Source organism: Streptosporangium jomthongense, from assembly GCF_042650425.1.
GTDB lineage: Bacteria > Actinomycetota > Actinomycetes > Streptosporangiales > Streptosporangiaceae > Streptosporangium.
Window position 1 is genome coordinate 756291 of sequence record NZ_JBHSBC010000032.1, and the last position, 57671, is coordinate 813961.

Below are 57671 nucleotides of genomic sequence, written 5' to 3' on the forward strand. Positions count from 1 at the left end.
GCCGGGGTCAGCGGGACGAGAAGGGCCAGCAGGCCGGCGGCGACGGCCAGGCCACCCCGTACGGCCCGCCCTCCCGTCCCCGGTGCCCGCCCTAAGGTGCCGTACCGCCTGGGTTCGTTGTCCATGTGATGTCCGTCCTTCCCGTCGGGACGGCCGCCCTGTCAGGACGGCCGGATGACGGAAAGGTAGGCGCCACCGGTTCCCCCGCGCGTCGGCCATCACACCGATATTGGATACGCCCAGAAAACGACCGATTTCCCCCGTCGTCCGCGCGGTGTACTTCCCGGGAAGGTAAGCCTGGTCTTCCCGGCGGATGTGGGGGCCGGGTGGTGGAGGTCACAATGGGCGGGTGGTGGCAGAAGGACGACGATCATGGAAACGGTACGCGCTTGAGGTACTGCGACCGGCGGGAGAGCCCGTCACACCGTCACGTCGGTCGATCGTCGTCGACGTGCTGCTGGCGGTCGCGCTGACCGCCCTCGCGGTGATCGCGGCGGTGAACCTCCCCGGTGGGAACCGTGACGACCACGGCGGCCCGCAGCCCCTGGTCGGGGTTCTGCGGCTGCGTCCCGACGGGCTGGGCAGCGGCACCCTGACCGTCATGCCACCCACCAGCGAGATCTACGACGAGGACGCCTGGTCCTGGGACTACGAGCCTCCGGTGGTCCTGGTGGTGCTGACGGCGCTGCCGCTGGCGTTGCGGCGCCGCTTTCCGCTGGCCGTCTTCTGGACGGTGCTGACCGCCGCGCTGGTCACCTACGCGGGGGCGACCTGGATCACCGTGCTGGCCTGCGCCGTCGCGGCCTACAGCGCCGTCGCGCACAGCCGTAACCGGGTGGCCGCGGTGGCCGGTCTGCTGCTGGCCGCCGTACTGGCCGGGGCCGCCTTCGAGGGCGTCGCCCCACGGTTGCCCGGCTGGTTCGGCCCCTCGGTCCTGCTGCTGGGGGCCGGGATCGTCGCGAGCCTCGTCCATGTCTGGCGGCAGCGGCTCAGGGCGAGCAGACGCAGGATCGAGGAGCTGCGCCAGGCCCAGGAGGAGACCACCCGCAGGGCCGTCGAGGCCGAACGCGCCCGCATCGCCGGAGAACTCCACGACGTCGTGACCCACAATGTGAGCGTGATGGTGATCCAGGCCGGTGCCGCGCGCAAGGTGATGGCGGCCGATCCCGGAATGTCCCGGGAGGCCATGCTCGCGATCGAGGCGAGCGGCAGGACCGCCCTGGCCGAGCTGCGGCACGTCATGGGCCTGCTCGCGGGGCCCGCCGGGGGACGCTACGCCGACCCCGGTGAGGGTCTCGAACCGCAGCCGGGCCTCGACCGGCTGGACACCCTGGTCGAACGGGTCCGCGCCGCGGGGACGCCGGTGGACGTCACGCTGTCGTCGCCTCCCGGGCCGCTGCCCCCCGGGATCGACCTGGCCGCCTACCGCGTCGTCCAGGAGGCCCTGACCAACACGATCAAGCACGCCTCCGGCGCGGCGGCGTCCGTCGTGATCGGCCACGACGGCGACTGGCTGAGGATCGAGGTCACCGACACCGGAGCCGCACGTCCGGCCCTCTCCAGGACCGGCGACGGCCGGGGGCTGATCGGCCTGCGTGAACGGCTGGCCCTGTACGGCGGAAGCCTGGAGGCGGGCCCTCGGGGCCGTGGCTACCGTCTCGTCGCCCGCCTGCCCAGGACGACCTCGTGAACCGCCCCCCCGAGTGGGCCGTCGACCGGCCGCCGCGTGTCGTCATCGCCGACGACCAGGCTCTGGTCCGCACCGGTTTCCGGATGATCCTCACCGCCGACGGCGCCGAGGTCGTCGGCGAGGCCGCCGACGGGGCCGAGGCGATCGAGGCCGTACGGCGGACCAGCCCCGACGTGGTGCTCATGGACATCCGGATGCCGCAGATGGACGGCCTTGAGGCCACCCGGCGGCTCATGGCCGAGGAGTCCCAGGAGACCCGGGTGATCATCCTGACGACCTACGACCTCGACCACTACGTCTACGCGGCCCTCGCCGCGGGGGCCAGCGGCTTCCTGCTCAAGGACGTCACCCCGGAGCACCTGGTCGCGGCCGTACGGCTGGTGCGCACCGGGGACGCCCTGCTCGCGCCGTCCATCACCCGCCGCCTGGTCGAGCGTTTCGCCCGCCGGGAGGAGGCGGGGACCGACACCCCGCACCGTGACCTGTCCGAGCTGACGCCACGGGAGCTTGAGGTGCTGCGCCTGCTCGCCACCGGGCTGAGCAACGCCGAACTCGCCGAACGGCTCACCCTCAGCACGACGACGGTCAAGACGCACGTCGCGCGCATCCTGTCCAAGCTGGGGCTGCGTGACCGGGTCCAGGCCGTCGTGCTGGCCTACGAGACCGGCCTGATCTCCCCCGGCGGCCACGCCTGACCTCCGGCCCGGGGGTGCGACGGGACGAGCCTTCGAGGGTACGGCGGCGCGAGCCGGGGAAGGGCGCCGCCGTACCGGCTCCGGTCCGGCCCCGCGACGACGGCGGGGCCGGACCAGGTCACGCGGCGTGCCGGTGGATGGTGATGATCGTCTGGGTGCCCTCCCCGTCCACGACGTCGAAGACCCGTGGCGTTTCCGGCGAGACGGTGTCGGCCAGGATCCGCCTCGGGTGTTCGATGCCGTGGCGGAGCACGACCGGGTAACGCGGATCGCGTCCTCCGACGCCCACGGAGAAGATGTCGTCCTTGTCGTCGTACTCGATGTAGGCCAGGGGGAGCTTCTCCGCCTGGTAGAGGTCACCGGCCGAGGCGTCCAGCACCTCGATGGTCACGTCCGAGCCCTCGTACTGTCTCGTCAGGCCGTCCAAGAACGGGCGCCACTCCTCGCGCGGCACCTCGGGTCGTTCCTGAGCCATCTGCCAGCCCCTCTCGTCGGAAACGACAACCGCCTCTGTCCATGCTCGTCGGCTCCCGGCCGCGCCACATCCCACGAACGGACGGGTCTACTCCTCGCCCGGGGGTGAGGGCATGGGGAGGTAGACCTTGCCGCCCTCCTTGCGGAACTCCTCGGCCTTGGCCCGCATCCCCGCCTCGATGGCCTCGGTGTCGGTCAGGCCGTTGCGTTCGGCGTAGGCCCGCACGTCCTGGGTGATCCGCATGGAGCAGAAGTGCGGACCGCACATGGAGCAGAAGTGCGCGGTCTTCGCCGGGGCGGCGGGCATGGTCTCGTCGTGGAAGGAGCGGGCGGTCTCCGGGTCGAGGGAGAGGTTGAACTGGTCCTCCCACCGGAACTCGAAACGGGCCTGTGACAGCGCGTCGTCCCAGGCCTGCGCCCCGGGGTGACCCTTGGCCAGGTCCGCGGCGTGGGCCGCGATCTTGTAGGCGATCACCCCGGCCTTGACGTCGTCACGGTCCGGCAGGCCCAGGTGCTCCTTCGGGGTGACGTAGCACAGCATCGCCGTGCCGTACCAGCCGATCATCGCCGCGCCGATGGCCGAGGTGATGTGGTCGTAGCCCGGCGCGATGTCCGTGGTCAGCGGCCCCAGCGTGTAGAAGGGAGCCTCCGAGCACAGCTCCATCTGCAGGTCGACGTTCTCCTTGATCTTGTGCATGGGCACGTGACCCGGCCCCTCGATCATGACCTGGCAGTCGTGTTCCCAGGCGACGTGGGTCAGCTCCCCCAGGGTGCGCAGCTCGGCGAACTGCGCCTCGTCGTTGGCGTCGTAGATCGAGCCGGGCCGCAGCCCGTCGCCGAGGGAGAAGGTCACGTCGTAGGCGGCGAGGATCTCGCACAGCTCCGCGAAGTTGGTGTAGATGAAGTTCTCCGCGTGGTGGGCCAGGCACCAGGCCGCCAGGATCGAGCCGCCCCGGGAGACGATGCCCGTCTTGCGGTTGGCGGTCAGCGGCACGTAAGCCAGCCGTACCCCCGCGTGCACGGTCATGTAGTCGACGCCCTGCTCGCACTGCTCGATCACCGTCTCGCGGAAGACCTCCCACGACAGGGCCTCCGGTTTGCCGCCGACCTTCTCCAGCGCCTGGTAGATCGGCACCGTGCCGACCGGCACCGGGGAGTTGCGCAGGATCCACTCGCGGGTCTCGTGGATCCGTTTCCCGGTGGACAGGTCCATGATCGTGTCGGCCCCCCAGCGGGTGGCCCAGCGCATCTTCTCCACCTCCTCCTCGATCGAGGAGGAGACGGCCGAGTTGCCGATGTTGGCGTTGACCTTCACCAGGAAGTTCCGGCCAATGATCATCGGCTCGCTCTCCGGATGATTGACGTTCACCGGCAGTACGGCCCGGCCTCTGGCGATCTCGTCGCGGACGAACTCCGCGGCCACGCCCTCGCGCAGCGCGACGAACTCCATCTCCGGTGTGATCTCCCCGCGTCTGGCGCGGGCCAGCTGCGTGTGCCGTACCGGCTTGGGCAGCGTTCCGCCGCAGGACTCCGTCCCGCCGCAGGCGAGCGTCTCCCCGGTCCGCCGCCAGGCCGACCTGAGCGGCGGCAGGCCCTTGGCCGGGTCGGCGTCGTACTCCGGATCGGTGTACGGACCCGAGGTGTCGTACAGGACGACGGACGACCCGTCGGTCAGCGGCACCTCGCGCATCGGCACGCGGATGTCCGGCCGCGAACCGGTGAGGTAGATCTTCCTTGCGTTCTGGACATTCTGGGCAGGTGGCACCATAGGACAACTTCTCCCTACGCCGGCATTACCCGGTCAGGTTCAGCGGTCGGCAGCGGCGGTAGCTGCCCTCTCAGCCCGGTTGCCCCGAGCTCCCGCGTTGGCATACGTGCCGAACTGAGATGATCTCAGTTCGCGCCCCAATGATGCCCCATTCACCCCTTTGGGGCCACCTTCTGGCCTCTTGTGGCTATTTTTAGCGACACGGGTACGGGCCGCCTTGGGTACGGCGTGCGGGTGAGGCCCCTGACCGGATCGGTCCGCAGGCCGACCAGGTGATGCCTTCAGCCCGGACCCCCGCGTCGCCAGGCTGGGGGCATGACCGGCGCTCTCATCGTCATCGACGTCCAGAACTCCTTCCTCCAGCTCCCCGACTGGGGGTACACCTCACGACCCGACATCGTCCCCCAGGTCAACCGCCTCGCCATGGCCGCCAGGGCCGCCGGGGACACGGTCGTGTGGGTCCTCGGCTCACGCCCGGGATCGGGCTCCGTCTTCGACCCGGCCCGAGGATTCGTCCGTCTGATGGACGGCGTCGAGCCCCTTCCCGGGGAGCCGGTCCTCACCAAGACCGCGCACAACGCCTTCACCACCACCAACCTCCAGCAGTACCTCACCCAGCGCGGCATCAGGAAGCTGACCATCTGCGGAATCCGCACCGAGCAGTGCTGCGAGACCACCACCCGCATAGCCTCCGACCTGGGCTTCGAGGTCGACTTCGCCATCGACGCCACTGCGACCACACCGATCCCGCACCGCACCGCCCCGGACGACCTGTCCTTCGCCGAACTCGTACGGCACCCGCGCACACTCGGCGTCGACGAGATCATCGCCCGCACCGAATACGCTCTGTCGGGCCGTTTCGCCACCATCAGAACCGTGGACCAGCTCACCGGAAACTAGGAGGTGCCGGTCATGCCGAGGGTCATCTTCCTGCTCATCCCGCGGGTGCACCTCCTCGACGTGGCCGGACCCGCCCAGGTCTTCTCCACCGCCGACGACCTCGGGCACCCGTACACGCTCACCTACGTCGCCGAGGACGACGAGGTCGCCACCGTCCAGGGGCTGCCCCTGCGGGCGGAGACCGGCTGGCCGGCCCTGACGCCCGACGATCTGGTCATCGTGCCGGGCTGGCGCGGCCCGACCCGCCCCGCGAGTCAGAAAACCCTGCGCCACCTGCGCGAACACCACGCGTCCGGCGGTACGGTCGCCAGCGTGTGCGCGGGCGCCGACGCGCTGGGCCGAGCCGGGCTGCTCGACGGCCGCCGCTGCACGACCCACCACGCCGTCCAGGACGAACTCGCCCGCCTCCACCCCCGGGCGACGGTCGTCAGGGACACGCTGTACGTCGAGGACGACCGGATCGTCACCTCGGCGGGCGTGGCCAGCGGAACCGACATGGCACTGCACCTGGTGACCACCCGGCACGGGCCGTACGTCGCGGGGCAGGTGGCCCGCGCCATGCTCGTCCACACCCACCGCGACGGTACGGCGGAGCAGGTCAGCCCGCTGTTGCGCCGTCGCTCGCACGTGGACGAGACCGTCCACCGCGTCCAGGACCTGATCGAGGTCCGGTTCACCGAACGGCTGCCGCTGAGCCTGCTGGCCGAGGCCGCCGGATGCAGCGAACGGACCGTGACCCGGCTGTTCAGCAGGGCGACCGGGCTCACCCCCCTGGCCTACCAGACCGCCCTGCGCCTGGAACGCGCCGAACACCTCCTCGGTCGCGGCGCCACCGTCGAGACCGCCGCCCGCGCCGTGGGCTTCGCCGACGCCCGCATGCTCCGCAGGCTACGCGCCCGTGCGGCGTCCTCCGCCGGTCACTGAAGGGCCCTGACGTCAGGACTCCAGTTCGATGCGTTCGAAGATGTCGGCGTCGGTCTGGCGCTGCCATTCGGGGAGGTCGTCCCAGTCGGCGACGTAGGACGGCTTGGGGTCGGGGATGTGCTTGTGGATCTGGGCGATCCAGCAGAGGGCCACGAAGCGCCCCTTCTGCTCACGGGTGAGCTTGCCGGTGTTCCCGTCGCTGACCCTGATGAACTCGGCCACCTGCCCGTAGACCGCCGCGGCGGCCTCTCGCTCCCATTCGGGGGTCTGGTCCCACGGGGTGACGTAACCGGGCTTGGGCTCACCGGGAAAGTGCTTCAGAACACCGGCGATCCAGGCCTCCCGAAAAACACGACCGTTTTCAGCCGTGGCACTCATCGAAAACTCCTCTCGTTCAGACGGAACCGGACAACCAGGTGTCCTTCCAGAGCGCACTGCGTCGTCACACGACAGCAGGAAGACCGCCTTCCGGTCGTGCCAAGCGGACCCGTACGGCGGTGTTGCTCACATGGGCAGGCCTTCTTGGTTCTGACCACGATGGGAATGGCGGTCAGACCGCTCGCGCGGTGCGTAGCTCCTCCTGGAAGTGGCGCACCTGCGGTTGTCTCGGCCACTGTCTCATCAGGGTGTCGGCGAGTTGGTCGAGTTCGGCCATGACGTGTTCGGAGGAGGATCTGCGTGCGTCGGCCAGGGCACCAAGTCCCGCGAAGGCCGCGGCGTCCGGTTCCCTGGCGGCGGCGTGGGCGGCGCCCAGCCGGGTCAGGTAGACGGCGCGGTCTCTGCGGTGAGCGGCCGGCATGGTGGTGATCTTGCTTTGCAGGATGGTGATCGCCCGTCCGGGTTCGCCCGCGTCCACGTAGCAGGTGGCCCGCTGCATGTCGGCGAAGTCGCCGGTGAAGAACCTCAGGTAGGACGGGTCGGTCTCGGAGCGTCCCGTGGTGATCAGCTCGGTCGCCTCGTCGAGCTGGGCGGCGGCCACCGTGCCGGTGAGCGCGTGCCCACGCGCCTCGTAGGCCTGCGCGACACCGCGCAGGACCGGCGGGATCCTCCAGGAGGCGTTGCGGGCGGCCGTGGTGAGGTCGATCACCCGGGCGTGGTCGCCCTTGTCGAGAGCCAGGCTCGCCGAGCGGATCATCATGTAGGCGGCCATGGAGGTGTCTCCTGCTTCCATGGCCCAGGTGGTGGCGCGGTTGGCCCACTGCTGGCAGCCGTTCAGGTCCGCGCTCTCGCGCAGGAGCCAGCTGATGTGCTCGGCGTACTCGCTTTGGATCCGCCGCAGTTCCTGCCGTGCGACACCGGGGACCTCCTGGCGGGCCTTTTCGATGCCGCGTAGCTCCCGCTGGAGCACGGAGAGGTGCGCGGTCGGAGGTAGAAGGTGGTGACCCGCCTGATGGGCGTTCAGGACATGCCGGTAGTACGTCGTGCCGTTGGCCGTCAATGGTTCGGCTGAAGCAGCGCCGGGGACCAGGGCCGCCAGTCCGCCCGCGGCCAGTAGTTCGGTGAATTCACGACGGGAAAGTTTCACGGCGACAGTCCCTTCGCCGGTCGGGACATCAAAAGTGATGACCGTGGCGTCATCGGCTTTTCCAGGGTAGCCGTCGCTTTCCACTATCGACAGGACGTCGGCCAGTAGTTCCCCGATTTCCGGGGGCGGCAGTGGCAGCTTCCGGTGCGGGCCGAGAAGGAGGTCGTCGATCAGGCACCTGTACAGGCTCGCCAGCCGTACCAGGTCCTCGTAGGAGGGCGGCCGGGCGGAGGCGGACGACTCGGAGCCGGGGCCCTGCCAGCACTCCCAGTAGGAGATCTGTTTGAAGGTCTTGGGAGGGTCGCTGGGCCATTTCCTGTTGTACAGCTCGGCCACCTCGGCCTGGGTGAGACCGGTGGCATGCCGGAAGGCCATCAGCGGAGTAACGCCGAACCGTTCGGCTATCACCGCCGCGATCTGCCGGGTCGGAGCTCCGCGCTGTCGGCGATCGGCAGGACCGTACGGACGTCAGGGTCGTATCGGCGGGCTCCGTTCCCCCGGCGAGATGGGTGTTCACTCGAAGTCTGTTCGTCGCACCTTATTGGTTAAAGGGATAATCTGGGTGATCGTGCACGGTCATCCATTGGATTCCAGAAAAACCAATGGTGAACCCTTCACACGGGAACCACCTCACGTCATAACCTGAAATTGCGACATCGTGAGGAAGGTGCAGTGCCTTGAGTGACGTCAGCACGACAGTCGGACAACGTCTGCAAGCCAACCGCCTCAACCGTGGCTACACCCAGGCCGAGCTCGCGCGCCGTGCGGGTGTCAGCGTGGATCTGATCTCGATGCTGGAACGCGACGTGCGTGAGTCCATGTCGTGGGCGTCGATGGTGAAACTGGCGCGAGCCCTTGACATCGACCCGGGGGTCATCGCCGGGAAATCCTCGCGGCTGGACCGCGTTCCGGGGGCTTCGGCGCTGGCGGTGCGGGACGCGGTCATCAGTCCCGACCTGTTTGAGCTTCATCCTGATCATGACGGTGAGCCGACGTCCCTGGCGGAACTCTGGCGGCTGATCGAAAGGGCGTACGGTGCCTACTTCGGTGGCGAGTTCGGGGTTCTCGCCGCCGAGCTGCCAGGGTTGATCAACGAATGTCGCCTGCTTGAGGCTACGGACCCGGCGGCGGCCGCTCCGCTGTCTCACGCCTGGCAACTCGCCGGGTCGGTCCTGGTACACACCGGCCGTGACGACGCGGCGGCCATCGCCGCCGAACGCGCGATCCAGGCGGCTCGGGCGGGAAGCGACGAGTGGCGCCTGGCCACCCAGTACGGGGTCTACTGCTGGGTGATGCTGCACCAAGGCCGGGCGGACGAGTCGGAGCGCCTCGCCATGCGTGCGGCCGATGCCGTGGAGCCTTCGATGTCGAGGGCGGCGCCGGAGCAGATCGCCGTCTGGGGAGGCCTCGTCCTCCAGGCCGCCGTCGCGCGCGGAAGCGTCGGCGATGTGGACGGCGCGGAGGACTATCTCAGGATGGCGGCGGCGGCAGCGGCCCGGCTGGGAGCCGACCGGCATGACTACTGGACGTCGTTCGGGCCCACACATGTCGCGATCCAGACCACCCACATCATGACCGCCGCGCATCGGCCCGACCGGGCGCTGAAAGCCTCTCGGATGGTGAACCCGCAGGGTTTGTTCAAGGTCCAGTACGGGCGTCATCTGTTGGATGTGAGCCGGGCATTTCTGGAGCGACGCCGTACCGACGAGGCCGAGGAGGCCGCCACACAGGCACTGAATCTGTCCGCCGAATGGTTCCGCCATCAGGCGGTCGCGGAAACCCTTGTGCATGATCTTGTGGAGCGCAAAACTCGCCTTAATGCTAGATTGCGCATTTTGCTCCAAGGGGTCGAACACAACTGACCTACGGTCCGTACATCATGTACGACGCCTTTTCCCCTCGCCATGAATCCCTACATGGCGTCCCTGGGTAGAAACGAATCGGCCCCCTAGTCTCAGCGCATGGGCTTTCGCGACAACAGCTCGCTGCACTATTGGGGCGAGGAGGACGAAGAGCATCTGATCCTGCTCCGCGAGCGGTTTCCCGACTGGCGGATCTGGTACGGCCAGGACGAGAAGCGTAAAACATCCGGCTGGTACGCCATACGGCCCCTTCCATCCGAAGAGGGTTCCCCTCGGGAGATCGAAGCCGAAACGGCCCTCGCACTCACCCGGCTCTTGGAGAAGGAAGACACCACGTCGCCGTAGCGAACCGTGTGGTTCGCCGCACCGAATTTCCGTTCGGCTTCCGTTTTCTGACGAACCGAGGTTCGGGGCGCATTGCGATTCGCGGCATTCCCTATCCATTTCTTTCAGCACAAGAATCGAACAGTGGAGGTCGGTCCTGTGCACGATGGCAAGTCCGAGCCGACGGCGATCCCGGGGTGGCGGCTGATCATCAGTGATGCCGGGCGGTTCTGGGCCGTTCGCAACCGTGCCTTTCCGCGTACGGCGTTGCGGGCCGGGGCGGAGCCGGCGGTGGACGCCGACACCTTCGAGGAGGTCCGGGAGGCCGTGGCCAAGCAGGAGAAGAAGGCCCGGGGCGCCGTTGAGGGGGTGCCTTCGTGACGGGACGTCATCGGGACGGCCTGCCGTACGCGCCGGTGTATCGGCGGGTGTGGGACGGCCCGGCCCGCGCTGAGGCTGAACGGATCAACCAGTCGTGGGCGGACTGGACCGTCCTCTACAGCCTGGGACATCGCCGCTTCTACGCGATGGCGGGTTGGGACAACCCTCGGCCGGTGGTCGTCGAGGACATCACCGGTGAGGGGTTGGAGGAGCGGATGCGGGATGCGGAGATGATCCGGGCGATCCGGCCCTCCCCGATGCCGGTTCGCGCGGAGGTTTCCCTCAGGCGGGGTGAGCCTTCCGGGGTGGCGGTCGTTGAGGAGACGGCGTCCACCGGTGGTCGGCGTTCACCGGACGGGAGGGCGGCATGATGTTCCCGTCCTGGGCACCTCGGCAAGTTTCTGAGTTTTCCGATCGAGTCTGTAACTCCGTGCAAGCGGCTCATCCGGACTGGCTGGTCTTCCACAGCGCGCAGTCCGGGCTGTGGAGCGCCTATCGGAGTGTCCTGTCCGGCAGGCCGTACCCCGGGGCGGTGCTGTTGGTGCGGGCCGAGTCCGCCGAGGAACTGGACCGTAAGTTGAGCGCCCAGGTGTCTCCGGCGGTGCCGCCGAGCATCCAGGCCGTCGCCGTCGCCCGCGCCCTGCGGGCTCGAACCGCCCGGGGCTCCCGGGCCGTCATGCCGGGTCGGTCCACGACGTTGCGCAGACTTCTGCGCTCCTGAAGCCGGTACGGCGGGCGTGGACGTCATCCCACCCGTCTCGCGCCGTACCCATGAACGTGCGGCTCAGGTGGGAGGGACCTGGGCCGCACACCCTCGCGAGACGGCTCCCATGCGCGTTGGGGAAGGGGAACCGTCTGGCGCACCGGCCCCGCGTATGTGGGGCCGGTCCTCCTCCAGGGTGCCCGGCCCGTGCTCCCCGGCTCCGGGCCGGGCACCCGCCCTCGCGTCACCGCTCCACTCGACCCGGACGATCAGAAGTCCCGGCCCGGACGATCGGGAGTCCCGGCCGGGTGAAGGCTCCGGCCTCATGGCCCGGATGAACGAAGACGCCTGGACTTCACGGTTCGAGCGATCGGAAACCCCACCCGAACGATGACGGGCCGAGCGAAACCCGCCTCCTCACCAGGACGACCATGACCGACGACGAGCGACGCCTGATCGACCTGCTGATCAGCGCCCATCCCGGCTGGCGGTACGAGTACCTCCACCTGCCCGGCCTGCCCCGGTGGTGGGCCATCCGCTACGAACCACTGCGCCTCCACCAGCGCGAAGCAGGGGCCCGCGACATGCTCGGCCGTACGTCCCTGCGCCGCCTCGCCAGGGCCCTGGCCCGGCATGACGAGATCCTCCACCGAAGCCGCCACTGAAGGAGAGCCCTCCATGTCCCCACTCAAGGCCGTCGCCCCGGACGGCACCTTCGCCACCGGACCGGACACCACCGAACGGCTTCTCACCCCCGGCGAGGTGGCCCGCATCTTCGGCGTGGACCCCAAGACCGTCAACCGCTGGGCCCTCACCGGGAAGATCCCCTCCGTCCGCACCCCCAGCAGGCAACGCCGCTACCGGGAGAGCGACATCAACGCCCTTCTCAACGCCTGACACCGCTGACCTGCCCGGACGGCCGTATCGTGAGCCGCGTCGAGGAGAGGGGACGACCTTGTTGCTCACCCGGTTGGCCGTCAGGCGGGTTCCTGAGGGGTGGGCGGGGGCCGTACCCGCCGTCAGGCACCTTGTTGAGAACGGGCTTGAGGTGACCACGCCGGTCACCTTCCTCGTCGGAGAGAACGGCTCGGGCAAGTCGACTCTCGTCGAGGCCGTCGCCGATGTGTGCCGGGTCAACTCGGAGGGCGGCAAGGCGGGCACCATGTACTCCAGCACCGGGCCCGCCACACCGCTCGGGGAGGTGCTCGACGCCGAGCTGACCTCGAAGGGACTGCGGCTCATCCACGGGCCGAGGCTGAAGCGGCGGGTGTTCTTCCTCCGGGCTGAGACACTGTTCAACCTGGGACAGAACGTGTCCGGCCGGTACGGCTTCTGGGAGCAGGACCTGACCCGGCAGTCCCACGGGGAGGGGTTCCTCACCGTCTTGGAGCGGATGGTCTCCGGCCCCGGGCTCTATCTGATGGACGAGCCCGAGGCGGCGCTGTCCTTCGCCTCCTGTCTGCGGCTGATGGCGCTGATGAACCGGGTGGCCGGAGAGGGCGGGCAGATCATCTGCGCCACCCACTCGCCGATCCTCTCCAGCCTTCCGGGCGCGCGAATCCTCGAACTCGGCGACGACGGCATCCAGGAGACCGAGTGGGACCGGCTCCAGGTCGTCGATCACTGGCGCCGTTTCCTCGCCAGGCCGGATCTCTACCTGCGGTACGCCCTGGAGGACTGACGGCCTCGGTTGACCGGGTCGCCATTTACGCGGGCTTCAGCACACCGGCGATCCAGGCTTCCGGAAAGCACGACCGTTTCCGATCGGAGCGCTCAACAGGAAATCCTCTCATTCAGGTCGACTTCGCCGGAGCCGTAGGGGGTCGGTGGTCGGCGTCCGTCGACGAACACGACCGTCCCAGTGATCGACAAGCCGTTCTCCAGCGCCCGCCCATAGCGTCGTTCGGAGCCTTCGCGCCGGGCGCGAAGCCAGAGCCGGCTCCAGGCGTGCGAGCACCCCCGAGAAGAGATAGCGGTGAGGTCCGGGAGATGAAGAGTGCAGGCGGGCGTCGGTGGAGCGGATGGCGGCGGGCGGTCACAGGGCTGGCGATCGGCGCTCTGGTCGTCGTCTCAGGGTTCGTGTGGCGGGCGGTGACGACGACCGTGACCATGACCCCTTCCTGGACCTACGACATCGGCTACAGGGCCTCCGCTCCGGCGGTGGCCGACGGTGTGGTGTACGTCCTCGGCGGCGAACTCGGCGAGGACAGGATGTAGCCCTGGACGCGGCCACCGGCAAGCCACGCTGGACCCGCGGAACCGGCGGCGGTGGCTTCAGGCCGGTGGTGGCCGGGGATGCCGTGTACGTCGGCGACGGAGCGGGCAGGGTGTACGCCCTGGACGCGGCCACCGGCAAGCAACGCTGGACCCACGAAGTCCGTAACCGCGCCAGGGTCGGCTTCAGCCCGACGGCGACCGGCGACACCCTGTACTTCAGCGACGAGACAGGCAGGGTGTACGCCCTGGACACGACCACCGGCGAACAACGCTGGACCCGTGAGATCGGCCTCGGCCTCTACGTCCGTCCGATGGTGGCCGACGGTGTCGTGTACGTCGGCGGCGCCAGGGTGTACGCCCTGGACGCGGCGACCGGCGAACAGCGCTGGATCTCCGAAACCAGCGGCCCCTACGTCAGTGTGACGCCGGTCGGCGGTGTCGTGTACGTCCGCGACGTCGAGGGCGACATGCGCGCCCTGGACGCGGTGACCGGCGAGCGACGCTGGACCTACGAGGTTTCCGACGGCGACTACTACCCCGATGATTCGGTGGTGGCCGACGGGGTGGTGTATCTCGACGATGACGGCGAGAACGTGGTGCGCGCCCTGGACGCGGCCACCGGCGAGCGACGCTGGACCTACGAAACCGGCGGCGGGATCCACAGGCCGGTGGTGGCCGACGGTGTCGTGTACATCTCCACCGGCGGCGACAAGTTACATGCCGTGAGAGCGGCGACGGGATGAGGCCGACCGGCCGTTTCCTCCGCCGACCGGCGACAGCTGCGGCAGTGCCACCGCACGACCTACCGCTCTCGAACAGACCGTCAACCGCTGGGCGTTGACCGGAAAGTCCGCTCCCCGGCAGGCAACGCCTTACCGGGGCAACGCCTGACACCGCTGACGAGCGCGGACGGCCATGTCGTGAGCCGCGCCGAGGAGACCTGCGCCATGCTCTGCGGGACTGACGGCCCGGCGCGTGAAGGCCGCCTACTTGAGGTGGAACCTCTTCATGGTCTTCAGGAGGCTCGTCAGGGTGTCGACGTATTTGTCGTAGGTCATCCCGAGGATGGGTTCGAAGCCGAGCCAGGAGGCCTGACTGGCCATGGTCTGCGCCTCGGTGAACTTCAGCAGGCCCTCGGAGCCGTGACGACGACCCAGGCCGGAGGACTTCATGCCGCCCATGGGCGCGGTGAGCATCGGCGCTCGTCCAGTAGGCACAGGGCGTGTCCCATCGCTTCCGGACCGGGCAGACCGCGGGAGGGGGGATCTGGCGGCCTGCCCGTTCGGCACGGCTCAGGGCCCGCACGGGGCGGGTTGAGGCGTGGCGGCGCTCGGTCCGGCTTCCTGCCGGAGACCGAGTGCCGCCTCGACCCGGTCAGGGAACGAGTGGGCCTCGGTCAGCCGCCCGTACCCCAGCAGGGCTGGGACTGCTTGGTGATGTCACCATTGGTGTTCACCCAGACGTCGGCCATCCAGCCTCTGGCGAACGGCTTGCCCGGAGAGCTTCCCGGACCGTACACGGCGACCTTGTCCCAGTAGGGGTTGGACGGGTGGAACCAACCGGAGACATTCGAGCCACCGTCGACGTAGCACTCGACCTCGACACGCGTGCCGCCCTGGATATAGGGGCCGTCCTTGGCTCCCTTCTCGGGCCGTGCCCGTACGGCCACGAAGGCTTCGGAGCCGCCGAAGACGGTGCCGGCGACGGTCGACAAGCGGGTGGTCGCGGTGGGCTGCGCCTGGGCGGCGGCAGGGATGGGGGCGACTGCCAGCAGCAGCCCCGCCATCATGACCAGCGATCTGATACGCACTGTGGTACTCCATCTGACGCGTGAACCTCTTCAAGGCACCGTTCGCCCGACGTGTGGCGCCGGGCTTCGGGTGCGTCGATTGGCGATTCTGGTGTTCCGCGCGGTTGTCGCCCAGCGTGTGGATGCCGCGAGACAACGTGGAGACAACGAGATGGACGGCCGAGCCGCCCACGACCACTCCACGCACCAAGCCGTGCGCCGCAGCGACTGGCGACGGGCAGCGCGCCCGCCACCCTGGAACCACTCCTCGCCTATGTGACCGCCTGGTCAGACGCAGCTTCCAGCTCCGGGTGGAGGCGATCGCCTCTGCGGCCGGTGACCCTCGTCGAGCAGGAGTACGGCGGCCTGTCCGAGAACGACAGGGCCGCCGCGCCGCTCAGGGCCGTGGGCACCCTCAAGCGGTCCGACTTCTCCGATCAGGCCGTGTTCGACGCGGCGGCCGACCCGAGTCCGGGTCGAGAACCACAGGCCACGAGCCACGCTCAGCATCGCCTGTATCAGGCTGTCCGTCTCCGCGGAAAGCCGCAGGACCGGGCGGGAACGGCCACGGATCGGCGATCTGACCGGCGCGTCCACCCAGTACGGCGTGACCACCCGCCCTCCACCGGAGCGCCAACGTCATCCGGTCCTGGCAGCGCACGCATGAAGACCCCCAGCGCTCTGCTGGAGGTCTTCGTGTCATGGCCGGCGACGTCGGCCGGTTCATGAACGCCAGACGTGCTCTGGCATCCCGGAGGCTCTCAGGGAGTCTGCAGGGTGGCTCGTACCCTGTCGTACATGGCCTGGTGGCCGAGCCTGTTCGGATGCACCCATTCCTGCTTGCTCAACGTGTCCAGGATCCCCGTCATCCAGCTCTGATCCGTGCACAGCTCGTGGCCCTTGAGAACATCGCTCATGTCGATGGCGTTGACACCTGCCCTCGTGGCCTCTCTCACGATGAGGGCGTCCATCTGGCGAGTGAGGTAGTTGAACCACTGTCGATCACCCTCGCTGAAAACACCGTCATCTATGCACCCCTGTCGGCGTTCGCTGTCGTGCTCGACGAAGAAGACCGGATAGGTCAGTACGTTGATCTCGGCGTCGGGGGCGCGGCGCCGCAAATCAGTGAAGAATTCACTGAGCTTGGGCTGCAGGTCAAGGATGTCACGCAGCACCAGGTCCACGCCGGTGCCTGTCTCGGTGTACTTGTTGCGGCAGTCGCTGGTCCATCTGTTCAGGACGCAGTTGGCGAGGACGCGGGCGAACCCGGCGTCGTTTCCGCCGAGGGTCAGCATGACCATGCCGGTGTCCGTGTCGAGCACGTCGCGCTGTGGACCTTCCCCCTTGTTGCCGGAGTGATTGGGCTGCTCGTAGTCGGCAAGAAGGGCGCCGCTGCAGGCGACCTGCCGCCAGTCGATGTCGTGGTAGGCGCTGCTGCCGCTCTGGAAGCGCCGCTGCCACGACAGCCCGGAGCGGTGGCATTTGTTCTCGCTGGTATTGGTCTCCAGGTCGTACGTGAGTGTGCCCTCGCCTGCGGAAAAGGAGTCGCCCAGCAGTCGCAGCGTGCCCGGGGCGGAAACGGGGGCGAAGGCCACGGCGTCGAATCCTATGTCGTCGCCTTCCTCGAAGCCGTTGCTCGTGATGTTGTTCAGTGTGACCTTCGCCCCCGAGCCGAGCCAGTACGTACCGAGCGACGTCCACGAGTTCGGGTGAAGCTCCTGGTTCACATCCTTCGCCCAGGTGGCGCCCCTGCCGTTGTGGATGACATACCTCGCCATAGCCCAAGCGCCGTCACTCGGAACGAACGCGTAGACCCGATAGCGACCCCGTGCCAGGTTGTCGGGTTGCCAGGTCGCCTCGACCGACCATTGCGCGGGCACACCATTGAGGTACGTGTGGGTGAACCACGCGTGCCCGCCGAACCCGACGCCGAGCTGGTGCCAATCGACGTCGTTGCCGTCGGGGCCGCCCGGCTCGCTGATCCCGCGAGCGACGGAGAAACGCCCACCGTTGGTCCAGTCCGGGCGGGAGCAGCCGACGAGGTTGACCCCCGCCGCCTGGTTGTCCACGATGACCGTGTCCGGAGGAAGGCCGCTCTCCAGACGACCGCATACGGGCGGCGAGGGATTGAGGGCCGAGGGCTCCGGCGCGTTGTCGGCGACGGTATCGGTGCCTCCGTGGCACAGAACGACCACACAGACGATGATGGGGCGATGCCACCAGCAGTGATAGTCGGCGCGCTGGCAGATTCCCGCATGCGGCAGCGGATTCAGCACCTGCGAGTCGCAGGAGCTGGTCTGGTCGCACATGGCGAACAGGTTGGGTAGCGCCAGCAGGGCGCCCGTCTGGGTGGCGTAGTCGTAGGTGCCCTCGAACTTCAACCCTCCGTCGTAGAGGTCCTGCTGGCCGCTCTCCATCCAGCCGAAGATCTTTTCTTGGTAGGGCCAGTCCTGCGGATGACGAGCGTCGTCGAACGTGCGCACCGCCGCGCCCTCGACGCCGACATGCAGGAACGGGTGCCGCTGGGGATCGTAGTTGGGGTTGGCCGGATTGTTGGTCCACCCCATACCCCAGTTGCCGTCCGCATCGGTACAACCGGGACCCGGCGTGCACCCCGAGGTGTTGCCGGTACTGCCCTGGGGGTTCACACCGCTGTTGTACGCCCACACGGCGAAATACCAGTTCTCCAGGCTGCCGGGGTTGCCGGCGTCGACGGTGATGCCGGCCGCGCCGAGCTGGTTCCATTTCCGCGCCAGCACCTGCGCTGCGGCGGCCGCGTTCTCGGCGTAGTCCACGGCGATCTTACGCTGGAGGCCGCTGGGCTGACCGGTGGCACCCATGCGCATGAGGTCGGTGATCTGGCCCAGCCCGTAGCCGCAGTCGGCTTGGGAGTAGTCGATGTACTCGCTGGCACGTGATCCGTAGTAGTCCGCGATCAGCGGGTTGCCGGACAGCCCGGGGCGCACGTGCCAGCTCGCCTGCGCCCAGTTCGTCTCCTGCGCGAACACCGCGCTGATCACCTCGCGAGGGATGTGGTCACCGTTCGTGCCGAAGGGAGCGGGCAACGGGAAGTCCCGGCTCGGTGAATATCCGGGCTGCGACAGGTTGAAAGCGCCTCCCGGCCGCAGGGCGCCTCCCCCGACCCCGACCAGAGTGCCGCGCCCGGCGCGGTTGGCGGCCCATTCCACCTGCTGGTAACTGGGCTGCGGCACCTGGTTGAAGATGTCGTTGCGCGGCACCGCGCACACCGGCTCGTCGGCGGCGAGCGCCTTGGTGCCACTGCTTCGCACAGCCTTCCGCCGGTCCGGCGCTGGTGGGAGCTTGGTGTAGGGACGGACTCGCTCCTTGGGAAGATCGGGCGTCAGAGTACGACCCTGCCCGTCCAGAAGACGCCGGCCGTCCACGCCACTGACAGTGGCGCCGAGCAGCGCCGTCCCGTCAAGCGAACCTGTCTCGATCCAGGTTCCGGCGGGAACGCCGACCGGTTCGGTCTCTGCCGTCTGGCGATTCTCCGCGGCGCCCACGATACGGTTGCGGCCGTTCCTGCCGGGGAGCAGGCGCAGATCGGCCAGGTCGCCCTCGGCGACCTCATGGGCGCTCTTGCTCCTCCCGTTCCAGTGCCATACCTGGGCCTTGCGATCCGCCTGGGCCACCAGCAGGTCCAGGCCCCTGCCGCCGGCGGCCGGTGTCAATCGGAACGCCTGGCCCGGTACGGAGAACACCTCCTGCGCCCTGTCACCGTTCAGGCGCACCACATGGTCGCCGCGGGCTGCGTAGACGCCGCCGTTCACCGGCACGGCCGCGGTGAGCTGCTGGGGCACCTCGCCGACCGTACGCGTGTTCCCCGTACTGGCTTGGGCGGTCAGCACCGTTGTCCGGCCGATCTCCGCTCCGGTGAACCGGGTGAGAGCGACGTCGTCTCCGGCGCCGCAGCCTGGGTTGAAGTAGGTCAGTGCCATCTTCGCGGCCAGCGGACGCACCTTGCCGGTGGCGATGTCCACCGCATAGGCCAGGCCGCCGTGGCCCAGGCCGCCGGGGCTGTTGTTCGCATGCCAGGGGGCCACGACGGCGACAATTGATTTGCCGTCTCCGGTCAGGCAATGGTTACCGATCCAGGGTTCGCCCGAGTACCCGCCCGGCTGCAACGAGGCGAGCGGGCGCCAGCGCCAGCTCTGGCTGGAGTGTGCCGTGAACAGGTGGTATCCGTCCTTGTCCGCGGCTGCCGCCACGATGACGTCCCCGGAGCCGACGGCAGGCGGCGACGAGAGGAGCTTCTTGCGGCCCGGTCCCAGCGCCTGCCGATCGACGGGCGAATGCCTGGCGACGTTCGGGGCCGATGAGTGGTGTGCCTGCTGGGGGCCGTACGACGGGACGGCGGTGGCCGCCGGAGCCGACGTGACGAGCGTGAGGGGAACGGCTAAGAGGAGCAACGGCGTCGGCAGCCTTCGCTGTCTGGACGACCGACGCCGAAGTGGGCGAAATGACTGTGGGGACATGAGTTTCCACCGTGCGCTTGGGCGAGTGCGGGGATTGCGGGATGAGCCGCGGTGCGACGAGAACTCACGGTCGGATGGGTCGGTCGTACAGGCACGCGCGAGTGAACGGTCGGCCAGGCGTGCGATTGTTCGCCGGTGTTTTTCACCGGCATGCGGTGTGAACGGGGAGCATCGCAGAAGTCCCCGGTCACACCGTCACGTGCTACGAATGTCGACGACCGGCTGCATCCTTATCCGGTCAGCCGGACACCTCGGCCCAGGCCGGACCGGCTCCGTTCCCCCAGCAGCACGCGCCGTATGCGGTCGCGGTGACGTTGCGGGCGTAGAGCTGATCGGAAAAGGCGAGAGTGCTGCCGTATACGGTGTACAGATCAGTACAGGTGTTGAAGCCGTCCCGACAGAGGTGAACCTGTACGGACGCCGCACCGTCGAAGACTCTGACTTTCGACCAGTTCGTTCCGCAATGCGGCGAATACCGCAGTTCGACGACGGCGTTCTCCTGGACGGTGGGCGTCCCGCCCTCGGTGTGGTGCCAGAGGTAGGCCTGCGACACCGTGAACGCGTCCTTGCCGCACCCGGACACCTCCGGGTCGGTGTTGTCGCACGTCGCCTCCGAAGGGTTGGCGTAGCAGGCGGCATCGCTTCCGGCCGCGCGCCGTCCCGAGGGGTCGTCCAACGCGAACGCCGGCCCGGAGGCCATGGCCACCGACCCCGCCAGCATCACTCCGAACAGTTTGAGTGCGAGTGAGACACCTCGCCGTGACATGAGCCGCTCCTTTCGAAAGCACCATCCGCTCGACGGTGGTGTCGGGCTTCGGGTGCGTCGATCAGATCGTGGTGTTCCACGCGGTTGTCGCCCAGCGTGTGGATGTCGCTAGACAACGTGGAGACAACGCGATGGACGGCCGAGCGCGATTGTGGAGATCCACTCGTTTGCCGCCCAGGGCCTGTCTGACAATTCGGAACGGCGGCGCCAGAGCATGACGGATGCCAGGGTGACGCCCGCGAGGTGGCGGTCGGCGAGCCTGTCGAAGCGCGTGGCGATGACTCACCACCGCTTGAGCTTGGCGAAACACCGTTCCACGAGGTCGAGGACGGCCACCCCGGCTGCCCTTGCGCTTGCGATTGGCGATCTGGTCTCTTCGCTCGGGAATGACCGCCTGGATGCCGCGCCGTCGCAGGCGCAAGCGGGCCTCTTGGAGGAGTGGCCCTTGTCGCCCGGCAGGCGATCGGGGCGGGTGCGGGGCAGGCCGGTGCGGCGGCGCATCCGGAAGGCGGCCATGACCGCGTCGAAGGCGGTGCGGTCCGCGATGTCGCCGCCGGTCAGGTGCGGGGTGAGTGGTACGCCTCGGGATTCGGTGATCAAGTGGAGTTCGGTGTCAGTTCACCCCATCGCACCACAAACGACCGTCCAGCCGTATCCGCCATGATCATCTATTGGACATTCGCCTAGCATGTGTGATCATCGAGACAACATGTAGACAACGAGGAGAGCTCTGCGGATGGCTCGTCCTGAGAAGCCCTTGGACCCTGAAGCGGGGCCCCTGCAGGCTTTCGCCTTCGACCTGCGGAGACTGAGGGAGAAGGCCGGCAGCCCGTCCTACCGCAAGCTCGCCGAACACGCCCATTACTCGGCCGCCGCACTCGCCCGTGCCGCAGCCGGGAACGCGCTCCCCACTCTGGACCTGACCCTTGCCTATGTGACGGCCTGCGGCGGCGATGTCGAGGAATGGCAACAGCGCTGGCACGCCATCGAGAATCAGCAAAGACCTCCGGCCACCGCCGAACACATCTCACCCCCCTCCCCGACAACACCGTCTCCCAAAGAGACGCCTCCCGAGGAGACACCGCCACCGGCCGAAGAGACGCCGCAGCGACCAGCGGGACGTGGAAGACGGTCCTGGCTGATGACGCTGGGCGCCGCCACCCTCCTCACCGTCGGCACGGCCGTCGCACTGGTCGTCTGGCCGGACGGTCCCCCCTCCATGAGCTGGGCCGACGCGTCCAACGTTCTGCCGCCCCCCGACAAACTCGGCCAAGCCCAGGTTGACGGCGCCGACCCCAAGCGAGTGGGCTGCCCGGATGCGGTGACGGCGGTCGGCCAGGAGGTGTGGCTCGGCTCGGTGGCTTACGGCACCCTGGAGCTCAGATACTCACAGAAGTGCGTCTCGGCCTGGGCTCGGCTGAACCCCTACGGTTCTCTGATCAACAACTCGTCGCAGGGCATCCGGATCCGGCTGGAGACGTTCCGTCCGGACGACAGCACCGCCAGCCGTGTCGACGAGGCTTTCCTCAGGGATCAGCACTGGGCGGGAATGCTCCGCACCGACAAGGGATGCGTGAAGGCCCGTGGACAGATCACCATCGATGCGAACGCCTCTGAGGTAGTGGAGACCATCTGCGTGAAGCGGTGACACACGGGCAGCGCGGGCACGTTCGGGGCTCAGCCGGCCGCCGCGGCCGGGCTCCTGCTCAGCGTTGACGCCGCCTACTGATCGGGAAATGTGGGCGTGATCCGAGGACGGGTGCCTGCTATAGGCCGTTTGTCCAGGTGGCAGCCTGGAAGCATGAGATCTCCGATAGAAGCGGAGGACCGTCCGCGCGAGAACGGGGCCGGCGCGAGGCGCTGCGGTTCCAGGCCGCGGACTTGTTCGCCGGAAAGATCCCGCCACCGCGGGTGGCCCGACCGCTGAACGTCACCCGCACATCCGCCTACGAGTGACACGCACTGTGGAAGCGGGGCGGCGAGAACGCGTTGACCTCCAAAGGCGCCACCGGGACCGGGTGCGAACGCACCGACGACCAAAGGCGCCCTCGCGCGCGGCCGAGACGATCGGCGCTGGACGAGCGCGTCGCCCCGCTGATCGCCGAGGGGGTGCCTTCGCGACCGGGCGGCATCGGGACGGCCTGCCGTACGCGCCGGTGTATCGGCGACGGTCCGGCTCGTGCCGATGCTGAGCGGATCGACCAGGTGTGGGCGGGACGGTGCTCTACTTGAGGTGGAACCTCTTCATGGTCTTCAGGAGGCTCGTCAGGGTGTCGGCGTATTTGTCGTAGGTCATCCCGAGGATGGGTTCGAAGCCGAGCCAGGAGGCCTGACTGGCTATGGTCTGCGCCTCGGTGAACTTCAGCAGGCCCTCGGAGCCGTGACGACGACCCAGGCCGGAGGACTTCATGCCGCCCATGGGCGCGTCGTAGGAGGCGTAGGCGGAGCCGTACCCCTCGTTGAGGTTGACCGTCCCTGCCTTGACCCGGGCGGCGAGGGCACGGCCCCGGGCCAGGTTCCCGGTCCAGATCGAGGCGTTGAGGCCGTAGGCGGTGTCGTTGGCCCGCTCGACCGCCTCCTCCTCGTCGCCGACGCGGTAGACGGAGACGACGGGGCCGAAGGTCTCGTCACGGCACAGCGCCATGCCGTCCTCGACGCCGGTCAGAATCGTGGGCTCGTAGAACAGCGGGCCGAGGTCGGGGCGCGCCTTTCCTCCGGCGAGGACCTTGGCTCCCTTGGCGACGGCGTCGTCCACGTGGGCGCTGACGGCGTCGAGCTGGCGGCGGGAGGTGAGCGAGCCCATCTGCACGGCCCAGTCGAGGCCGGAGCCGAGCTTCATGTTCCTGGTCTGGCGGACGAACCGGTCGACGAAGGCGTCGTACACGGCGTCGTGGACGTAGAGCCGTTCGATGGAGATGCACAGCTGCCCGGCGTTGGTGAAGCAGGCGCGCAGCGCACCCTGGGCGGCCACGTCGAGGTCGGCGTCGTCGAGCACGATCATCGGGTTCTTGCCGCCGAGTTCGAGGGAGCAGCCGACCAGCCGGGAGGCGGCGGCCTCGGCGATCTTTCTGCCGCCCCGGGTCGAGCCGGTGAACGCCACGTAGTCGGCCTCGGCGATCAGCGGGTCGCCGACCTCGTCAGGCTCGCCGAGGACGACCTGCCAGATGTCGCGGGGCATCCCGAGGGAGACGAGCAGGTCGATCGTCCACAGCGTGGACAGGGCGGTCTGGGTGTCGGGCTTGTGGACCACGGCGTTGCCCGCGAGCAGGGCGGGGACGAGGTCGGTCACCCCGAGGGACAGGGGGTAGTTCCACGGGGAGATCAGCGCCACGACGCCCTTGGGGTGACGGGTCTCGGTCACCTTGGTCGCCATGGGGAAGATGCCCGCCCTGCGCCGGGGGGCGAGGAGGGCGGGCGCGCGCCGTACGTAGTGGAGCGTGCAGCCCGCGACGTCGAGCACCTCCTCGAAGGCGTGCCTGCGGGCCTTGCCGGTCTCCCACTGGACCACGTCGAGGATCTCCTCGCGCCGGTCGAGGATGGCGTCGTGCAGCAGCAGGAACGGCCTGGCCCGCTCGTGCACCGGCAGCGCGGCCCACTCCCGCTGGGCCGCGCGGGCCTTGGCGTACGCGGCGCGGACGTCCTGCGCGGTCGAGACGGGCATGTCCGCGAGGGGTTCCTCGGTGAACGGCGCGACGATCGTCCGTTTCCCTCCATCGGAGGTCACCTGCTGAACGACGCGTGCGATCATCGCCGGGTCGAGGGTCCGGTTCACACCGACAGTGACAGCCATGTTCGAAGAGTATTCCGGGTGACCGCCGCTGACTACCGGGCGGTAATGGCATGAACCGGACGCGATGACGATCCGTGTAGGGGGCATGAGGACATCCATTCGTACGGCGGGCGCCGTCACTCTCGCCGCCGCGCTGTTCACCACGGGGTGCAGCGGTTCGACGGGGTCGGCGGACGGGGAGAGCCGTACGGCACCGGTCGTGGAGCTGGGGAAGGTCAAACTGGTCTCCTACAGCGGCTGCGACGACATGCTGGCCGGGCTGCGGGCCGCGGCGGCCAAGCAGGTCGGTCCGTGGGGGTTCGGGGGGCCGCAGATCATGTACGCCCGTTCCGACGTCGCCGAGGCCAAGGCCATCGGGTCGGGGCAGGACCAGGCGAACCAGGAGCACTCGACCACGAACACCCACGAGGCCGGGGTCGACGAACCCGACATGGTCAAGACCGACGGCAACCGGGTGATCACGGTGAACCGCGGGGTGCTGCGGGTGATCGACGCCGCGACCAAGAAGATCACCGGAACGCTCAAGCTGGTCAGCCCCGAGCAGTCGTGGGCCCCGGCCGACCTGCTGGTCAGCGGGGACAGGGCGCTGGTGCTCTTCTCCGGCGGCGGGATCATCCCCTACGGCGCCGTGGCCAAGCAGGCGCCGAGCCCGGGACCGCGTTACGTGCTCGTCGACCTGTCCGGGGAGCCGAAGGTCATCGGCTCGCTGACCCCGAACGGCTCGCACGTGGACGCCAGGATGATCGGCTCGACGGTGCGGATCGTGGTCCGCAGCCAGCCCGACATCCCCTTCCCCGACCTGGGCCCCAAGCTCTCCGAGCAGGAGAGGACCCTGAAGAACAGGGCGACCGTCAACGGCGCGCCGATCACGGCGTGGCTGCCGACGTTCGAGACGGCCGACGCCAAGGGCGTCTCCGTCAAGAAGTCGGTCGGCTGCGAGCGGGTCAGCCACCCCGACGACTACACCGGCACCTCGCTGCTGACCGTGCACACCCTCGACCTGTCCCAGGGGCTCGCCGACACCGCGCCGATCAGCGTCGCCGCCGACGGCGACACGGTGTACGGCACCGGCACCAGCCTGTACGTGGCCAGCAACCCGCGCTGGTGGTGGTGGCCGAGGCCGATCGACGACGTCGTCCCGATGGAGGACGCTCCGACCGGCACCCCGGCCGAGAGCGGCTCCGCGCAGGCTCCGCAGGTCGAGCCGACGCAGGAGGACCCGTCGGCTCCCCCGGTCGATCCGTCGGCCGACCCGACTCCCACCCCTGAGGAGACGCCGAAGCAGCCACCGGAGGAGACCGAGATCCACCGGTTCGACATCAGCGCGCCGGGAGCGCCCCGTTACGTCGCCTCGGGGAAGGTGTCGGGACGGCTGATCAACCAGTACGCCATGTCGGAGTACCAGGGGCACCTGCGGGTCGCGACGACCACGAACTCCACCGTCTTCCGCTCCGCCGAGAACAGTTCGAGCACCGTCCACGTCCTGAAGGACGACACGCTGGCCAAGGTCGGCGAGGTCGGCGGCCTGGGCGACGGCGAGCGGATCTACTCGGTCAGGTTCATCGGCCCGGTCGGCTACGTGGTCACCTTCAAGCAGGTCGACCCGCTCTACACGCTCGACCTGAGCGACCCGGCCAACCCGAGGAAGACCGGCGAGCTGAAGATCACCGGTTACTCCGCCTACCTGCACCCCGCCGGTGACGGACGGCTGATCGGCATCGGCCAGGAGGCGAACACCGAGGGCCGTACGCTCGGCACCCAGGTCTCGCTCTTCGACGTGAGCGACCCGGCCAACCCGCGCCGTCTGTCGCAGATGTTCCAGAAGGACTCCGGCTCGGAGGCCGAGTGGGACCCGCACGCCTTCCTGTACTGGGCGAAGACGGGCATGGCGGTGCTGCCGCTGAACACCTGGGACGGTACGGCGAACACCACCGGCTCCGCGCTGGTCCTCAAGATCGACGACTCCGCCGTCACCAGGACGGGGACCGTCGTCCACCCCAAGCCGAAGCCCGTGAAGAAGGGTGAGCCGATCCTGTTCGACCCGACCGTCCGCCGCGCGGTCGTCATCGGCGACGGCCTGTGGACGTTCTCCGAGCAGGGCGTGAAGGTCAACGCCATGGACGGCCTCGCCGAGCGGTCCTGGATCCCGTTCGACTGACGGTACGGCGGCACGCCCCGGCCTTCCCCCGGGGCGTGCCGGCTTCCCCACGACGTTCTGGTCTTCTTGGACCCCTCGACTCGCGGCCTGGGGTGTGCCGTCACGGTCCCGGGGCCTTGCCCGCTTTCACAGCCCGCTGGGACTCTCTTTCACCGCCCGTCGGGACGTGCTTTCACGGCTCCGCTGGGACGTGCTTTTACACGGACATATCCCCCTTTACAAGATCTTGTCAGGCTACTTCGGGGGGTGTTACCTCTTGCGCAACGCACGTGACCCACGTGCCGCATGGCCAACGACGGCCAACTCTGCGCAGGAGGATCGGTGTCGACCAAACCCTGGTTACGCATCACCGTCATAGCCGCCGCGACAGCGGCGCTCGCACTTCCCCTCCCGGGACTCGCCCAGGAAAAGCCCGGCGGGCAGGCCCAGGGAACGCATGACTTCCAGGCCGAGGAGCGCGAGAAGCCCGACCTGGACAACCGCAGGGGCACCGTGGCCCCGCCCGCCTCGCTGGCCAAGGCCGCAGGGGCGACGATCCGCTGGAACTCCCTGGGCACCCCGGCCGTCGTCACCGGCGCGCTGGACACGGCCGCGGGGGTCGTACCGCTCGCCGAGGGTCTCGGCGCCGACCCCGAGCAGGCCGCCCGCGCCTACCTCAAGGCCAACGAACCGCTCTTCGGCCTGTCCGCCGAGGAGGTGGACGCCCTGGAGAAGGTCGCGGTCAACCCCATCGGGGACGGCCACGCCGTACTGCTCCGGCAGCGGTTCGGTGGCCTGCCCGCCGGTGTGGACGGGCAGGTCGCGGTCGGCGTGGTGGACGGCAAGGTCCTGCACGTCACCTCGACCCTGGCCCGTTCGAGCGCGGCGCCGCCCGCCGCGAGGATCACCGAGCAGCGGGCGCTTGAGGTCGCCGCCGCCGACGGTGCGATCGACCTGGCCACCGCGAGCGTGAAGAAGGTCACCCTCGTCGCGGTGCCCGCCCCCGACGGCACGCACAGCGCCTTCCAGGTCACCCTGATCGGTGGCGGCCAGGGTGAGGCCGCCGCCTACACCACCCACGTGGACGCGGTCAGCGGCGAGATCCTCACCCGCGAGAACCTGGTCGACCACGCCTTCCAGCCGGACGACCCGCGCTGGAAGGGCTTCACCGCCAACCCTCCGGCCGACTACTCCTCGACCGACAACCGGGTGACCTGGTGTCTCAGGCCGGGACGCGGCTGTGACCTGGCGCCCGTCGGCGACGCCGCGACCGGCAAGGCCTGGGACGTGGACCACGCCACGGGCACGCCGAGCGGCACCAGCGTCGGCAACTCCGCCAAGACCTTCGAGAACCGTGCCAGCAACGATCCCTACACCGTCGGCACCCGCAGCAACGTGGCCACGCCCTCCCGCGAGTACGCCTACCCGTGGACCAACACGTGGTACAAGGCCAAGTGCGACCCGGCGACCTTCGACCGGCCCGGCGAGGCCGACCTCGAAGCGGCCATCGCGAACCTGCACGTCATGCACAACCGGATGCACGACTGGTCCTACAAGCTCGGTTTCACCGAGACCGCGTGGAACATGCAGAGCGACAACGGCGACCGCGGCGGCCTCGGCGGCGACCCCGAGCAGGGCAACGCCCAGGCGGGTGCCAGGGACCTCACCGTCCGCGACAACGCCAACCAGATCACCGGCCCCGACGGGCTCGCGCCGATCACCAACATGTACCTCTGGCAGCCCATCGCGGGTTCGTTCTACGCGCCGTGCGTGGACGGCGACTACGACATGTCGGTGATCGGGCACGAGTACACCCACGCCATCTCCGGCCGCATGGTCGGCGGCCCTGACGCCGGGTGGAGCGGCGCCCAGGCGGGTGCCATGAACGAGAGCACCTCCGACCTGTTCGCCATGGAGTACCTCTTCGAGAACGGCTTCCGCCCCGCGGGCGACACGCCGTACGTCACGGGTGGCTACGTCACCGGCGACAAGAAGGCCGGAATCCGCAACTACGACATGTCGAAGTCACCGCTCAACTACAGCGACATCGCCTACGACCTGGTCGGACAGCAGGTGCACGCCGACGGTGAGATCTGGACCGCCACCCAGTACGACGTGCGCCAGGCCTTCGTCGACAAGTACGGCAAGGGCGTCCCGGCCCAGCAGCGGGCCTGCGCCGACGGCGTCCTGTCCGTCAACCACTGCCCGGGCAACCGGCGCTGGGCGCAGGTCTCCTTCGACGCGCTGCTGCTGATGGCCTCCGGGTCGGTCAGCTACGTCGACCACCGTGACGCGCTGCTGGCGGCCGACGCCATCCGCTTCGGCGGCAGGGACAAGGACATCATGTGGCGGGCCTTCGCCGAGCACGGCCTCGGCAAGGGCGCGGCGAGCAACGGCCCCGGCGACCCCGACCCGACGCCCAGCTTCGTCGACCCCGAGGGCAAAAACGGCAAGGTACGGCTCGGCCCGCTCGTCGGCGCCGGGGACGCCAAGCTGCGCCTGTACGTCGGCGACTACGAGGGCCGCGCCGTACCGGTGGCCGACACCGACCCGGCGACCCCGCTCGGCGACACCGCGGAGCTGACCCCCGGCACCTACGGCTTCCTCGTGGTCGGTGAGGGCTTCGGCCACACCCGCCTCAAGCTGACCGTACGGCCCGGCAGGACGCTGGCCGTGCCGTCGGTCCTGGGGCGCAACCACGCCTCCGCCGCCCTGGGCGCGACGGCCTCGGGCGACGGCGTGAACCAGGCCAAGCTGATCGACGAGACCGAGGCGACCGACTGGGCCTCGCTCACCGGGCCGGTCAAGGGCAGGTCGGTGACCGTGGACCTGGCCGGGACCACGCCGGTCACGATCCGCAGGGTCCAGGTCAGCTCCCTGCTGCGGCCCAACGTCAACGACCCCGCCGACCCCGGCGGCCAGAACCGCTTCAGCGCCCTGCGCGCCTTCGAGGTGCTGGCCTGCGACGCGACCAGGAAGGACTGCTCCTCCCCCGCGTCGTACTCGGTCGTCTACACCAGCCCCGCCGACGCCTTCCAGACCCGTCTGCCGCGCCCCCGCGCCTCGGACCTGATCATCAAGTCCTTCCGCATCCCCGCGACCACCGCGACCCACCTGACCCTGCGGGCCGTCTCGTCCCAGTGCACCGGCAACCCGCTCTACGCCGGTGAGCAGGACAACGACCCCAACTCCTCGACCGACTGCGCCACCGCCAGCCCCCTGCGGGACCAGCTCAGGGCCGCCGAGTTCCAGGCCTTCTCCCGCTAGACCGTCCTGTCCGACGGAGCCGGGAAGGGCGGCTCCGGCCCCTGACCTTCCGACGCGCCGCTGAAAGCCCTCGAACCTCGGGGGCTTTCAGCCCGTTCGGACGCCGGTTGGCCGGTAGACGGTGGTCTGCCGCTCGCGGGCGGCGAGCGCCGCGGGGATCCGGGCCGCCGTGGCGGAGGACAGCATCGTGACGGCCCTGTCCACGGGCACGAAGGCGTGGTCGTCGAGCTCGGCGGTCTGCAGGCGGATGGGGGTGTCCCTCAGCGTTCCGCCGTCGAACAACAGGTGAACGAGGGGACGCGTGCGATACCCGTACGGCGGCGCCCAGTCCACGGTCAGGAGCCGGCCGAGCCGGATGGAGATCCCGAGTTCCTCGCCGAGTTCGCGGACACAGGCGTCCTCCGGGGCCTCGCCCTCCTCTGCCATCCCCCCGGGGACCAGCCAGTAGGGCTGGTAGTTGGGCTTGACCAGCAGGACATGCCCGTTCTCGTCGGTGATGAGGGCACCGGCGGCGACGTGCACGGTGGCGAGCCCGGCGTAGTAGATCTCCGGCTCGACCCAGGTGGACGACGCGGCCGGGACTGTGGGATCGGTCATCGGGTGATTTTTCCCTTCTCCTGCCGACTCTTCACATCGCCGGGAGCCCACCCGTTCCGAGCCGTCACGAGGGGCGTTCGTGGATGGCCTTTCGGGTTTGGCGGGGGATGTCGATCTCCGGGCGGTGGCCGAAGAGGTTGTCCACGAGTCTGGCGGCGGCCGCGCCGTCGGCCGGGGGCCGGAGGTCCGTCACGAAGGCGCGGTAGCGCTCGCCGTACTCGGCCCGCACCCCGTCGAGGTCGCGTACGGCCGCCGCCACCTCCCGCGTCGTGCGCAGCAACGGCCCGGGGGCCAGGGACTCCAGGTCGAAGGAGAAGCCGCGTACCTCGTCCCGGTAGTGCTCGAAGTCGTAGGTGTACAGCAGGATGGGCCGTCCGGTGATCGCGAAGTCGAACATCGCCGAGGAGTAGTCGGTGACGAGCACGTCGGCGACCAGGTAGAGGTCCCGGATGTCGGGATAGGCCGTGACGTCCAGGACGAACCCCGTCCCGGCCCGGGGAATCCGGTCGAAGGTGTTGGGGTGCCTGCGCACCATGACCACGTGGTCGTCGCCGAGGGCGCGCCACAGACGGTACAGGTCGAGACGCAGGTCGAAACGGGAACGGCCCTTGCCGTGGTACCTGTCGTCGCGCCAGGTCGGCGCGTACAGCACGACCTTCTTGCCCTCCGGCAGGCCGAGCCGTTCCCTGACGGCCGCGGCGGCACCAAGGGCGGCAGGACCAGAGGCCGTGGGACCACAGGCACCGGAGGCCACGAGCCCGGATACCGCGGAGCCGGAGGCCCCGGGGCCGGGGGGTGTCATGGGTTCCGGAGGCGCCACCAGGCCGAGGGGTGCCCCGGGATCGAGCGCCACGGAGCCGGGGACAGCGGAGCCGGGGCGGGCCAGGGCGTCGTCGCGGGGACTGCCGGTCTCCAGCATCTCCCCCTCGAAGCGGAAGGCCTCACGCAGGACCCGGGTGCTCCACGGTCCCTGCGTGACCAGGTGGGTCCACCGCCCGACCTCCCTGGTCAGCCGTTCCATGTGGATCGGCGCGGCCAGCGGTCCCCTGTCGATGCCGAAGCCGACCCGTTTGGGGGTGGCCCCGGGCCAGGTCTGCACGACCACCTGTCCCGGTCTTCGCCGGAACCACCTGGGCAGTGAGCCGTCGGTGACGACGTACCTGCAGGTCGCCAGCGCCTCGAAGTGCTCGCGGGACGAGGTCGCGACCTGCGTGACCGTCTCCGGCAGCGTCACCTGACGGTCCCTGACGTGCCAGAGGAACTCAAGGGCGGTCCCCCGGCGCCGCAGTTCCTCGTAGATCGCCCTGGGGTCGCCGCAGAAGCCCCGGCCCGCGCGGCTGTCGAAGAGGACGGCCTCACGCAGCGGCTCCTCCTCCCGCAGCCGGACGTGGAACCGGTCGCGCAGCACCCTTCTGTCCCTGACGCCCTGTCCCTCGCCGCGCAGGTCGCCGCCCACGGTGAGGGTGGGCACGCCGTCCCCACCGGTGTCGAAGGTCACCTCGCGCCACGCCCCGGTGTGGGTGACCGGCCCGCCGAGACGTGACAGGAGCCGCCGTTCACGTCCTCCCGCCCGTACGGCCAGGCCGTACGCCCCGGCGGGCAGGGGAAGCCGTCCGGCGAGGGTGGCGACCTCGCCCGGGGTGATCGTGACGGTGAAGCGCCCGCAGGACACGCGCAGCGGGAAGGTGTGCTCGTCGAAGCGGCTGCGTGAGGTCACGACCAGGTGGGCGGGTTCCGTCCCGGCGGCGGTCCCGGTCAGTTCCAGGTCGCCGTCCCGCGTCCACTCGGCCCGCAGGACATGGTAGGCGTGGGCGTGCGCACGCAGGACGAGGGCCCCGGAGAGGGAGGGGCCCACGGTGAGGTCGCGGCCCGCGTGGCTGTGGCGGCTCCCGGCCACGGGGTCGGCGGCGACGGAGCCCGCGCCCGCCCCCTCGACCTCGATCCGCCACTCGGCCGGCACGTCGAGGAGCGTGGCCTCCGGGTTCGAGGCGGGCAGCGCGGGCAGCCGGGAGGTCAGCAGTTCGCCCAGTTCGACCATGGACAGGAAGCGTTCACCCATGACGTCGACGGGGAAGCGGTGCACGGCCCCGCCTCCGGCGTGGGAGACCAGCAGCACGGGGTTGGGGCCCGGGTCGTCGGCGACGTGGCCGGCCAGCAGCAGCCGATCGTCGTCGAAGGAGCATCCGGTGACCACGAGCCGGTCGCGTTCGACGCGGACGCGGAACTCCCCCGACTCCGTCCAGTGGGGCCACAGCCGTACCCCCGAGCGTGGCTCGTGGTGGCCGATCGGCGTCTCGACCGGGCCGTGCCTGCGCAGCCGGTCCCGCCTGAGCATGCCGCGGTGCACGATCCACAGGTCGACGTGCCAGTCCGTCCCGGCGGCCAGTTCGTCCGCGTCGACGGAGAGGCTGAAGCCGCACCAGTCCTGTTCCTCGCGGGAGACCAGCGAGTCGGCGGGAAAGACGGAGACGGGGACCCTGACGCCACGGCCCGTGTCCCGCCTGACGAACCAGGCGAACACGTGCTGGTGCCTGCGTTCGCGCGGGCTGAGGTACCTCAGCGTCACCCGGCCGTGCACGTGGAGCCTGCCGGCCTCCCAGCGGACGTCGTCGATCCGCTGGCGGGGTTCGAGTTCGCCGCGCAGCCGGGTCACCCTGGAGGGAAGCGGCACGGGGGCGGCGAGGTGGTGACGGCCGCGGCGCCTGACGGCCTTGGCGTCCGGCGGGGCCGTACGCTCCCATTCGAGGAGTTCGATCAGTTCGGACATGCGGCGTTCGCGGACGAGGCGCCAGCGGGCCCGTTTCTGCGCGGGCAGCCGCGCGAAGACCTTCGGCCCCGCGTCGTCGAGATACTCGCGCGCCAGGTCGAGGAAGCGCCGCCGGAAGTCCTCCCCGCCCCGTTCCAGCGCGGGCAGGAAGACCGGCAGGTCGCCGTCGAGGACGGTCAGGTCCCAGGCGGGCACGTGCCTGGCGCGCCCGGTGGTGAGCAGGAAGTCCCGTACGGCGCGCACCGAGGCGAAGCGGTCCTCGACGCCCCTGACGTGCGCGCGGTCCTGGGTGATGGACAGGGAGTCACCGTCCCGCTCCCGCCACAGGTAGATCGGGCGGGCGAGCACGTCCACGGCCTCGGCGAGGAAGTGGGCGGGCAGGGCGACCGAGGTGTCCTCGTAGAGCACGCCCTCGGGGAAGCGCAGCCCGTGCTTCTCCCAGAACGAGCGCCGCCACAGCTTGTTGGTGACCAGCCGGTCCCGCAGCAGGATCTGCGCGCGGGTGACGTGGGTGCGGGCGAGACGTTCGGCGAAGGCGTCGCGGTGCATGTTCGACTGCCAGGCTCCCCTGCCGCTGAACCGGTGCACGTTGCCCGTGACGAGGTCGGAACCGCTCTCGGCGAGGGTGACCGCCATGGTCTCCAGCGCGTACGGCGGAAGCATGTCGTCGCTGTCGACGAAGGCGAACAGTTCCCCCGAGGCGGCCCGCAGTCCCGCGTTGCGCGCCGCGCCGAGCCCGGCGTTCGCCTGACGCACCAGCAGGAAGCGCCCGTCCCGTTCGGCGAACCGCGCGGCGATCTCCGCGCCCGCGTCGGGGGACCCGTCGTCGACCATGACGACCTCGATGTCCCGCCAGGTCTGGCAGGCGAGTGATTCCAGGCAGGCCGCGAGGTACGGCTCCACGTCGTAGATCGGAACGATCACACTCAGAGCTGGCATGGTGTGGACTCCCATGGCTGGAGTGGACGGGATCCGGCATTCCGGCCTGCCCGGTTGAATGTCGTCTGCCCGGTTCTCATCCCGGACGGCTCCCGCCACGGGAGCGGGAGTGCCTGCTACGGCGGATGCCCGCGACGGTCAGCGCCTTCCTGGCGGCCCTGCTGAGGAAGCGGTACAGCCCCCGGGCGGGGGTGCGGGCGAGTACGGCCCGCAGCCGGGTCCTCTTCCGCTTGCGCCGTTTCGCCTTGGCGGAGGTCTTGGCAGAAGCTTTGGCGGAGGCTTTGGCGGGCTTCTTCTCCTCGGCCCGTTCCATCGGCAGCAGGCCCCAGGTCTCCCCGTCGAGCCACTGCGTGCCGAAGGTGGCCTCGACGAGGTCCTCCAGTTCGGGACCGCCGCCCCGCTCGGCGAGCAGTCCGGCGCGGCCGAAGGCGGCGGTCCTTTCGAGCCTGGCGGCCACCACCCCGCCCGCTCCCGTGTCGCTCCGTTCGGCCAGCGCCAGGGAGACCAGCCCGTAGCCGTTGTCGTCGGCCAGCCGTACGAGACGGGTCAGGCAGTCGGCCGCGGGCACCCAGCCCGGGGGGCAGGCGAATCTGAAGGGGGCGGGGAAGGCGCTCTCCGCCACGCTCTCCACGAGTTCGACACGCCTCTCGTGCGTGTAGAGCTCGTGGACGAGCCGCAGGTCGACGGTCGGGTCGTCCAGGGGCGCGCGGCGCCCGTCCCGCAGGGCGGACCACGGCCCGGCGACGGCGATCCTGACGTCGGCGACCGAGCCGCGCAGGAACCCGTCGACCGTGGCGCGGACCTGCTCGTAGGAGGCGTCCCCCACCTCGACCACGACCTCGACGTACGGCACCGCCCACTGCCTGACCGGGGGTTTGCGCAGCCACCTGAAGGTCGGCACCCGGTTGGCCAGGAAGACCCAGTTGTGCCGTTTGACCTCCTGCTCCCTGCGCATCACCGTGGAGGCGCCCAGGTGGCGGCTGCGGGACTCCCGGTCGGCGACGAAGACGGCGCCGGCCTGCGCGAGGCGGTAGCCGAGTTCGGTGTCCTCGGCCAGGACCAGGGAGGTGTCCATCCCCCCGGCGCGGCGCAGCAGGGAGGCGGGCAGGGACGCGCTGGCGCCGACGTGCACCTTGAAGGCCTCGAAGCGCGCCTCCCGAAGCCCGGCGGTCCGCTCGATGTACTCGCTGGTCCAGGTGTCGGTGACGTTGCTCTCCGCACCCCCTGTGTCCCCCGCGTCCTCCGGGGAGGCGTCCTCGAAGAGTTTCTCCGTGGTGCCCGCGCTCACCGCGGCGTGCACCTCGGCCGGGGTGAGGCCCGGGTCCCAGGTCGCGACCATCTTGAACGTGCCGAGCACGGTGAGGTAGTCGGCCAGGTGGTGCCAGCGCATCTGCGCCTCGACCTGTTCGCGGAAGAGGACCATGTCGGCGTCGAGCCAGTGGATGACCTCGCCCTCGGCCACGTCGGCCCCGCTCTGGCAGGCCCAGGCGCGCCCCCACCCGCCGGGACGGCTGCGCACGAGGCGGGTGCGTTCCGGGACGATCTCGGGCAGCGGCAACGGAGGTTCGGCGCCGTCGTCCACGACGACGACCTCCATCAGGTGGCTCGGATAGCTCTGCGCGGCCAGGCTTGCCAGGGTCAGCGGCAGAGTACGGCTGCGGTGGACGGGGACGACGACGCTGACCGTACGGCTCGGCGTCCACGCTCCCAGCACGGGGGGTGTCACGACGCCGAAGTCGTTGAGCCGGATCAGCGGCTGCGCCCCCCGCACCGGACGGGCGCGCGAGTCGTGCATGTTCATGGGCCCCTTCATCTATGCCTTGTCGCGCTCTCCGGTCGTGGAGAGCGCTTCCGTTTCCATCAGGGGGTTGGCGTGGAATCCCCTCCACTGCCGCCTGAACGACCGCAGGAAGGCGTTGATCGGCTCCTGCCAGGTGTGGCCTGAGGCCTCCCGGCGCCGGAGGATGTAGTTGAGGCCGTGGGTGCGGTAGACCCTGCCTCCGGCCGCGGTGACCGACTGCAGCAGCTGGCCGTCCACCGTGCGCGGGATCGGGCGGAAGCCTCCGGCGTTGTCGAACGCCGCACGGGACAGCAGCATGGTTCCGCCGGCCACGACGCCGGTGTACAGCTCGGTGGCCATGTCACGGCGTACGGTGACGCCGATCCGTTCCAGGTAGACGAACTCGGGCGCGGACCCGACCAGGTCGGCGCCGGAGTACCGCTGGGCGAGCAGCAGGTCCGACAGGTGGCCGGGGCCGTACCAGTCGTCGTCGTCCATCTTCGTCAGCCAGGCGCCCGAGGCCCGCTCCGCGGCCTGGTTGAGCGCCTCTCCGAAGACCATGCGCGCGTCGGCCTCGATCACGGTGATCGTCCCCTTGTGGGCGGCGACGGCCGCCGTGACGTCCGGGTGGTCGGCCCGGAAGCCGTGCAGGGTCAGGACGACCTCGACCTCGGGGCCGCGTTGCCTGCCCGCCTGCCGCAGGGCGAAGCCCACCATGTCGGGGCGCCGCGTGCACAGCAGCACGGAGACCGTCCCCGGCCCGGGGACGCGCAGGCCTCGCGCGGCGGCGAGCGAGCGCCACCTGCCCTCGACGCCGTGCAGGTCGAGCGCGAGGCGCCGCAGCCTGACGCTGTACTGCTCGCGGTCCAGGGCGTCGGCCAGCCGGGAGACGCTGAAGCCGTCCAGCAGGTCGGCCAGTTCGGCGCCGAGCAGGTCGCGCCAGGCCCCGGTGGGGGTGGCGACGACGGGGACACCCGCGGCGGCCAGCCCGCAGACCGTACGGGCGAGGCCGAGGGCTTCGGCGGCACTCCCGGTGAGGCCCCCGGGATCCACTGTGGGATCCGCTGTGGGATCCGCTGTGAGGTCGACGGTGACGCCCGCGAGGCCGCGCAGCCGGGAGACGTCGGTGTCGGTGAGGGCGCCGGACGGCGGGACGCGCACCACGACGTCCCCGGCGGCGATCTCGTAGGCCCCCGAGCGTGCGGTCAGTTCGGCCACGGGTCCGTCCGCGGCGGGCAGGAACCCGATGGGGCAGACGGAGCGCTCGTCGATCGGCGCGAGCAGGTCGGGCGTGAGAGGGCCGAGGACCGTGGCGGGACCCGGCCCTCTCACGCCCGACCCGAAGCCCGGCCCGAAGCCCGGCTCAAGGCCCGACTCGAAGCCCGGGTCGAGGCCCGGGTCAGGACCAGGGTCGGAACCCAGGCCCGGTCCCAGGTCCGGGACGGGCGCGACGGGGCCGGGGACGAGGTTGGCCTGGGCGAGGAGCGCCGGGCGGGCGGGGACGAGCCGGGAGGCGGCACGGCGGGCGGGTTCCCGCCGGTCGATCGGGGCCGGCCCCTCCCCCAGCCAGTCCGGTGTCCCGGAGGAGGCGGCGCGGAGGCAGAGGTCTCCGCCCGAGGCGTCCCGCCGGGCGGGGACGGGGCCGGACAGGGGCGTGGGGGCGGCGTTGGGGTCGCCGGGACGCCAGTGGGCCGTCCCCGTCCCCGCCAGGGCGACCACCGGGCCGTGCAGCCTCTCGCGGGCCGTGCCGCCCAGCCCCCTGGTCACGGCGCGCAGCACCTCCCCCGCCGGTACGGCCCTGCCGAAGGTCACCTCGACGCGCCACGCCCAGGCGGGCGGCCGTCCGCCGCTCACGTGGACCTCGCGCAGCGCGCGCCAGAACGCGGCCCCGTCGGGGACGGGCACCGGAGCCACCCGCCACGGCGGCGTCTCGGCGACCATGACCGTCAGCGTCCGCACCCGCGGCAGCATCCCCCCGTACGGCACGGCCCTGCGCAGGTCGGCGGGGGTCCTGGCGAGCAGCAGGAACCTCTCGCTCTCCTCGGCGATCACATGGTCGGCGGGGACGGCGTCCAGGTCCGTCCAGGTCGCGTCCGTCCCGTCGCGCAGTCTCGCCAGCACGGCGGGGCTCTCCTCGAACCCGATGTGGCAGCCGAGCACCTCGCGGTTCACATGCCGCCCCTGACGAAGACGTCCAGGCCCTTCTCCGCCGGGTGCGTGGTGCGGGTCACCTCGGGGAAGCGCAGCACCCAGCGGTCGCTGACCACCTTGTCGTCCGCCCTGGCCGCGTCGTCGAGGAAGAACGCGACCTGCTCGGAGCAGCGGGGCAGCAGCAGCGGAAGCGCGGGGTAGCGCGCGGCGGGCCCGGTGGCGCCGGGTGGCCCGTCCACGAAGACGAGGCCGACGTCCTCGACGCCGACGAGCGCCTCCCGGTCGTACCACAGGTAGGTCTCCATCCCCTCCAGCCAGGGCAGCAGGGGCGCGTCACGGATCTCGACGACGTCGGAGAGGCCGTGGGCACGGACCAGGTCGCGGCTGGCCTCGGCGTAGCGCGGCTCGTGTTCGAGCGCGACGACCTTCGCCCCGGTGCGTTCGGCGACGTAGCCGAGCCACACGCTCGACGACCCGCTGCCGCACTCGACGATGGTCTTCGGCCTGGTCCTGAGGATCCACCCGGTCATCATCCGCAGCACGTCGGGGGAGGCGGCCCAGCCTCTGAGCGGAGGAAGCGGAGCGCGGGGGGTGATGAGCGACCGCAGGTCGGCGAAGGCCTCGAACTGCGTGTACGAGCGGCCGATCTCCCGTTCCAGGGAGCGGTGCTGCCCGCCGACCCGTTCGAAGCCGTCCTCGACCAGCTGGTCGGTCCTGGTGAGGGAGCGCAGGCACTCGGCGTGCCGTGCCTCGCCCTTCTTCTCAAGGGAGCCGACCCTGCGCCCGACGCGGTTCAGCTCCCCGCACATCCGGCCGACCTTGGCCTCACCCCGCCGCAGCGCGCGCGTCAGGGAGCGCCCGACGGCGAACGCCAGGCAGCCCGTCCCGGCTGCGAACCCGGCGGAAAGGGCGACCGGCAGGCGGGGGTCGAAGTCTCCCGCGCTGTAGGACAGCGCTGTGATCGCGATCACCACACCGGCGGCGACCCTGATTGTACGGCTGGGCATTCTTATCAACGGCATACGTACTTGGGCCTTTCGGGAAATTGCCCGCATGGATCGCATTCCAGCGCCACCGGCCATTCAACGGGCAACGTTGTGAAAATAACGTAGTGGCCTGTTCAAGACGGTGTTCCGTGCTTGGCCCGGCCTTTGCCGACCCCGTCCCAAGGGCTTGCGCGCCCCGAATACGGGACAGGAGAATTTCACCCGGCATCCGGGGGACCGCCTTCCGCGTGAAACACCCCACGATCCGCAGGACCATGGAGAACATCGCCCGCCCCGTCGGATGCGGGCCAACAAACCACCACAAGAAGGACGGCAGACCCCTCGTACGGCACCACACATATCGCCATATCCGGCCAGCCGATAAGAACGGCGGGAAATCACCCGGCAGCCTGACCCGCATTCCTTTACGAATTGCACACGGTGCATTACCGTCGCCCCAAAGCGAGACAGAGGCGGAGACCCCCGGTCGATCCGCCTTTCCGATCACCATTCGAGAGACGGGGGCCGACCCCCACCGGCCGCCTGGAGTTGATCAGAGTGCGCCCGACCGAAACCGCCGGTGTCCCCTTCCCCTGGCACGCGCGCATCAGGGACGCCGGAACCGGCCGGATTCTGGGCGCCGGCATGCTCGTCGGCACCCGGCACGTGCTGACCTGCGCCCACGTCGCCGGTGACGGGCAGGCCCCGCCGGAGACCGAGGTCGTCGTCGAGTTCACCACCCGCCCCGGGGCGACGACCACCGGCCGGGTCGAACCGGACCACTGGATCCCCGAGGGAAAGGCGGGCGAGGGCGACCTCGCCCTGCTCCGGCTGGCCGAGGACCAGCCGGAGGGCTGCGGCGCCTCCCTGCGCAGGCAGGCGACCCCGCTGGGGACCCAGGTCCACGCGCTCGGCTTCCCCCACGACCACCCCGACGGCCTGTGGGCCTCCATGCGGCTGGCGGGCAGTTGCGGCCCGCGTGGCGAGTGGGTGCAGCTCAACGACTGGCGTCCCGGCGAGCCCCGGCAGGGGTTCAGCGGCGCGGCCGTCCTCAACGAGCTCAACGAGCTCAACGACCACGTGATGGGCGTGGTCGTCGGCGGGCGCAGGGGCGGCCCGGCGAACCTCGCCTACATGATCCCGGTGGAGACCGTCGCGCGTTACCTGCCGCGGACCAGACGGTGGGTGCACGGGCCGGGCGCGGTCGATCCGGAGACGGCCGTCGACTACGACCCACTGGTCCCCGACGTCGCGCTCGCCCAGCGGATGACCGACTGGCTGCGCGCGCCGAGCGCCGTACGCGTGATCACCGGCGGCGGCCCGGGGCAGTCGCGGACGCTGCGCAGCGTCATCGTCTCCTCCGACCGGGAGCACCGCCCGCCCGACGGGGTGCTGGTCTCCGCGCCCCCGGGGACCGTCTCCCCCGCCGCCAGCCTCGACCTTGCCGTCGACGCCTCGGGGAAGACCGTGGAGGCGATCTCCCTGCGCATCCTCGACCGGCTCGGCATCCCCGGCCCGCCCGGCGCCGCGGCCGGGCGGGTGCGTGACGGTGTCCCGTCCATGACCATCGTCGTGTACGGCATCGACGAGGCCGACGACCCGGTCTCCCTCGTGGAGACCCTGCTGCGGCCGCTCGCCGAGCAGCGGTCCCGGCTGCTGCTGGTGTTCGGGCGTGACGCCTCCCCGGCCCTCGACCAGGCGCGCTCCCTTGAGTCGGAGGCGGCCCGCGCCGAGCGTGCGCACGTCCTGCGGCTTCTCGGCGAGCTGGCCGACCTGGTCGCCAAGCTCGGGGCCGCCGAGCGACGCGCCGTCGAGCACTGGCGGGAGGTCGCCCCGCGTGTCGCGGGCGTGCCCGACCCGCCCGACCTCGTCGCCGCGTTCCGGCTCCGCCTGCTGCGGCATCCGGACTCGGCGCCCGAGGAGCACTGGACCGCCCGCGAGCTCCAGGAACTCCTGCGCCGCGAGGGCCGCGCGGCGGCGCGGATCGAGGAGTACGGCCGGAGCCTGCGGGAGGCCCTGGGCCGCAGGGACGAGCTGCGCGGCCGGTTGGAGACCGGCAAGGCCCTGGCGGCGGGCGCGGGCCTGGCCGAGGACATCGAGCTCGGCCGCCTCTACGACGAGGCCCACGAACTGCTGTGGGACCGGCGGCCCTGCGACGTCGACCGGGCGGGCACCCTGGTCAGAAACTACGAGACGGCCGTCAGGCGCCTGCGCGCGACCGGCAGGGCGGGCGGGGGCGGATGACCCCCTGCGCGCGCCCCGGCTGCACGGGGGTCGTCGACGAGACCGGCTACTGCGACGTCCGGGGGCACAGGAACGATCCGCCGTCCGCCGAGGCCACCGGGGCCACCGGGGCCGCCGGCGTCATTGGGGCCGCTGAGGAACCGGCCAGGTCCCACGGCACCTCCGGTACGGTCCCGCTGCCCGTGCTTCCCGCGACCGACCCGCTCAGCCGTGTCGATCCCGCCCCCCGCCCGCCCGAGCACGGACGGCCCTGCGCGCGTCCCGGCTGCGCGGGGGTCGTCGGAGGCGGCTACCTCGGACAGCCGCCGCTCTTCGAGGGGGTCTGCTCGCTCTGCCGTACCCCGTACTCCTTCAGGCCGAAGCTGCTGCCCGGTGAGATGGTCGACCGCTACCGGGTGCTCGGCTGCCTGGCCCACGGCGGTCTCGGCTGGGTCTACCTCGCCTGGGACACCGGGCTGGAGCTGCACGTCGCGCTCAAGGGGCTGATCGGCGACGGCGACGAACACGCCAGGCGGGTGGCCGTACGGGAACGGCAGATCCTCACCGTCCTGCACCACCCCAACATCGTCCGCATCCTCAACTTCGTCACCCACCCCGACCCGCGCTCGAAAACCGAGACCGACTACATCGTCATGGAGTACGTGGACGGGCGGTCCCTGCACGAGGTCGCCGCCACCGGTGACCTGCCCGTCGAGCAGGTGATCTCCTACGGTCTGGGCATCCTGTCGGCCTTCGAGTACCTGCACGGCTTCGCCGACGCGGGCTCTGGGCGCCGTGGCCTGCTGTACTGCGACATGAAGCCCGACAACGTCCTGCACACCGGAGACCGGGTCAAGCTGATCGACCTCGGCGCGGCCCGCTGGATCGGCGACCGGACCTCCCCCCTCGTCCACACCCGCGACTTCCAGGTCTCCCAGGAGGAGATCGACGAGCACTGGCTGACCGTACGGTCCGACCTCCACACGGTCGGCCGCACCCTGGAGTCCCTGCTCCCCGGAGGCTGGCAGGCCGGGGACACCCCCGGCGCCGAGTCGTTCCTTCGGCTGCTGCGCCGCGCGACCGCCCCGTTCCCCGAGCGGTTCTCCTCGGCGGCGGAGATGGCCGAGCAACTGCGCGGTGTGCTGCGGGAGATCCTCTCCCTGCGTGACGGCCTTCCCCGTCCCGAGCCGTCCACGGTCTTCACCCCGACCGCCGCGCTGCTCGACGCCGGGCTCGGGGCGGTGCCGCCGCTCGACCACTGGATCGGGCCCGCGGGCCGTACGGCGTTGCTGGACCCCGGCAGGCCCGCGCCCTCCGTTGGCGCCGTCCGGCTGCCCACGCCCCGGGTGAACCCCGACGACCCCGAGGCGGGTCACCTGGCGAACGTGAGCGTCGACGACCCCCGGCGGCTCGTCGACACGCTCGGCGCCCTGCGGCGGGAGTCGGCCGAGGCGTACCTGCTCATGTGCCGGGCCCACCTCGAACTGGCCGAGATCGACGAGGCCGGGCGGTGCCTGGAGAGGGCCGGGACGGTCCTCGGCGAGGGCGCGCCGTACGACTGGCGGACGGCCTGGCACCACGGGCTCCTCGCCCTCGCCGAGGGGCGGGCCGACCTGGCGCTGGAGCGGTTCGACGCCGTCTACACGGCGTTGCCCGGGGAGGACGCGCCCAAGCTGGCCCTGGGCTTCTGCGCCGAGCACCTCGGGGAGCCGGACCGGGCCGCGCGGCACTACCGGGCGGTGTGGCACCGTGACCGCTCCCAGGTGAGCGCGGCCTTCGGGCTGGCCCGCATCCACCTGGCCGAGGGCGCCAGGGGCGAGGCCGTACGGATCCTCGACCAGGTGCCCCGCGTCTCGCGGCACTTCGACGCGGCCAGGATCGCCGCGGTGCGCATCCACGCGGGACGGCTGCCCGGCGGGCCGGGCGCGGGCGCGTGCCTGCCGACGGCCGCGGACCTGGGCGAGGTGATCGACCGGCTGCCCGACCTGTACCTGGACGGCGGCGACCGGGACGGCGACGCCCGCGCCCGGTTGCGGGCCGCGCTGCAGGAGGCGGCGCTTGAGTGGGTGCTGGAGGGCGGGGGACGGCGGGCCGTACCCGGCGCGACCGGAACCAGGCCCGGGAGCACGACCGGCGGCGGGACCGGGGTGTCCCGCGGGTACGGCCCCCCGGTCCTGGCCGACCCGGTCGGTGAGGCGGCCCAGCGCGCGCTCCTTGAGGAGTCCCTGCGCAGGCTCGCCCAGCAGGCGGACGACGCCCGGCGGCACAACGCGCTGATCGACCTCGCCAACACGGTCCGCCCGAGAACACGGCGGTGACCCGGCGATGATCCGGCGATGAGGAGGAACAGGAACGGATGAGCGCACGCCCCGCCTTCACCCTCGAAGTGGGCCAGAACAAGTACCTGCGGGCCACGGCCGGCGAGATGCACGCCATGCTCACGATCGGCGCGCACGGCCTGGACGGGCTCGCCCCCACGGTGGCCGAGGTCATCCTCGTGGACACCTCGGGCTCCATGGGCAGGCCGGGCACGAAGATCGGCGCGGCCAGGCGGGCGAGCGCGGCGGCGATCGACACGCTGCGCGACGGCGCGTTCTTCGCCGTCGTCTCCGGCAACCACGAGGCCGCGATGGTCTACCCGCCCGCCCCCGGGCTGGCCGTGGCGACGCCGGAGGTCAGAGCCGAGGCGAAGGCCGCGGTGCGGCGGCTCACCGAACGCGGCGGCACGGCGATGAGCACCTGGCTGCGGCTCGCCCGGCGCGTCCTCGCCACCCGGCCCGCCGTGATCAGGCACGCGATCCTGCTGACCGACGGCCGCAACGAGAGCGAGCCGGGGGAACGGCTCGACGCGGAACTCGACGCCTGCGCGGGACTCTTCTCCTGCGACGCCCGCGGCATCGGGGACGGCTGGGCGTCACAGGAGCTGCTGCGCGTCGTCACCGGGCTCAACGGCACGGCCGACGCCGTACGCGAGGACGCCGACCTGGTGGCCGACTTCCGGGAGATGACGCGTTCCGCGATGCGCAGGGGTGTCCCCGACCTGCGCGTCAGGCTGAGGCTGCTGCCCGGTGCCGAGGTCCGCTACGTCAAACAGGTCTTCCCCGTCGAGGCCGACCTCACCGGGCGGCTCGTGCGGACCGACGGGACGGTGGAGTTCGGGACGGGGCCGTGGGGTGAGGAGAGCAGGGAGTACTTCGTCCGCATAGACGTCGATCCGGCCGGTCGTGACAGGGGTGAGGACCTGCGGCTGGCCCGGGTGGACCTGGCGGCGGCCGAGGGGGCCTCCGGAGAGGTCGAACTACCCGCCGTGGGGACGCCGATCCTCGTGCACTGGACCGACGAGCCCGCGCTGTCCTCCCGGGTCGACCCGAAGGTCGGCCACCACGCCCGGCACCTGGCGCTCAGGGAGGCGATCGACGCGGGCCGCCTGGCCTACGAGTCCGGCGACGGGGCCGAGGCCGAGCGGGCGTGGGGCCTGGCCGTACGGCTCGCGACGGAACTCGGCAACGACAGGAACCTGCGGTGGCTGTCCCACCTGGTCCACGTCGTGGACGCCTCCCGGGGGCTGGTGCGGCTGAGGGAGCGGATCGACCCCAGGGACATGAAGGGGTCACAGCTCAGCTCGTGGCACTCGACGCTGAGCCCCGGTGCCCGTTCCCGGCGGCTCGGTGAGGAGCCCGAGGAACGGCTGGTGGCCGCGCGGCGGCGGTGCCCGAACTGCTCACGTGTGCCACGGGCGGACTCCCTGTTCTGCGAACAGTGCGGCCTCCCCCTGCAGGATTTATCCGATTTATCGGACTTGTCGGAGGCTCCCGACGAGCTGCCCCCGGAGGACCGGTGAGCACCACGCGCAGGACCCTGTGGCGCCTCCGGGCCGTGCTGACGGTCGCCGTCGCCGCGCTGTTCGTCACCTCCTTCTGGCTGTTCCAGGGCGTGCACCAGACCGCGGACTCAAGGGCGATCTCCGCGATCCTGGAGATATCGAGCGTCCGGCAGGCGCTGGCCACCGCCGACCGGGCCGCCGTCGAGACCTTCCTCGGCACCTCGGAACGCGGCACCTCGGAACCTGACACCCCGGGGCCGGGCGCCTCAGGGGCGCGTGCCCCGGAACCGGGCACCGCAGAGGCGGGCGTTTCGGGGTCGGGCGTTCCATCGCCGGGAGGGGCCACGCTCACCCTGCCCGCCGAGCAGGAGTACCGCGAGCAGATCCAGACCGCCGGTCTCAACCTCGCCCAGGCGGCCAGGGACGACGTCGCCGACGACGTGCCGGGCAGGAGCGACGACCTGCAACTCGCCCAGGGGATGCTGGCCGTCTACACCACCCTCGTCGAGCAGGCCGGGGAGCACTACCGGCGCGGGGACGGCACCGTCGGCGCGACCTACCTCTGGGGCGCCTCCCGCCTCATGCACCATGACAGGCAGGGCATCCTCAAGACGCTCGACGACGCCCAGGAACGGCAGTGGACATGGCTGCGCGCGCAGTTCCCGTCCACCTGGGCGATGCGGACGGCCACGGTCTGCTGGGGCCTCTGCCTCCTGACGACGCTGGCCCTGCTCTGCGGGACGCAGGTCTTCCTGCGGCGGCGCTTCCGCCGGGACCTGAACCCCCGGCTGCTCACGGCCACCGCGCTCGTGCTCGTCCTGGCGGCGGCGACCTCACCGGCCTACTTCTCCGGGGCCGATCTCGACGAGGCGGGCACGATGACGCGGAGGGTGGCCGAGGCCAGGAAGGCCGGGGTCGAGGCGGAGCACGACTACGGCGACGAACGGCTGGCGCGACTGCTGGACCCCGTCTGCGGCACGCCGGGCACGTGCGGCCCCACGGTCGCCAAGGAACTGCGTGTACGGAGCGACGTCCCCCCACCACCGGTCCCGAGGGAGGCGGCCGAGATCAGAGAGGTCAACGTCCGGATGCGGGACGCCACGGAGTACGCGGGCCTGGTCTTCCTCATCCCGCTGCTCTCCGCCGCCGCCGGGGCGCTGATCTGGGGCGGCATCCACCCACGCCTCAACGAGTACAGGTACCGGCCACGATGAGACGAAGAACGCTCCACAGGGTCACCACGAGGATCGTCGCCGGGCTGGCGCTGCTGGGCGTCACCGTGTGCGCCACGGCGTGCGCGCCGCTGCCCGGAGGCCGTACCGTCTCGGTGCTCGCGACCTGGACCGGCACCGAGGCCGAGCACTTCGGGAAGGTCCTTGCCGCCTTCGAGGACAGAACCGGCATCCACGTCGAGTACACCGGGACCCGCGCGATCGACGAGACGCTCCGCTCCGACCTGCGGGGCGGGACACCCCCGGACATCGCGATCCTGCCCAGCACCGGTGACCTGGCGCAGTACGCCCACAGCGGCGACCTCCTCCCCCTGGACGGGGTGGTCTCCCGGCAGGACCAGTACGGGCGGCCGTGGCTGCTGCGGCTGAACCGGAAGGTGTACGCCGTGCCGTTCAAGGTCAACCTCAAGAGCCTCGTCTGGTACGACCGGTCGCGCTGGCGGCCCTCCCCCCAGGAGATGCGAGACCCGCTCTCCCTGCGGACCGGGGGCCGGGCACGGAGCGTCTGGTGCCTGGGGATGCAGGCCCTGCGTTCGGCGGGCTGGCCGGGGACCGACTGGATCGAGGACATCCTGCTGCACCAGGTCGGTCCCGAGAAATACCGGGAGTGGGCCTCGGGGACGCTGGCGTGGACCTCCGACGAGGTACGGCAGGCGTGGGAGACGTGGGGGAGGATCCTGGACGCCTCCGGCCTCGACCGGCAGGGCCGCAGGGTCGCGCTGCTGACCGACTTCAGCGAGGCCGGGCTCGGGCTGTTCGGCGACCCGCCCGGCTGCCTCCTCGAACACCAGGCGTCCTTCGTCATCGTCACCTACCCGCCGGGCGGCGACGTCGACTTCTTCCCCTTCCCGTCCCTCCCCTCCGGGAAGGGCGGCGCCGTTCGCCGGTCGGTGGTGGTCTCCGCCGACTTCGCCGGGATGTTCAACGCGACCCCGCAGGCAAAGGAGCTGATGAGGTTCCTCGCCGGTGACGAGGCCCAGCGGATCTGGCCCGCCATCCCGGCCGGTGCCGCCTTCTCGGCGAACCTGGGAGTGCCCCCCGACGTCCATTCCGTCAAGGATCCGGTGGGCAGGAAGGTCGCGGACACCCTCGACGGGGCGGCCATGGTGTGCCTGGACGCCTCCGACCTGATGCCGCCCGCCCTGCGCGACGCCTTCGGCGACGCCGTCATCGAGTATCTGAGCGCCCCGGAACGGCTGCCCGACCTGCTCACCGAACTCGACCGGGTCCAGGACCGTGTCAAGAACAGGTGGCGGCCGAACGAGCAGGAGCGGAAGGACCTGCTGTCGTTCTCCTGCCCCGGCCCCCTCAACCGGCCCGGCCGGCCCATCCGGCCCGTGAAACCGAACGGAGTCACCCCATGACAGAACTGGTGCGTTTCGACATCGACGGTGAGGAGGGCTCGGTGCTCGTCGAACTCGACCCGGCCCCCGGCTTCGAACGTCTCTCCCGCAGGGACGGCGGCCTCGCCCAGGCGAAGGTCTCCTTCGAGGGCGCCCTGGCCGGGGTGCGCGACGCGGCCTCCAGCGCCCTGAAGCAGTTCCAGGCCATGGCCGTACCACCGGACGAGGTCGAGTTGCAGTTCGGCGTCAGGCTGAGCGCGGAGGCCGGGGCGGTGATCGCCAAGACCGGCGCGGAGGGCCACTTCGAGGTGCGGGTCAAGTGGCAGCGCGAACCCCGCCTGAGAATCCTCTCCGACCCCTCCTGACCTCCCACCGGTGTCCCGGGCGACGGCCACACGGCCGCCCGGGGCGCCCGTCCCCCCGGCGGTGGCGCGCCGACCGCCGCCACCCGGGCCCCGCGGACATCCGCGAGCGGTTCGTTCAAGACCGGGCCGCGGCGCGCGGACGAGACTGCCGGGCATGAGCGAGAACACCTTCACCCCCGCCCTCGGCCGTTTCGCCCCCACCCGGTTCTACGACCATGTGGTCGCGCTGACACGTGAACGCCTGTGGCGGGCGCTGGCCGCCATGTACGTGGCGCCGCGCCCCGACGACGTGATCGTCGACGTGGGATGCGGCACCGGCTCGCTGGCGGTGACGCTGGCCCGCGTCGAGCCGAGGGCGCGGATCATCGGCCTCGACCCCGACTCCGACGTGCTGGCCACGGCCAGGCGCAAGGCCGCCGCCTCCGGTGTGACGGTGCGCTGGCAGACCGGCATGGGCGACGAACTGGCCGGCCTGCTGGGGGCCGCCTCGGTGGACACCGTCGTGTCCAGCCTCGTGCTCCACCAGTGCCCGGTGCCGGTGAAGCGGGCGGTGCTCGCGTCGATGGCCACGGCGCTGCGGCCGGGCGGGAGGCTGGTGATCGCCGACTACGGGCTGCAGCGAACGAAGCTGATGCGGCTGGCGTTCCTGACCGTCCAGTTCGCCGACGGCAGGCAGGACACCCAGCCCAACGCCGACGGCGCGCTTCCCGGTCTCATGTCGGCCGCCGGGTTCCGCGACGTGCACGAGGCCGAGGTGGTCTCCACGGCCACCGGCTCGATCTCGATCTACGTCGCGCGCAAGGGCTGACCGCGCAGCAGCGACAGTACGGCCACGGGCGTGAGGCCCGTCATCTCGCGCATCCGGCGGGTGAGGTGCGCCTGGTCGGCGAAGCCCGCCGCGAACGCCGCCTCGGCCGGGGAGCGTCCCGCCTGCAACGCCTCAGCCGCCAGACGCAACCGAGCCCACACCCGCCAGCGGGTCAGCGGCATGCCCACCTGGTGCCGTGCCAGGGCGCGCAACCGCTGGGGGGAGAGCCCAACCGTCGCGGCCAGCACGGGCATGGGAACGTTTCCGTCCCACAGCGTGTCCAGCGCCTCGACCAGCCGGGGGTCGAGTTCACCCGACGGGCGGGCGCCCGCCCTGCCGATGTCCTCCGCGCGCAGGCCGCGCAGTTCGGGAGCGGGGGTCACGCCGTCCCCGTGGCGTTCACGCAGCCGGTCGGCGAACACGCAGTGCGGCTCGACGTAGAAGACGACGAGATCCGTCGCGGCGAGCATGCGGTGCCGTTCCATCGGCGGCACGACCAGCGTCACGGCCCGGTGGTGGATGTCCGAGGCGTCCACGACGGAGACCTCGCCCCGGACCGCGACGGCGATCTGGAAGGCGGCGTGCCGGTGGAAGGAGCCGTCCGGTGTCGGGCCCTGGTACACCGCGTACCCCTCGCCGACGGAGAACCGGGGCGTCGGCCCCTCCTGAGGGTTCATCCCTTCGATTCTGCCCGGTACGACTTCCTTGCGCCGACCGGGATTCGTCAGGATATCCTGACGAACATGACGTTCATGAGCCCCGACATCCCCGGTCACGAGGGCTTCGCCGCCCCGGTGCTGCCCAACGGCGAACCGGCCTCCTCCTCAAGCGCCTTCGTCAAGGAGTTCGTCGGTTACCAGGCCGCCTGCTCGTGCGGGTGGGCCGACCAGCGCCGGTTCCCGCCCACGCGGGAGGGGGCGAAGGAGACGGAGTACCGGTGGTGGAGCAGGCACGCCGCCCCGCTGATCGCCGCCGCCCCGCCCAGCGAACTGGTGGTCAAGTCGAACCTCCTGTACGAGCGGATCGCGCGACTCGCCGCGGAACGCCCGCTGGCCGCCCTGACGCTGCTGTCCCAGGTGGAGGGCTGGCAGCGCGTCCTGCTCGACCAGGCCGTCGCCGGGGCCCGGGAGTCCGGCGCGTCCTGGGCGCAGGTCGGAGAGGCGATGGGGATCTCCAAGCAGAGCGCGCACGAGCGGTTCAGGACACGCGTGAACATGTGACACCGGGGACCCGGTCCACCGATCCTCCGAAGGGAGGAAACGGTCCGTACCTCCGTCTGGTGATCGCTCGCCGGAAATAGGCGATCATCAAGACATGCGTAAGGCATTTGCCCTCTTATTAGGGCTCACGATCCCCTTATCCACCTTCACCCCGGTTTCCGCGGACACCACACGGACCCCCGCCCCCAGCGCCGCGATCTCCTGGGCCCCCTGCCCCGAGGATTCGGGCGCGGAGTGTGGGACGCTCGCCGTACCGGTCGACTGGAGGCGTCCGGCGGCCGGGACGTTCAACGTGGGCGTCGCCCGCCGCAAGGCCACCGACCCTGCCGCCAGGATCGGCACGCTCGTGGTGGCCGCGGGCGGCCCCGGAGGGTCGGGGGTTGACCTCGTCCTCGCGAGCCCGCAGATCCTCACCCCGGAGACCCTGCGCCGCTTCGACGTCGTCAGTCTCGACCCGCGCGGCACGAACCGCAGCAACCCGGTGGTCTGCTCGACGGAGCTGTTGCAGCAGGCCCCCGACCCGATCGTGAAGAGCCAGGCCGAGTTCGACAGGGCCGTGGCCTACAGCAGGCGGCTGCGCGCCGACTGCCGGGCCCGCACCGGCCCGGTGTTCGACCACGTCGACTCGCTCAGCGCCGCGGCCGACCTCGACGCGTTCCGCGCGGCGCTGGGCGAGGAGAAGCTGTCCTTCTGGGGCATCTCCTACGGCACCCTCCTCGGCCAGCAGTACGCCGAGCGCTACCCCCGGCGGGTCCGGGCCTTCGTGCTCGACAGCGTCATCGACCACAGCGTCGACACCCGGACCTTCATGGACACCGGGACCTGGGGCGCGCAGGACGCCTTCAACGAGTTCGTGGCCTGGTGCGAGCGTGACGAGGCCTGCCTCCAGCACGACGGGAACGTCAGAACCCTCTGGAAGGGGCTGATGGCCCGGGCCGACCGCGGCGAACTCAGTGTCCCCGGTCAGCCCGGCGCCCTGCTGACGCCCTTCGTCCTCAGCTGGACCGCGCTGGACTACTTCTACAGCGCCGACACCTGGCGTCCGTTCTCCGAACTGCTGGCCGCCCTCGACACCGGCCAGGCCACCGCCGGGCAGCTGCCCACGCCCCTGGCCGCCAAGAGCGCCCAGGACGTCAGCCCCAACCCCTTCCAGATCTTCTGTGAGGACTACCGGCTGCCCGTCCGCGACTTCCGCGAGTACGACAGGCACCTGCGCAGGCTTGGCAGGATCGCGCCCGACATGCGCTACAGCTTCCTCGCGGTCTTCCCGGTCTTCACGTGCCTGGGAGAGCCGAGTTCGATCCCCAATCCGCAGCACGAGCTGAGGGTCCGTACGGACACGCCGCTTCTGGTCGCCAACTCGCTGCACGACCCGGCCACCGTCTACCCGTGGGCCGTGAGCACGACCCGCCAGCTCGGCCGCTCCGGGCGCCTGCTCACCTACGAGGGCTGGGGTCACATCGTCTACGGCCGTGGACCGTGCGCCACGGGCGCCATCGACTCCTACCTGATCTCGCGGACCCTCCCCGCCCGAGGAGCCCGCTGCCCGGCCGTCCCGCCGAACACCGGGACCGACAACCTCCGCAAGCTCGTCTCCCCGCTTCCCCACATGCCCGGCTGGACCTCTCCCCTGTAGTCCCCGGTTCGCGCGCGTCGGCCGGAAAGACGCTCCTGACGACGCGCTCTGATGGTGGCTCCTGGCGGGAATGAGGACCGGGTTCCCGCACCGGTCCTCACTCCCGCCCTCCTGCCGGCCTCGGTTCCTGACGTCCGGAGTCGCTCCGCCGTCAGGCGGGGCAGACGACGTCCGGTACGCCTCGTGGCAGGTTGCGGCGCTCGTCCTCGCTGAGGTCACGTCCAAGGACGCCGCACAGGTGGGACTTCCACAGTTCAGGATCGAGCCGGAACAGCTCCACAGATCCTCGGGCCGTGTACTCCGTGGGCTTACGGTTCCTCAGCAGGACCCTGCCGTTGTCGGAAGCCTCCATGAAGTCCTGCTTGCCGGCGAAGTTGTAGGAGGTCACCTCGACGTCACCGGAGCCGGTCATCCTCATGAGGCGTACGGAACTTCCGTTGGCCAGAAAGAATCCCGGACTCTCCGATCCGTCGTTCTCCATGATCCCCACCTGCCATTTCTCTGCTTCCATGGGTCCGAACGGGCCCAGTATCTTCCGTGCTCGCCGACGGTCCTGTACCGACCACAACTCGACCATGAGGCCTCGGGTCAGCACGATGGCATAGCGACCACTGGGCTCGATCGCCGCGGTGATCAGATCGGGCCCCAGGCTGATCCGCAGATCCGGGTTCTCCACGTGGGTCGCCAGACGGACGGCCCGCAGAGTGTGATCATGGGCGTTCGTGATCTTTATGTATCCCGGCTCGTAGTACGGACCCACCGAGAGCTCCCTGAGGTCGGCCCCGCCGAGAAAACCGTAAATGTCGAACGGGTCGGACAGAGGCCGACCATTACGGGCGTTCCAGTGTTCGATCACGCTTCCGGAGACCGTCACCAGTTCCTCGTCTGTGAAGAAGAAGGAGGTCACCCGGAGTCGTTTCCCGTTCTTGCCGGCGGGGGGCATACGGGCGGTGAGCTCGGCCACTCTGCGCAGGTGCGGAAGCTCATAGACCGTGACCCTGTTCTGGTCGGTCACATCGGCCACCAATGTCCCAGCGCGGTTTATGGTCAACAGCAGTCCCGGGTCAGGGGGCGTGGCGGGAATGTGAACCTCGGAGAGTGTTCTTTCCTGCCCTCCGGTCTCCTTGATCACCAGTCGATCAGCGGTCCCGGCGCCGTTCTCCCCGACACGGACCAGCATGGTGCGCCCCTGGTCGAGCAGCAGCGGCGGGCTGAACACCTGCAGCCCATCGTCGGCGAACATCCGCCAGCCGATCATGCTGATCTTGTCTCGACGGACCACTACGGGGGCGTCCGGCGTACCGAGCAGGGGACCCGCCCTGTCTCCGAGGGAGAGGACAGGACCTTCGAGCCGTTGTGGCGAGGTACCCGGCCGTGCGCTGAGAAGCGTCCACCTCCCTTCTCCCTCATTGACCGCGACGCGTTCGCCCGTCCGGTCGACGGCGAGCCCCTGGCATGAGCTGTAGTCAGCGGACGGAACATAACGCGTCATCCTGTGCCCGTCAGACACGCGAAGGATCTGGTAGACGGCCTTCTTCGCGCTGGAGGGCTTCCTGCACAGGGCCAGGACCCTCCCGTCAGCCGACACCTCGGCCTCTGTCAGATCCGTCTCCGACATGCCCCGGCCGTTCTCCAGTTCTCGTACGGAGCCGCTGCGGAGATCGATGGACACCGGGGAGTTCCCGTCGCCCAGTCGTACGGCCACGAGCGTGTTCTCGTCCGGGCCGAACCACACCTGCCGCAGTTCGGGCAGTCGCCCCGGCAGTTGCCTGAGCCGCTGTGTCGCCAGGTCCCACACCTGCAGCCGCCCATCGGAGATCACCGTGGCGATCCGGTCGGCGTTCGGCGAGAAGTCGATGACCTTGTAGGAACCGGAGATTCCTCCCATGACGTACCTCTGCGGAGCGGTGCCGTACAGCCGGTGCGCCGGTCCCAGGACAATGTCGTGCGCCGTGTGGCGCACCTCGTGCCAGATCGTCGTGCCGGTCCCCTCCAGCACATAGGCAATGCGCCGACCGTCCCTGCTGACCAGCGGAAAGGTCGCGTACCCTGCCAGATCGAAATGCTTGCGCAGAATCCTTCCGCCGGCTTGGCGGAGGAACAACGTCGCACGGCCGAGCTCGGAGGAAGCCAGCGTCACCGTGCCGTCGGCGCTCATCCCGGCGGCACGGATCGGCCCCTGGACTCCGGTCAGCATCCAGACGGCGTCCTTGAGTTGGTCATATCGCTGCAACAACGCGTTACGCGCCTCCTGCGTCGGCGCGATCTCGTAGGCGGCGGTAGCTGCCAGGGTCGCCAGTCCCGGGTCCTCCTTGGCCATCTCCGCCGTGAAGCTCGCCAGAGCCCGTGACCTGTTCTCGTCCGCCCGCTCCGCGCTGACCAGCATCTGATCGACGAGAAAGGTGGCCAGGCCCACGATCAGCGCGAACACCATGGTCAGCGCGGTCCGCACGGCATGGGTTCGCCGCTGCGACATCCGGCTCCGCCGCCGGGCCAGTGCCAGGAACTCGCGTTGTTCCTTGGTCAGCTCACCCTCACGCCCGCCCAGCCACTGGTCGATGACCTCCAACTGTTCTCTGTCCGGCAGCAGGTTCGCCGACCGTCCGCCGTGCTGCCAGCGCCGTAGGTCATGGGCCAGCTCCGCCTGCCCGGTCAGGAGCTTTCCGTCCGCCTCCACCTGCTGCCGCAGCTCAGGCCAGGCTGTGATCAGCGCCTCATGGGCCAGCTCCGCGCTCTCCGGTTCCCCCTCACCGCCGTACAGCACCAGCAGCCGCCGCTCGGCGAAAGCCTTGGCTAGCTCCCACTGCGTCTCGTCCACCTCGTCCCGGGTGAGCCTGCGACGCAGCAGGATCTGGCTGTCGGGCAGCATCCGCACCAGTTTGGTGAGCAGCCGTCGCGCCGCCTTTTCCTGCTCCGGCTTGCCGTCGACCTGGTCCGCCCAGGCCCGTTCGGCGTGGTGTCCCAGCGCGCCGGACACACCCTGCATCTCCTCGTAGGCCGCGTCCCGCAGGTAACCGCCGTTCCGCTGCTCCCACAGCTTCTGCAGGACGAACCCCAGCAGTGGAAGAACGCCCGGCTCGCCACCTGTGTCGTCCAGAATGCGCCGGGCCAGCCCAGGTTCGTATTCCACGGCCGCGAGCCGCTCGACGGGCTTGGCGATCACCTCCTCCAACTGCCCGGAGGACATGGGGGCCAGCGGTACCGTCGCCCCGCCGAGCAGGGCGGGCCCCAGCCGTGGGTGTTTCAGAACCGCATCCATCAGGTCAGAGCGCAACGTGGTCAGGACACGCACTCCAGCGGTCGGCCGCTGCGGGAACAACAGGTCGACGAGCTCGTCGACCTCGGCCTGGGGACGGTTCAGGAGCGCCTCTGCCTGGTCAAGAACGACGAGAAGACCACCGGAAGCCGTACCACGGGCGCGGTGGAGCGTGTCCGCAAGCCCCTTGTCCGCGAGCCATGTCTCGACCTGGTCGGCGCTCCGCGCGCGCACGGGGCCGTACCGCCCGGACCTGGCGGCCTCGTACAGCTCGGTGGCCAGCGCCGACCGCACGGAGGAGATTTCCCCGGCGTTGAACGCCAGGACCTCGTGTCCGTCCTCCCGTATCCGGGGCGCCACACCGGCCAGGGCCAACGAGGACTTGCCGCACCCCGAAGGTCCGTAAACCGTCACGGTGCGCGCTCCGCGCAGAGCCTTGACGATGTTGCCGATGTCCTCCTGTCTCCCGAAGAAGAAGTCCGCGTCACCTTCTCCGTACGGCTCCAGCCCTCTGAAGGGAGAAGGCGGGTCGATGACGGGACCGAGTTCGGGGACCTCCCGCACGATGGTCCTGGTACGCAGTGCGTAGGCCTGCTGGGCGTCGCCCACCGGCTGCGCGGCGACCAGCAGACCGACCACCGCACCCAGCGCGTCGTCCCAGACGGGACTACCGCTGAAACCGGGCCTGACGTGGGCGACCTGCCCGCTGGACCTCGACAGCTGCACCCATCCCTCGCCCGTGGCACCGCTGAGCCTGCCTTCGAACCAGATCCCACCCGGCGCGTCCCTGGGAAACCCCACCACGCGCACCTGACCACCCCGCACGTTGTCGGGATCGGCCATGGGAAGCGGACGGGTGCCGGGTACGGGCTCCGGCAGCCGGAGAACGGCGATGTCCCCGGTTCTCTCAGCCCTGATCGGTACCCAGTTTTCGACCCGGGCCGACCACACAGGACGAGCGTCGTCGCCGGGTGGGAGCGCGCGTAGCGAGAACTCGACCGTGACTGGAGTTCCCTCAGCCACAGCCTCCTCACGAGGCCTTTCCAACGCGTCCGAAACCACGTGAGCGCAGGTCAGCACCAGATCCGGAGCGATGAGAAAGCCCGCCCCGCCCCCGACGCCGTCCCGTCCTCTGATCTGGACGACCGCCATGGCCATGGCTTCGTCCGGACTGCTCGACCACGCCCGTACGGTTTCCGCCATCGGACCTCCTCCGCGCCTCAGGCCGGACGTCGGCCGCTCGCCGCGCCTTCACGTAGGCCCCCGAGAAATCGGCTGCGATCGCCGCACTCGCGATGACGACGTTCGCTTCGGGGACGGCGAGACACCGAAATCAAGAGGGAGTGTGATTCGCCAAACTGATCAGCGGTGATCAGCAGGATCGAGACGTCCGGAGGCGTCCGATTCCGCTCAGCCGGTTCTCAGTCGATTGTGCTGTTGACAGGTGGTGCGCACGATCCACGTCACCTCAGGCTGTCTTCACACCTTGCTCCAGCCTTCGGACTCCGAAATCATAAACACGGTCTGGGCAGCGGATCTCGCGGTTCGTCAAACCGCAACCGAATCCACGATAAAAGCGGGAATCTCATACGGCCAGACCCGCGAAAAAAGCATGGGAACCACAGAGGGGCGGAGATCTCTCACCCCGCGATCCAGCCGAAACCCGCGGTGTTGGCCTCGCCGAGGCCCCAGCTCCAGATCGCCTGGAGGGTCTCCGGCGGGCCGGTCAGCTCCACCTCGACCGGCGCGCCGGACTTGCCGCCCCGCACCTGGCCCGTCGAGCCGACGGAGAAGGAACGCCTGGCGCCGACCCAGGTGATCCGGGTCAGCGAAACCTCCGGGTCCAGGCCCAGCGTCTCGGCCTTGCGCCGCAGGTTGCGCTGGAAGCACGTCGGGAACTCCCGGTCGGCCGGCAGCAGCCACGCCTGACGGGTGACGCGCTCACCCTGTTCGTCCTTCCCCGCGCCCTTCACCACCACCGGGGTGAGCGTCCTGAAGAGGGCACGACCCGAGGTGAACGCCGGGGGCTCGGCCAGGGTGGCGTTCAGGATGCGGAAGGCCGCCCCGCCCCAGTCCAGCAGCTCCCGCCGTTTGATCCCCTGGGCCATCGCGGTCACCGCCTCGAAGAGGGGGCTGCCCAGCTCCACGTGTCCCCGTCCGCCGACGGCGTACCTGCCCCTGACCCGCGCGGCCCTGGGAAAGACCGGCGCGCCGTGCCCCAGCGGAACCATGCCGTACGGCCCGGCCCCCCGCGCGTGCAGGAGCCGCCCGAGATGGGGGACCTCACGTGTCAGCAGGTCGTAGAGCAGGGAACGACCAGGGGACAGCACCTTCGTCCACGCGAGTTCGGTGGCCCCCGTGGTGACCTCGATCCGCAACCGCATCATTTCCTCCCGCCTGTTCCGTCTCTCGTCGACTACTGATGGACGACGGCTTCGAAGCCGTCGTCCATCTGTAGGGGGTGAGAGCGAGGAACGACGGATGGGGCGGTGCGGAGATGGGGCTTCCCCGGGCCGGAAGCGGGACGGGCAGGGCGAGGGAGGTGCTGGCGGGGACGTCCACATGGGCGGTCGCGGCCCTGGCCGGTGTGGCCGCCGCGGTGGCCGCGGGCACGCTGCCCGATGTGATCAAGAGCTGGCTGGGAGAGCGGCGGCCGTTCCTGACGGTGCTGTGCGTGGTCGCGGCGGGGGTGTTCGCCGGGATCAACCTGTGGCAGCAACGCGGCAAAGGGGTCGGCATCGTGGTCGCCCTGCCGAGGGAGGGGCGGCGGGACCCCTGGGACGGCCAGTGGGTGGTCGCGGCGTCCGACCACGCCCGGCGTGGTCACGACTCCTGTT

Annotated in this window: 45 protein-coding genes and 1 riboswitch (1 of these 46 only partly in view); of the genes, 28 read left to right on the top strand and 17 right to left on the bottom strand. The window is 70.3% G+C overall.

Translation table 11 applies throughout. From position 1 onward, the window contains the following. Positions 1–349 precede the first annotated feature (349 nt). Positions 350–1690: a sensor histidine kinase gene (locus ACFOYY_RS28990; RefSeq protein ID WP_352010126.1), complete on the top strand. Its 1341-nt coding sequence runs from the start codon at positions 350–352 to the stop codon at positions 1688–1690. Beyond that, positions 1687–2385: a response regulator transcription factor gene (locus tag ACFOYY_RS28995; RefSeq protein ID WP_352010127.1), complete on the top strand. Its 699-nt coding sequence runs from the start codon at positions 1687–1689 to the stop codon at positions 2383–2385. Before ACFOYY_RS28990 ends, ACFOYY_RS28995 begins: the two co-directional genes overlap by 4 nt. 118 nt (positions 2386–2503) lie before the next feature. Here the strand turns inward: ACFOYY_RS28995 and ACFOYY_RS29000 are convergent, their stop codons facing one another. Continuing rightward, a complete protein-coding gene (locus tag ACFOYY_RS29000) occupies positions 2504–2860 on the bottom strand; it encodes a DUF5335 family protein (RefSeq protein ID WP_352010128.1) in 357 nt (118 codons plus the stop codon). An 87-nt stretch (positions 2861–2947) separates the two neighbouring features. Then, positions 2948–4627, bottom strand: a complete 1680-nt coding sequence (gene thiC, locus ACFOYY_RS29005; protein WP_386193804.1) for a phosphomethylpyrimidine synthase ThiC — start codon at positions 4625–4627, stop codon at positions 2948–2950. Then, a riboswitch (TPP riboswitch) is annotated at positions 4622–4733 on the bottom strand. It overlaps the preceding gene by 6 nt. Before the next feature lie 209 nt (positions 4734–4942). On the opposite strand from thiC, the gene ACFOYY_RS29010 reads away from it, so the two are divergent. Both ACFOYY_RS29010 and ACFOYY_RS29015 read left to right on the top strand, forming a co-directional pair. Next, positions 4943–5527, top strand: coding sequence for a cysteine hydrolase family protein (locus ACFOYY_RS29010; protein WP_386193807.1), 585 nt, complete (start codon positions 4943–4945; stop codon positions 5525–5527). A 12-nt stretch (positions 5528–5539) separates the two neighbouring features. Next, a complete protein-coding gene (locus tag ACFOYY_RS29015; protein ID WP_386193810.1) occupies positions 5540–6451 on the top strand; it encodes a GlxA family transcriptional regulator in 912 nt (303 codons plus the stop codon). Between the two features lie 12 nt (positions 6452–6463). Here ACFOYY_RS29015 and ACFOYY_RS29020 read toward each other — a convergent pair whose 3' ends face one another. Together ACFOYY_RS29020 and ACFOYY_RS29025 are read right to left on the bottom strand one after the other, a co-directional pair. Then, positions 6464–6829 (bottom strand): hypothetical protein, encoded by a 366-nt coding sequence (locus ACFOYY_RS29020; protein WP_362772965.1) that lies wholly within the window; start codon positions 6827–6829, stop codon positions 6464–6466. Positions 6830–7001: 172 nt separating this feature from the next. Further along, the gene (locus tag ACFOYY_RS29025) at positions 7002–8351 is read right to left on the bottom strand and encodes a hypothetical protein (protein ID WP_386193813.1); all 1350 of its coding nucleotides are present in this window, start codon (positions 8349–8351) and stop codon (positions 7002–7004) included. 302 nt (positions 8352–8653) lie between these two features. On the opposite strand from ACFOYY_RS29025, the gene ACFOYY_RS29030 reads away from it, so the two are divergent. The 10 genes from ACFOYY_RS29030 (at position 8654) to ACFOYY_RS29075 (ending at position 14206) form a co-directional block, all read left to right on the top strand. Next, positions 8654–9838, top strand: coding sequence for a helix-turn-helix domain-containing protein (locus ACFOYY_RS29030; RefSeq protein WP_386193816.1), 1185 nt, complete (start codon positions 8654–8656; stop codon positions 9836–9838). A gap of 99 nt (positions 9839–9937) precedes the next feature. After that, positions 9938–10183 (top strand): hypothetical protein, encoded by a 246-nt coding sequence (locus tag ACFOYY_RS29035; protein WP_386193818.1) that lies wholly within the window; start codon positions 9938–9940, stop codon positions 10181–10183. Between the two features lie 138 nt (positions 10184–10321). Continuing rightward, positions 10322–10543 carry a hypothetical protein gene (locus tag ACFOYY_RS29040; RefSeq protein WP_386193821.1) on the top strand — a complete coding sequence of 74 codons (222 nt, stop codon included), beginning with the start codon at positions 10322–10324 and terminating at the stop codon, positions 10541–10543. Continuing rightward, on the top strand, positions 10540–10914 hold the full coding sequence (locus ACFOYY_RS29045; RefSeq protein WP_386193824.1) for a hypothetical protein: 375 nt from the start codon (positions 10540–10542) through the stop codon (positions 10912–10914). The genes ACFOYY_RS29040 and ACFOYY_RS29045 overlap by 4 nt, the downstream gene beginning before the upstream one ends. Positions 10915–10973: 59 nt before the next feature. Beyond that, positions 10974–11264, top strand: coding sequence for a hypothetical protein (locus ACFOYY_RS29050; RefSeq protein ID WP_352010137.1), 291 nt, complete (start codon positions 10974–10976; stop codon positions 11262–11264). A gap of 413 nt (positions 11265–11677) precedes the next feature. Beyond that, positions 11678–11911: a hypothetical protein gene (locus ACFOYY_RS29055; RefSeq protein ID WP_362772985.1), complete on the top strand. Its 234-nt coding sequence runs from the start codon at positions 11678–11680 to the stop codon at positions 11909–11911. A gap of 13 nt (positions 11912–11924) precedes the next feature. After that, on the top strand, positions 11925–12143 hold the full coding sequence (locus ACFOYY_RS29060) for a BldC family transcriptional regulator (RefSeq protein ID WP_352010139.1): 219 nt from the start codon (positions 11925–11927) through the stop codon (positions 12141–12143). 61 nt (positions 12144–12204) lie between these two features. Further along, positions 12205–12927, top strand: a complete 723-nt coding sequence (locus ACFOYY_RS29065; protein ID WP_386193829.1) for an AAA family ATPase — start codon at positions 12205–12207, stop codon at positions 12925–12927. 308 nt (positions 12928–13235) lie between these two features. Further along, complete coding sequence (locus ACFOYY_RS29070; protein WP_386194100.1) at positions 13236–13463, top strand: hypothetical protein; 228 nt, start codon at positions 13236–13238, stop codon at positions 13461–13463. Between the two features lie 2 nt (positions 13464–13465). Then, a complete protein-coding gene (locus tag ACFOYY_RS29075) occupies positions 13466–14206 on the top strand; it encodes an outer membrane protein assembly factor BamB family protein (RefSeq protein ID WP_386194086.1) in 741 nt (246 codons plus the stop codon). A gap of 243 nt (positions 14207–14449) precedes the next feature. On the opposite strand, the gene ACFOYY_RS29080 is transcribed toward ACFOYY_RS29075, so the two are convergent. The 4 genes from ACFOYY_RS29080 to ACFOYY_RS29095 all read right to left on the bottom strand — a co-directional run bounded on the left by ACFOYY_RS29080 (position 14450) and on the right by ACFOYY_RS29095 (position 20469). Further along, on the bottom strand, positions 14450–14659 hold the full coding sequence (locus tag ACFOYY_RS29080) for a hypothetical protein (RefSeq protein WP_386193832.1): 210 nt from the start codon (positions 14657–14659) through the stop codon (positions 14450–14452). 200 nt (positions 14660–14859) lie between these two features. After that, on the bottom strand, positions 14860–15273 hold the full coding sequence (locus ACFOYY_RS29085) for a hypothetical protein (RefSeq protein ID WP_352010143.1): 414 nt from the start codon (positions 15271–15273) through the stop codon (positions 14860–14862). A gap of 740 nt (positions 15274–16013) precedes the next feature. Continuing rightward, entirely contained in the window at positions 16014–19682 is a 3669-nt protein-coding gene (locus ACFOYY_RS29090) for a GDSL-type esterase/lipase family protein (protein WP_386193835.1), read from the bottom strand. Positions 19683–19986: 304 nt separating this feature from the next. Further along, the gene (locus ACFOYY_RS29095; protein ID WP_386194089.1) at positions 19987–20469 is read right to left on the bottom strand and encodes a DUF2690 domain-containing protein; all 483 of its coding nucleotides are present in this window, start codon (positions 20467–20469) and stop codon (positions 19987–19989) included. 483 nt (positions 20470–20952) lie between these two features. Here ACFOYY_RS29095 and ACFOYY_RS29100 point away from each other — a divergent pair, with 483 nt between their 5' ends. After that, positions 20953–21201: a hypothetical protein gene (locus tag ACFOYY_RS29100; RefSeq protein WP_386193838.1), complete on the top strand. Its 249-nt coding sequence runs from the start codon at positions 20953–20955 to the stop codon at positions 21199–21201. Between the two features lie 49 nt (positions 21202–21250). Then, positions 21251–22162 (top strand): helix-turn-helix domain-containing protein, encoded by a 912-nt coding sequence (locus ACFOYY_RS29105; RefSeq protein WP_386193841.1) that lies wholly within the window; start codon positions 21251–21253, stop codon positions 22160–22162. Between the two features lie 576 nt (positions 22163–22738). Here the strand turns inward: ACFOYY_RS29105 and ACFOYY_RS29110 are convergent. Further along, positions 22739–24304, bottom strand: coding sequence for a succinic semialdehyde dehydrogenase (locus ACFOYY_RS29110; RefSeq protein WP_386193844.1), 1566 nt, complete (start codon positions 24302–24304; stop codon positions 22739–22741). Between the two features lie 85 nt (positions 24305–24389). Between ACFOYY_RS29110 and ACFOYY_RS29115 the strand changes: the two genes are divergently transcribed. Then, positions 24390–26462 (top strand): beta-propeller domain-containing protein, encoded by a 2073-nt coding sequence (locus ACFOYY_RS29115; protein ID WP_386193847.1) that lies wholly within the window; start codon positions 24390–24392, stop codon positions 26460–26462. A gap of 321 nt (positions 26463–26783) precedes the next feature. After that, complete coding sequence (locus ACFOYY_RS29120; protein WP_386193850.1) at positions 26784–29708, top strand: M36 family metallopeptidase; 2925 nt, start codon at positions 26784–26786, stop codon at positions 29706–29708. Positions 29709–29795: 87 nt separating this feature from the next. Here ACFOYY_RS29120 and ACFOYY_RS29125 read toward each other — a convergent pair whose 3' ends face one another. From ACFOYY_RS29125 to ACFOYY_RS29145, 5 genes are all read right to left on the bottom strand, one after another. After that, positions 29796–30305: an NUDIX hydrolase gene (locus ACFOYY_RS29125; RefSeq protein ID WP_352010151.1), complete on the bottom strand. Its 510-nt coding sequence runs from the start codon at positions 30303–30305 to the stop codon at positions 29796–29798. Positions 30306–30369: 64 nt separating this feature from the next. Next, the gene (locus ACFOYY_RS29130) at positions 30370–34011 is read right to left on the bottom strand and encodes a bifunctional glycosyltransferase/CDP-glycerol:glycerophosphate glycerophosphotransferase (RefSeq protein WP_386193854.1); all 3642 of its coding nucleotides are present in this window, start codon (positions 34009–34011) and stop codon (positions 30370–30372) included. Positions 34012–34087: 76 nt separating this feature from the next. Continuing rightward, on the bottom strand, positions 34088–35806 hold the full coding sequence (locus tag ACFOYY_RS29135; RefSeq protein WP_386193857.1) for a glycosyltransferase family 2 protein: 1719 nt from the start codon (positions 35804–35806) through the stop codon (positions 34088–34090). A gap of 18 nt (positions 35807–35824) precedes the next feature. Next, positions 35825–37963, bottom strand: coding sequence for a glycosyltransferase (locus ACFOYY_RS29140; protein WP_386193860.1), 2139 nt, complete (start codon positions 37961–37963; stop codon positions 35825–35827). Then, positions 37960–38949: a class I SAM-dependent methyltransferase gene (locus tag ACFOYY_RS29145; protein ID WP_352015506.1), complete on the bottom strand. Its 990-nt coding sequence runs from the start codon at positions 38947–38949 to the stop codon at positions 37960–37962. The genes ACFOYY_RS29140 and ACFOYY_RS29145 overlap by 4 nt, the downstream gene beginning before the upstream one ends. A gap of 537 nt (positions 38950–39486) precedes the next feature. Here ACFOYY_RS29145 and ACFOYY_RS29150 point away from each other — a divergent pair. The 7 genes from ACFOYY_RS29150 (at position 39487) to ACFOYY_RS29180 (ending at position 48722) form a co-directional block, all read left to right on the top strand. Beyond that, complete coding sequence (locus ACFOYY_RS29150) at positions 39487–41172, top strand: trypsin-like peptidase domain-containing protein (protein ID WP_386193864.1); 1686 nt, start codon at positions 39487–39489, stop codon at positions 41170–41172. After that, positions 41169–43469 (top strand): serine/threonine-protein kinase, encoded by a 2301-nt coding sequence (locus ACFOYY_RS29155; protein WP_386193867.1) that lies wholly within the window; start codon positions 41169–41171, stop codon positions 43467–43469. The genes ACFOYY_RS29150 and ACFOYY_RS29155 overlap by 4 nt, the downstream gene beginning before the upstream one ends. Positions 43470–43507: 38 nt before the next feature. Beyond that, positions 43508–44992 (top strand): VWA domain-containing protein, encoded by a 1485-nt coding sequence (locus tag ACFOYY_RS29160; RefSeq protein ID WP_386193869.1) that lies wholly within the window; start codon positions 43508–43510, stop codon positions 44990–44992. Further along, positions 44989–46188 (top strand): hypothetical protein, encoded by a 1200-nt coding sequence (locus ACFOYY_RS29165; RefSeq protein WP_386193871.1) that lies wholly within the window; start codon positions 44989–44991, stop codon positions 46186–46188. Before ACFOYY_RS29160 ends, ACFOYY_RS29165 begins: the two co-directional genes overlap by 4 nt. Beyond that, positions 46185–47570 carry an ABC transporter substrate-binding protein gene (locus ACFOYY_RS29170; RefSeq protein ID WP_386193874.1) on the top strand — a complete coding sequence of 462 codons (1386 nt, stop codon included), beginning with the start codon at positions 46185–46187 and terminating at the stop codon, positions 47568–47570. The genes ACFOYY_RS29165 and ACFOYY_RS29170 overlap by 4 nt, the downstream gene beginning before the upstream one ends. Further along, positions 47567–47914 carry a CU044_2847 family protein gene (locus tag ACFOYY_RS29175; RefSeq protein WP_352015512.1) on the top strand — a complete coding sequence of 116 codons (348 nt, stop codon included), beginning with the start codon at positions 47567–47569 and terminating at the stop codon, positions 47912–47914. The genes ACFOYY_RS29170 and ACFOYY_RS29175 overlap by 4 nt, the downstream gene beginning before the upstream one ends. A gap of 154 nt (positions 47915–48068) precedes the next feature. Further along, positions 48069–48722 carry a class I SAM-dependent methyltransferase gene (locus tag ACFOYY_RS29180; protein ID WP_352015513.1) on the top strand — a complete coding sequence of 218 codons (654 nt, stop codon included), beginning with the start codon at positions 48069–48071 and terminating at the stop codon, positions 48720–48722. Here ACFOYY_RS29180 and ACFOYY_RS29185 read toward each other — a convergent pair. Next, entirely contained in the window at positions 48701–49399 is a 699-nt protein-coding gene (locus ACFOYY_RS29185; RefSeq protein WP_386193877.1) for a helix-turn-helix domain-containing protein, read from the bottom strand. The two genes, ACFOYY_RS29180 and ACFOYY_RS29185, sit on opposite strands and share 22 nt — an antisense overlap. A gap of 66 nt (positions 49400–49465) precedes the next feature. On the opposite strand from ACFOYY_RS29185, the gene ACFOYY_RS29190 reads away from it, so the two are divergent. Beyond that, entirely contained in the window at positions 49466–49942 is a 477-nt protein-coding gene (locus ACFOYY_RS29190; RefSeq protein ID WP_352015515.1) for a hypothetical protein, read from the top strand. A gap of 94 nt (positions 49943–50036) precedes the next feature. Further along, the gene (locus ACFOYY_RS29195) at positions 50037–51578 is read left to right on the top strand and encodes an alpha/beta hydrolase (protein ID WP_362773049.1); all 1542 of its coding nucleotides are present in this window, start codon (positions 50037–50039) and stop codon (positions 51576–51578) included. Positions 51579–51729: 151 nt separating this feature from the next. Here the strand turns inward: ACFOYY_RS29195 and ACFOYY_RS29200 are convergent, their stop codons facing one another. Further along, complete coding sequence (locus ACFOYY_RS29200; RefSeq protein WP_386193882.1) at positions 51730–56037, bottom strand: nSTAND1 domain-containing NTPase; 4308 nt, start codon at positions 56035–56037, stop codon at positions 51730–51732. 437 nt (positions 56038–56474) lie between these two features. Further along, a complete protein-coding gene (locus ACFOYY_RS29205; protein WP_386193885.1) occupies positions 56475–57218 on the bottom strand; it encodes a CRISPR-associated endoribonuclease Cas6 in 744 nt (247 codons plus the stop codon). A gap of 113 nt (positions 57219–57331) precedes the next feature. Between ACFOYY_RS29205 and ACFOYY_RS29210 the strand changes: the two genes are divergently transcribed. Further along, positions 57332–57671, top strand: the 5' portion of a protein-coding gene (locus ACFOYY_RS29210; RefSeq protein WP_386193888.1) for a hypothetical protein. The gene runs 836 nt beyond the window's last position; the window shows 340 of its 1176 coding nt (coding positions 1–340); its start codon is at positions 57332–57334; its stop codon lies off the right edge, out of view.

Excerpts from the sequence above, each read along its gene's own strand:
- ACFOYY_RS29135 (WP_386193857.1), bottom strand. The coding sequence starts at position 35,806 with ATGCACGACTCGCGCGCCCGTCCGGTGCGGGGGGCGCAGCCGCTGATC.
- ACFOYY_RS29055 (WP_362772985.1), top strand. The coding sequence starts at position 11,678 with ATGACCGACGACGAGCGACGCCTGATCGACCTGCTGATCAGCGCCCAT.
- ACFOYY_RS29155 (WP_386193867.1), top strand. The coding sequence starts at position 41,169 with ATGACCCCCTGCGCGCGCCCCGGCTGCACGGGGGTCGTCGACGAGACC.
- ACFOYY_RS29000 (WP_352010128.1), bottom strand. The coding sequence starts at position 2,860 with ATGGCTCAGGAACGACCCGAGGTGCCGCGCGAGGAGTGGCGCCCGTTC.
- thiC (WP_386193804.1), bottom strand. The coding sequence starts at position 4,627 with ATGGTGCCACCTGCCCAGAATGTCCAGAACGCAAGGAAGATCTACCTC.
- ACFOYY_RS29170 (WP_386193874.1), top strand. The coding sequence starts at position 46,185 with ATGAGACGAAGAACGCTCCACAGGGTCACCACGAGGATCGTCGCCGGG.
- ACFOYY_RS29020 (WP_362772965.1), bottom strand. The coding sequence starts at position 6,829 with ATGAGTGCCACGGCTGAAAACGGTCGTGTTTTTCGGGAGGCCTGGATC.
- ACFOYY_RS29025 (WP_386193813.1), bottom strand. The coding sequence starts at position 8,351 with ATGGCCTTCCGGCATGCCACCGGTCTCACCCAGGCCGAGGTGGCCGAG.
- ACFOYY_RS29195 (WP_362773049.1), top strand. The coding sequence starts at position 50,037 with ATGCGTAAGGCATTTGCCCTCTTATTAGGGCTCACGATCCCCTTATCC.
- ACFOYY_RS29015 (WP_386193810.1), top strand. The coding sequence starts at position 5,540 with ATGCCGAGGGTCATCTTCCTGCTCATCCCGCGGGTGCACCTCCTCGAC.
- ACFOYY_RS29010 (WP_386193807.1), top strand. The coding sequence starts at position 4,943 with ATGACCGGCGCTCTCATCGTCATCGACGTCCAGAACTCCTTCCTCCAG.
- ACFOYY_RS29095 (WP_386194089.1), bottom strand. The coding sequence starts at position 20,469 with ATGCTGGCGGGGTCGGTGGCCATGGCCTCCGGGCCGGCGTTCGCGTTG.
- ACFOYY_RS29115 (WP_386193847.1), top strand. The coding sequence starts at position 24,390 with ATGAGGACATCCATTCGTACGGCGGGCGCCGTCACTCTCGCCGCCGCG.
- ACFOYY_RS29160 (WP_386193869.1), top strand. The coding sequence starts at position 43,508 with ATGAGCGCACGCCCCGCCTTCACCCTCGAAGTGGGCCAGAACAAGTAC.
- ACFOYY_RS29205 (WP_386193885.1), bottom strand. The coding sequence starts at position 57,218 with ATGCGGTTGCGGATCGAGGTCACCACGGGGGCCACCGAACTCGCGTGG.
- ACFOYY_RS29185 (WP_386193877.1), bottom strand. The coding sequence starts at position 49,399 with ATGAACCCTCAGGAGGGGCCGACGCCCCGGTTCTCCGTCGGCGAGGGG.
- ACFOYY_RS29080 (WP_386193832.1), bottom strand. The coding sequence starts at position 14,659 with ATGCTCACCGCGCCCATGGGCGGCATGAAGTCCTCCGGCCTGGGTCGT.
- ACFOYY_RS29110 (WP_386193844.1), bottom strand. The coding sequence starts at position 24,304 with ATGGCTGTCACTGTCGGTGTGAACCGGACCCTCGACCCGGCGATGATC.
- ACFOYY_RS29070 (WP_386194100.1), top strand. The coding sequence starts at position 13,236 with ATGAAGAGTGCAGGCGGGCGTCGGTGGAGCGGATGGCGGCGGGCGGTC.
- ACFOYY_RS29175 (WP_352015512.1), top strand. The coding sequence starts at position 47,567 with ATGACAGAACTGGTGCGTTTCGACATCGACGGTGAGGAGGGCTCGGTG.
- ACFOYY_RS29130 (WP_386193854.1), bottom strand. The coding sequence starts at position 34,011 with ATGCCAGCTCTGAGTGTGATCGTTCCGATCTACGACGTGGAGCCGTAC.
- ACFOYY_RS29105 (WP_386193841.1), top strand. The coding sequence starts at position 21,251 with ATGGCTCGTCCTGAGAAGCCCTTGGACCCTGAAGCGGGGCCCCTGCAG.
- ACFOYY_RS29200 (WP_386193882.1), bottom strand. The coding sequence starts at position 56,037 with ATGGCGGAAACCGTACGGGCGTGGTCGAGCAGTCCGGACGAAGCCATG.
- ACFOYY_RS29035 (WP_386193818.1), top strand. The coding sequence starts at position 9,938 with ATGGGCTTTCGCGACAACAGCTCGCTGCACTATTGGGGCGAGGAGGAC.
- ACFOYY_RS29190 (WP_352015515.1), top strand. The coding sequence starts at position 49,466 with ATGACGTTCATGAGCCCCGACATCCCCGGTCACGAGGGCTTCGCCGCC.
- ACFOYY_RS29060 (WP_352010139.1), top strand. The coding sequence starts at position 11,925 with ATGTCCCCACTCAAGGCCGTCGCCCCGGACGGCACCTTCGCCACCGGA.
- ACFOYY_RS29180 (WP_352015513.1), top strand. The coding sequence starts at position 48,069 with ATGAGCGAGAACACCTTCACCCCCGCCCTCGGCCGTTTCGCCCCCACC.
- ACFOYY_RS29145 (WP_352015506.1), bottom strand. The coding sequence starts at position 38,949 with ATGCCCAGCCGTACAATCAGGGTCGCCGCCGGTGTGGTGATCGCGATC.
- ACFOYY_RS29125 (WP_352010151.1), bottom strand. The coding sequence starts at position 30,305 with ATGACCGATCCCACAGTCCCGGCCGCGTCGTCCACCTGGGTCGAGCCG.